Annotated in this window: 44 protein-coding genes and 1 tRNA gene; 25 read left to right on the top strand and 20 right to left on the bottom strand. The window is 62.0% G+C overall.

Annotation, left to right across the window (positions count from 1 at the left end; all coding sequences use genetic code 11):
- Positions 1-549 (top strand): ABC transporter substrate-binding protein (locus VJR29_09335; GenBank protein HKY63609.1); only part of this gene is annotated, 549 nt, incomplete at its 5' end.
- Here VJR29_09335 and VJR29_09330 read toward each other — a convergent pair.
- The 4 genes from VJR29_09330 to VJR29_09315 form a co-directional block, all read right to left on the bottom strand.
- Positions 515-587: transfer RNA gene (locus tag VJR29_09330), tRNA-Ala, on the bottom strand. The two genes, VJR29_09335 and VJR29_09330, sit on opposite strands and share 35 nt — an antisense overlap.
- A 237-nt stretch (positions 588-824) precedes the next feature.
- Positions 825-1652 carry a bifunctional DNA-formamidopyrimidine glycosylase/DNA-(apurinic or apyrimidinic site) lyase gene (gene mutM, locus VJR29_09325; protein HKY63608.1) on the bottom strand — a complete coding sequence of 276 codons (828 nt, stop codon included), beginning with the start codon at positions 1650-1652 and terminating at the stop codon, positions 825-827.
- 38 nt (positions 1653-1690) lie between these two features.
- Positions 1691-2131: a hypothetical protein gene (locus tag VJR29_09320; protein HKY63607.1), complete on the bottom strand. Its 441-nt coding sequence runs from the start codon at positions 2129-2131 to the stop codon at positions 1691-1693.
- Positions 2132-2301: 170 nt separating this feature from the next.
- Positions 2302-2568, bottom strand: a complete 267-nt coding sequence (locus tag VJR29_09315; GenBank protein HKY63606.1) for a hypothetical protein — start codon at positions 2566-2568, stop codon at positions 2302-2304.
- A gap of 58 nt (positions 2569-2626) precedes the next feature.
- On the opposite strand from VJR29_09315, the gene VJR29_09310 reads away from it, so the two are divergent.
- From VJR29_09310 to VJR29_09295, 4 genes are all read left to right on the top strand, one after another.
- Positions 2627-4012 carry a M20/M25/M40 family metallo-hydrolase gene (locus tag VJR29_09310; protein ID HKY63605.1) on the top strand — a complete coding sequence of 462 codons (1386 nt, stop codon included), beginning with the start codon at positions 2627-2629 and terminating at the stop codon, positions 4010-4012.
- A 116-nt stretch (positions 4013-4128) separates the two neighbouring features.
- Positions 4129-5925, top strand: coding sequence for a hypothetical protein (locus VJR29_09305; GenBank protein HKY63604.1), 1797 nt, complete (start codon positions 4129-4131; stop codon positions 5923-5925).
- Between the two features lie 60 nt (positions 5926-5985).
- Positions 5986-6756, top strand: a complete 771-nt coding sequence (locus VJR29_09300; protein ID HKY63603.1) for an SDR family oxidoreductase — start codon at positions 5986-5988, stop codon at positions 6754-6756.
- A gap of 12 nt (positions 6757-6768) precedes the next feature.
- Complete coding sequence (locus VJR29_09295) at positions 6769-7290, top strand: YetF domain-containing protein (GenBank protein ID HKY63602.1); 522 nt, start codon at positions 6769-6771, stop codon at positions 7288-7290.
- Here VJR29_09295 and VJR29_09290 read toward each other — a convergent pair.
- From VJR29_09290 to leuC, 3 genes are read right to left on the bottom strand one after another with little or no spacing between them, the layout of a single operon-like run.
- Positions 7287-8237 (bottom strand): alpha/beta fold hydrolase, encoded by a 951-nt coding sequence (locus VJR29_09290; GenBank protein HKY63601.1) that lies wholly within the window; start codon positions 8235-8237, stop codon positions 7287-7289. The genes VJR29_09295 and VJR29_09290 overlap by 4 nt on opposite strands.
- A gap of 15 nt (positions 8238-8252) precedes the next feature.
- Positions 8253-8879 carry a 3-isopropylmalate dehydratase small subunit gene (gene leuD / locus VJR29_09285; GenBank protein HKY63600.1) on the bottom strand — a complete coding sequence of 209 codons (627 nt, stop codon included), beginning with the start codon at positions 8877-8879 and terminating at the stop codon, positions 8253-8255.
- Positions 8879-10285, bottom strand: coding sequence for a 3-isopropylmalate dehydratase large subunit (leuC, locus tag VJR29_09280; protein HKY63599.1), 1407 nt, complete (start codon positions 10283-10285; stop codon positions 8879-8881). Before leuC ends, leuD begins: the two co-directional genes overlap by 1 nt.
- A 95-nt stretch (positions 10286-10380) precedes the next feature.
- Between leuC and VJR29_09275 the strand changes: the two genes are divergently transcribed.
- From VJR29_09275 to VJR29_09265, 3 genes are all read left to right on the top strand, one after another.
- Positions 10381-10671 carry a hypothetical protein gene (locus VJR29_09275; protein ID HKY63598.1) on the top strand — a complete coding sequence of 97 codons (291 nt, stop codon included), beginning with the start codon at positions 10381-10383 and terminating at the stop codon, positions 10669-10671.
- 134 nt (positions 10672-10805) lie between these two features.
- Entirely contained in the window at positions 10806-11888 is a 1083-nt protein-coding gene (leuB, locus tag VJR29_09270) for a 3-isopropylmalate dehydrogenase (GenBank protein ID HKY63597.1), read from the top strand.
- 38 nt (positions 11889-11926) lie between these two features.
- Positions 11927-12949: an aspartate-semialdehyde dehydrogenase gene (locus VJR29_09265; GenBank protein ID HKY63596.1), complete on the top strand. Its 1023-nt coding sequence runs from the start codon at positions 11927-11929 to the stop codon at positions 12947-12949.
- 125 nt (positions 12950-13074) lie between these two features.
- Here VJR29_09265 and VJR29_09260 read toward each other — a convergent pair whose 3' ends face one another.
- Positions 13075-13830 (bottom strand): carotenoid biosynthesis protein, encoded by a 756-nt coding sequence (locus VJR29_09260; GenBank protein HKY63595.1) that lies wholly within the window; start codon positions 13828-13830, stop codon positions 13075-13077.
- Between the two features lie 193 nt (positions 13831-14023).
- On the opposite strand from VJR29_09260, the gene VJR29_09255 reads away from it, so the two are divergent.
- Positions 14024-16141 (top strand): hypothetical protein, encoded by a 2118-nt coding sequence (locus tag VJR29_09255; protein ID HKY63594.1) that lies wholly within the window; start codon positions 14024-14026, stop codon positions 16139-16141.
- A 63-nt stretch (positions 16142-16204) separates the two neighbouring features.
- Here VJR29_09255 and VJR29_09250 read toward each other — a convergent pair whose 3' ends face one another.
- A complete protein-coding gene (locus VJR29_09250; protein ID HKY63593.1) occupies positions 16205-17197 on the bottom strand; it encodes an NAD-dependent epimerase/dehydratase family protein in 993 nt (330 codons plus the stop codon).
- Positions 17198-17203: 6 nt separating this feature from the next.
- On the bottom strand, positions 17204-18196 hold the full coding sequence (locus VJR29_09245; GenBank protein HKY63592.1) for an HD domain-containing phosphohydrolase: 993 nt from the start codon (positions 18194-18196) through the stop codon (positions 17204-17206).
- Positions 18197-18303: 107 nt separating this feature from the next.
- On the opposite strand from VJR29_09245, the gene VJR29_09240 reads away from it, so the two are divergent.
- The 6 genes from VJR29_09240 to VJR29_09215 are packed head-to-tail and all read left to right on the top strand — an operon-like array spanning position 18304 to position 21209.
- Positions 18304-18663: a hypothetical protein gene (locus VJR29_09240; GenBank protein ID HKY63591.1), complete on the top strand. Its 360-nt coding sequence runs from the start codon at positions 18304-18306 to the stop codon at positions 18661-18663.
- 19 nt (positions 18664-18682) lie between these two features.
- A complete protein-coding gene (locus VJR29_09235) occupies positions 18683-19048 on the top strand; it encodes a hypothetical protein (protein ID HKY63590.1) in 366 nt (121 codons plus the stop codon).
- Positions 19049-19058: 10 nt separating this feature from the next.
- On the top strand, positions 19059-19301 hold the full coding sequence (locus VJR29_09230) for a hypothetical protein (GenBank protein ID HKY63589.1): 243 nt from the start codon (positions 19059-19061) through the stop codon (positions 19299-19301).
- Positions 19302-19324: 23 nt separating this feature from the next.
- A complete protein-coding gene (locus VJR29_09225; protein ID HKY63588.1) occupies positions 19325-19936 on the top strand; it encodes a hypothetical protein in 612 nt (203 codons plus the stop codon).
- Between the two features lie 31 nt (positions 19937-19967).
- Positions 19968-20306, top strand: a complete 339-nt coding sequence (locus VJR29_09220) for a putative Ig domain-containing protein (GenBank protein ID HKY63587.1) — start codon at positions 19968-19970, stop codon at positions 20304-20306.
- Positions 20307-20324: 18 nt separating this feature from the next.
- Complete coding sequence (locus tag VJR29_09215) at positions 20325-21209, top strand: SDR family NAD(P)-dependent oxidoreductase (protein ID HKY63586.1); 885 nt, start codon at positions 20325-20327, stop codon at positions 21207-21209.
- A gap of 50 nt (positions 21210-21259) precedes the next feature.
- Here VJR29_09215 and VJR29_09210 read toward each other — a convergent pair whose 3' ends face one another.
- The 3 genes from VJR29_09210 to VJR29_09200 all read right to left on the bottom strand — a co-directional run bounded on the left by VJR29_09210 (position 21260) and on the right by VJR29_09200 (position 27078).
- Complete coding sequence (locus VJR29_09210; protein ID HKY63585.1) at positions 21260-23434, bottom strand: hypothetical protein; 2175 nt, start codon at positions 23432-23434, stop codon at positions 21260-21262.
- Positions 23435-23617: 183 nt separating this feature from the next.
- A complete protein-coding gene (locus VJR29_09205) occupies positions 23618-25915 on the bottom strand; it encodes a mechanosensitive ion channel domain-containing protein (GenBank protein ID HKY63584.1) in 2298 nt (765 codons plus the stop codon).
- Complete coding sequence (locus VJR29_09200; protein ID HKY63583.1) at positions 25912-27078, bottom strand: aminotransferase class V-fold PLP-dependent enzyme; 1167 nt, start codon at positions 27076-27078, stop codon at positions 25912-25914. Before VJR29_09200 ends, VJR29_09205 begins: the two co-directional genes overlap by 4 nt.
- 20 nt (positions 27079-27098) lie before the next feature.
- Between VJR29_09200 and VJR29_09195 the strand changes: the two genes are divergently transcribed.
- Positions 27099-27605, top strand: a complete 507-nt coding sequence (locus VJR29_09195; GenBank protein HKY63582.1) for a hypothetical protein — start codon at positions 27099-27101, stop codon at positions 27603-27605.
- On the opposite strand, the gene VJR29_09190 is transcribed toward VJR29_09195, so the two are convergent.
- From VJR29_09190 to VJR29_09165, 6 genes are all read right to left on the bottom strand, one after another.
- Complete coding sequence (locus VJR29_09190; protein HKY63581.1) at positions 27585-29801, bottom strand: bifunctional alpha,alpha-trehalose-phosphate synthase (UDP-forming)/trehalose-phosphatase; 2217 nt, start codon at positions 29799-29801, stop codon at positions 27585-27587. The two genes, VJR29_09195 and VJR29_09190, sit on opposite strands and share 21 nt — an antisense overlap.
- A 13-nt stretch (positions 29802-29814) precedes the next feature.
- The gene (locus VJR29_09185; protein HKY63580.1) at positions 29815-31554 is read right to left on the bottom strand and encodes a glycoside hydrolase family 15 protein; all 1740 of its coding nucleotides are present in this window, start codon (positions 31552-31554) and stop codon (positions 29815-29817) included.
- Positions 31555-31569: 15 nt separating this feature from the next.
- Positions 31570-32169: a NifU family protein gene (locus VJR29_09180; protein ID HKY63579.1), complete on the bottom strand. Its 600-nt coding sequence runs from the start codon at positions 32167-32169 to the stop codon at positions 31570-31572.
- Between the two features lie 125 nt (positions 32170-32294).
- Positions 32295-32879: a TIGR00730 family Rossman fold protein gene (locus VJR29_09175; GenBank protein ID HKY63578.1), complete on the bottom strand. Its 585-nt coding sequence runs from the start codon at positions 32877-32879 to the stop codon at positions 32295-32297.
- 137 nt (positions 32880-33016) lie between these two features.
- Complete coding sequence (locus VJR29_09170) at positions 33017-33514, bottom strand: hypothetical protein (GenBank protein ID HKY63577.1); 498 nt, start codon at positions 33512-33514, stop codon at positions 33017-33019.
- Positions 33515-33535: 21 nt separating this feature from the next.
- Positions 33536-36085, bottom strand: coding sequence for a pitrilysin family protein (locus VJR29_09165; protein ID HKY63576.1), 2550 nt, complete (start codon positions 36083-36085; stop codon positions 33536-33538).
- Between the two features lie 181 nt (positions 36086-36266).
- Between VJR29_09165 and VJR29_09160 the strand changes: the two genes are divergently transcribed.
- Positions 36267-36893 carry a histidine phosphatase family protein gene (locus VJR29_09160; protein ID HKY63575.1) on the top strand — a complete coding sequence of 209 codons (627 nt, stop codon included), beginning with the start codon at positions 36267-36269 and terminating at the stop codon, positions 36891-36893.
- Complete coding sequence (gene ligA / locus VJR29_09155; GenBank protein HKY63574.1) at positions 36890-38824, top strand: NAD-dependent DNA ligase LigA; 1935 nt, start codon at positions 36890-36892, stop codon at positions 38822-38824. The genes VJR29_09160 and ligA overlap by 4 nt, the downstream gene beginning before the upstream one ends.
- Positions 38825-38897: 73 nt before the next feature.
- Here the strand turns inward: ligA and nadA are convergent, their stop codons facing one another.
- On the bottom strand, positions 38898-39821 hold the full coding sequence (nadA, locus tag VJR29_09150; GenBank protein ID HKY63573.1) for a quinolinate synthase NadA: 924 nt from the start codon (positions 39819-39821) through the stop codon (positions 38898-38900).
- Between nadA and VJR29_09145 the strand changes: the two genes are divergently transcribed.
- From VJR29_09145 to VJR29_09115, 7 genes are all read left to right on the top strand, one after another.
- Positions 39804-40415 carry a DUF488 domain-containing protein gene (locus VJR29_09145; protein ID HKY63572.1) on the top strand — a complete coding sequence of 204 codons (612 nt, stop codon included), beginning with the start codon at positions 39804-39806 and terminating at the stop codon, positions 40413-40415. The genes nadA and VJR29_09145 overlap by 18 nt on opposite strands.
- A 9-nt stretch (positions 40416-40424) precedes the next feature.
- A complete protein-coding gene (locus tag VJR29_09140; GenBank protein HKY63571.1) occupies positions 40425-41342 on the top strand; it encodes an NAD-dependent epimerase/dehydratase family protein in 918 nt (305 codons plus the stop codon).
- 137 nt (positions 41343-41479) lie between these two features.
- Positions 41480-41956: a hypothetical protein gene (locus tag VJR29_09135; protein HKY63570.1), complete on the top strand. Its 477-nt coding sequence runs from the start codon at positions 41480-41482 to the stop codon at positions 41954-41956.
- Positions 41957-42109: 153 nt separating this feature from the next.
- Positions 42110-43858 carry a hypothetical protein gene (locus tag VJR29_09130; protein ID HKY63569.1) on the top strand — a complete coding sequence of 583 codons (1749 nt, stop codon included), beginning with the start codon at positions 42110-42112 and terminating at the stop codon, positions 43856-43858.
- A 216-nt stretch (positions 43859-44074) separates the two neighbouring features.
- On the top strand, positions 44075-45793 hold the full coding sequence (locus tag VJR29_09125) for a hypothetical protein (protein ID HKY63568.1): 1719 nt from the start codon (positions 44075-44077) through the stop codon (positions 45791-45793).
- A 10-nt stretch (positions 45794-45803) separates the two neighbouring features.
- Entirely contained in the window at positions 45804-47510 is a 1707-nt protein-coding gene (locus VJR29_09120; protein ID HKY63567.1) for a hypothetical protein, read from the top strand.
- 195 nt (positions 47511-47705) lie between these two features.
- The coding region (locus VJR29_09115; protein HKY63566.1) for a hypothetical protein at positions 47706-48905 on the top strand (1200 nt) is incomplete at its 3' end.

Below are 48905 nucleotides of genomic sequence, written 5' to 3'. Positions count from 1 at the left end.
TTTCTTCTCTTCCTGGGGCGAGCCGCCCTGGCGGCTCCGGGGCCGGTCGACTTCGCCCGCGGGGCCTTGCGCGACATGAGCTTGGCGCCGAAGGAGGCGATCCAGCTGCGGGTGGAGCGATATTATGACTTCTCGGCTCTCTTCGACCGGGCGACCCAAGATTTCCAAGCCAAGCTCAGTCCCGAAGAGTCGGCGCGATTGCGCCGGCTCTTCGTCGAAGCCGTCACCCGCGGACTGGCGCACCAGGCCGACCGTTGGAACGGAAAAAGGCTGAGCCGAGCCGAGCTCTCACTCGAGCGACAAGAGGGCCGCGAATCGGTTGTCGCGATACGAGGCCTGGTCGATCGGCGGCCGGTTCGGATCGAATGGACCTTGGCGCCGAGCGGCGATTCTTTCAAGATCGTGGATTTGGCGGTGCAGGGGGCTTTGCTGAGCCGCAACTACCGCGGACCCTTCAATCGGATTTTTCGGGTCGAAGGTTTCTCCGGTCTGGAGCGGAGAATGAGGAAGAATGTGGAGACGAGCGGGATCGAACCGCCGACCTCCTGAATGCCATTCAGGCGCTCTCCCAGCTGAGCTACGTCCCCATTGTCGGTCAACCGATTTTGGTGGCGACCTGTCTATAAGTCACCATCTTTTTAGTCAATCATTATCGGTGTTTTCAGGCCTTTTTGAAAATAAGAAAAAATATCTTTACGATTAGCATAGTTTGGCCTAACTTTTACATTATCAAATAGCATACCATCTAGGGGTTTCTCATCATGAGTGAGGAGCGTGTCGAGTAGGGTGGAGGGCAATCCCTTCCGGGGGATTGCCCTTCTTATTTAGCGCTGCACTTCGGGGCTATACCAAGTCGAACGACCCTGCTGCACCATCCGCCGCACCGTCCCCTTTCCATCGAGAGTTCTCATTCCTTCCCGATCGTAAACCTGGAGATACTCCTTCATCACGCCTCGATTGCCCAAGCCGTCGAAGTAATCGCGGAGGCTGCTGCCGCCCATTTCGATTCCCAATCGAAGGGTGGCTCGGGCCGCCTCCCAGAGCCGGGCTAGCTCGGCGTCCTTGGTGCGGCGAACCCGGCGGCGGGGGCTCAGTCTCGCCCGGTAAAGGGCTTCACAGGCGTAGATGTTCCCCAAGCCGGCGGCGATTCCTTGATGAAGGGTCAAGGCCTTCAGGTCGATTCCCGGGTGGCGCCGGCAGCGGGCGACGAAATCGGCCGCGCTCCAATCCTCGGCGAGGAAATCGGGGCCCAGTCTTCGGAGAAAGGCATTGTCATCGCGCTCGCGGCGCAGGCTGAGCGAAAGAGTGCCGAAGCGGCGAGGATCCTGGTAGATCAGCTGCGAGCCGTCCTTGAATTCGAAAACCATGTGGGCATGCTTGTCGGCCCGAACCGGAGCGGCGGCGAAAAACTGCAGTCGGCCGCTCATGCCGAGATGGAGCACCAGGGCCGCGTCTTCTTCATTGCCGATCAGGAGATATTTGCCGCGCCTTTCCAGCCTGCCAAGCTTGCGGCCCTGGAAGTTTTTCACCAAAGCCTCGGGCCGAGTGGTTTCGATGGGAGCGAGGCGCGAGAAGGAGAGAGAGGCGATGCTCCGCCCTTCGAGGAAGAGCAGGCTGCGTCGAATGGTTTCAACTTCGGGAAGCTCCGGCATAGCATCCTAATATATCCCACCTAGCCGAGCTTCAACGCCTATCCTCTTTTTTGCAAGAGCGGCTTCCCGTCCCGGTCTTGCAGCAGCTCGAGAGCCGGGTAGAGGGTGGCCAGACGGCGGTTCAGCTCCTCGAGATAACCTCGCATCTCCTCCCGGCTTTGCAGCAGCTCCGGGTGGATGCTGTGGATCTCATAGACTCCGCCGTCGAGCCGGCATCCGAACTGGAGCAGGAACTCGCCATTGCCGCCGTAGACCGACCACTCGATCTCGCGAGCCCGGGAGTCGAAGCGTTGGTAGACTTCCAGGACCGGATTGAGCTCTTCGAAGGTGAGGGAGAGCTGTTTCGAAGGCCGGACTTCCTCGACATCGAAATCGCGAAAGATCGGCTCGTAATGCGGCATAGGACGCCGCTCCCGCAGGTTTTTTTCACGTCGCTGGCCCAATCGATCGGCCAGTGCTTGGAACTTACCCTGATTCATATGGCCTCCTTTCTTGGCATTGCCATACGTTACAAGCGATATAAGTTACAAACAGCGTGCCAATAACTCTGTGGATAATAATTTTGAAAGTGAAGAATATCCCCAGCTTAGCGCCTGTGGATAAGCTGTGAATTTTTCAAAATGAAAAGCGCTTTTGAGAAATCCTCATTTTAAGGGGCGGAATTGCCGATTTTCGGGGCCACGTCGCCGTTCTCCCGGATTTTCGAATCTTCGTAGGGAATGGCCCAACGGCGGTAGAATTCCTGCGCCGCGCAGCTGAACACTCCCATGATTTCATTCAAGGTTGAATAGCGCAGGCCCTTCGCTTCGAGATAGCGGTGGACGAGCCGCGTCATGGCGTAGTTCAGCTCGCCGGCGTCCTGCGGCATGGCTCCATCGTCGAGTTTTTGACGCTGTTCCATCTTGATGTAGGGCATCTTGGCTCCTCCTGGGAATGATTTGCCGTCCGGTTTGGCTTTATCGTAACGTGCCTCCATGTCTTCCATTGATCAAGCCATTGCTTACATCGAGTCGAATTTCGAACGTTTCGTGCAGGAGCTTTCGGATTATGCACGGATCCCTTCGGTCAGCTTCCCGGGCTATCCCCCCGAGACCTTGGTCGCCTCGGCGAAGTGGACCGCCCGACGAATGCAAGACGCCGGCCTGGAAAACGTCGCGCTCCTCGAAGTTCCGGGAGCTCCGCCCTACGTCTACGGCGATTGGCTCCATGCTCCCGGCGCTCCGACCATCTTGCTTTACGCCCATCACGACGTTCAACCGCCGGGCCGGCCCGAGAAATGGCTCTCGCCGGCCTTCGAGCCGCAGCGCCGCGGCGACCGACTCTATGGCCGGGGCGTCGTCGACGACAAGGCCGGCGGCCTCATGCACCTCGCCGCGTTGGAAGCCTATCTCAAGACCGGCGGGAAGCTGCCGGTCAACGTCCGCTTCTTTATTGAAGGCGAAGAGGAAACCGGAAGCGAATATTTGGAGCGGTTTCTCGAGCAATACCGCGAAAAGCTGGCCTGCGACCTGATGGTCTTGACCGACACCGCCAACCTCGACCTCGGCCTGCCTTCGCTCACCTATCGTCTGCGCGGATTGGTCGATGCCGTGATCGAGGTCCGCACCCTTGATCATCCGGTGCACAGCGGGATGTGGGGCGGTCCGGCGCTGGATGCGCTCAGCGCCTTGAATCAAATCTTGGCCCGGCTGCGGACACCCGAAGGCAAAATCGCGATTCCCGATTTTTACGAAGGCGTCCGGCCGGTCACCGGCGTCGAGAAGGAAAGGCTGCAATCGCTGCCCTTCGATGAGAGGCAGTTCCTGGAGCAGGTCGGCGCGGTGCCTTCGCTGCGCCTCGCCGGCGAGAAGGAGTTCAGCGTCTACGAAAGAATTTGGTGCCGGCCGGCCGCCGCCATTCTCGGCATCGACGCGCCGCAAGTCGAGAAGACCAGCAATCAGATCGTCGAGTGGGCCCGGGCCAAGGTTTCGATCCGCATCGTCAGCGACATGGATCCGGGAAAGAGTCGCGACCGCTTGGTGAGCTTTCTGCAGCAAGACCCGCCGGCCGGCGCCGAAGTCAAAGTCACGCCGGGGACGGCCGGAAGGCCCTGGCACGTGAATCCGGTGGGGCCGGCTTACGAGGCCGCCGCCCGGGCTCTGGAGAAAGGCTATGGCCGGCCGGCCGCCTTCATCGGCTGCGGCGGGACCATTCCTTTCGTCGAGCCGCTGACTCAAGCTTTCGGCGGCATTCCGGCCCTCTTGGTCGGCTTGGAAGACCCCTATTGCAATGCCCATGGCGAGAACGAGAGCCTCTACCTGCCGGATTGGAAAAAGGGGATGAAGTCGGCGGTCTACCTTTACGCCGAAAAATTACGCTAAAGGCAGCATTCCTTTAACATTTCTAGGGGCTTCCCCCGTCCTAAGTTTTGGCTCAAGATATTAGTATGGCGGACGTATGGAGGGATTGGGGGGTCCGCGGTTAAGGGAATAATGCCATGAAACGATTAACTTTTTTGCTTTTTCTCGCTTGGGTGGTTGTTCCGACGGGGACGGCCGAAGCGGCCAAGTCCCTCTCCCGGCTGGACAAAGCCATCCAAAATAACAGCGAGGCCGCCGATACCCTAGCCGGGTATCCGGAAAATGTCCGCCAAGCGGCCATGGAGGCGGCCCAGTATCCCGCGACCTTTTCGGAGCTGGAGCGGCGTCAAACCGAAAGCCAACAAAACTTCCAAAAGCTGATCTCCTCCTACCCGCGCGAGACCCAAGAGCAAGTTTACGAGCTGGTGCGCTATCCGAACTTGGTCTCCGACTTGGTTGATGGCGGGCAGAAGTCCAAAGGTCAGATCAAGGATCTGACCAAGAACTATTCCAAAAAAGTCCAAGAGGCGGCTCAGAGCTTGGGACGAAAGGACTATGTCCTGCTTCGGGGCGTGCGCGATCTCTACGGCAGCACCGATCAAGATTTCTCCAACTCGCTGCGCAGCTTGCCGGCCTCAGGCGCTTCGTCTTTCCGCACTCTGATCCAAGAGCCCGAGCTGCTCAAGTCCTTGACCGAAAATCGCGACTTCACCACCGCCTTGGGCGAGGCTTATCGCAGCGACCCGAACGGGACCAAGGTAAGGATCGACGAGCTCAGCCGGACCGTGGCCCAGCAAAAGGAAGAGGCCATCGAAGACTACCGGCAAACCCTGGAGAACGATCCCGAAGCCCGTGAAGAGCTCCAGGAGTCGGCCCGGGCCTTCGCCGGCGAGTACGGCTACGATGCTGACGACGATTATTACTATCCGCCGTCCGACACCCGCACCGCGGTCAGCATCAACATCAATCCCTATCCCTACTGGTTCGGCTATCCCTATTGGTATTCCTGGCCCTTTTGGCGACCTTATCCGCTTTGGTGGTACACCGGCTTCTATGGCTATGGGTCGAGCTTCTACGTCTGGGGCTTCCCGTCCTTCTATTACACGAGCTGGTTCTTCGGCTATCCGGGAAACTTCTATTACTATCCCAACCTCGCCGGTTGCTATTACGGCTACTACAATCGCTGGCGCGGCAACCCCTATTACTACCGCGGCAATCCTTATTACTATCGCAGCGGATTCCATAACGCGGTCGGCAATTGGCAGAACCGCCACGGCAACCAAATCACCGATGCGATGGTGCGCAGCGGTGGCCGCAGTCGGGCCGATAGTTGGCGGCAATTCGGCCAAAGTGAAGTGACGAGGCAGCGGCAAAGCGGCGCTTCTTCCATCACCGGTTCGAGAGCGAACGACACCCAGCAAGTTCGCTCGCGGAGCCGCAATGGCAACCCATCGGCGGTCGGAGCCCGCCCGACAGGAGCCTCCGACGGAAGGTCGGCGGTTCGGAGCCACGATCAGGGCAAGATCTTTTCGACAAGTCGGCAAAGACCCGCCTCGACCGGCAGCGTGAACAGCCAAAGCCGAGTCCGTGACGCGAACCCCAATCGGGGCGGGAGCGATTCGCGCAGCCGTCCAGTCTATCAGCCGCGCAATAGCGCGGTTGCGCCTTCAGCCAGCAGCGGCGCTCCTTCGCCTTCCTATGGTGGCGGCCATAGCCGAGGCCGAGTCATGGATTCGGGTGGCTATTCGGGCGGATCGGGTGGCCGCAACCCGGGAGGCTCTTCCGGCGGCTATTCTCGGTCCTCCGGTGGTTTCGGCGGTGGTGGCGGTGGTTTCAGCAGCGGCGGTGGGTTCCGGGGCGGCGGAGGTGGTGGCGGCTTTGGCGGCGGCGGTGGCGGTGGCTTTGGTGGTGGCGGCGGCCGCGGTCGACGTTAAGCTTAATCCGTTTGCCAAGCTCGACGAAGGTCGTTAGGGTCCTTCCGAAAGGGAAGGACCATGACCGATCTGAAAGGCAAAAAAGCCCTCATCACCGGTGCCTCGCGCGGCATCGGCCGCTCGGTGGCTCTGAAGCTGGCTTCGCAGGGCGCCAACATTCTCATTCATTACCGCAAGAATCTCGAAGAGGCCGCGGCCCTGGAGGCCGAGCTGCAAAAGATCGGCGTCCAGACCTGGAAGTATGCCGCCGACCTCTCGGACTTGGAGCAGGTCCATCGATTCTTGGACCAGGTCCAGGCCGAGCATCGCCGGATCGACATCTTCGTCGCCAACGCCGCGGCCACCGCTTTCAAGCCCTTGGCCGACATCCGGGAGCATCACGTCGCCAAGACGATGAACATCACGGTGACGGCCTTCATTCTGACCATGAACGCCTTGAAGCCGCTGATGCCGGCAGGAAGCAAGGTGGTGACCGTCTCGGGGATCGACACCAAGAAGTACTGCGCCAATCACGGCCTCTTGGCCGCGGCCAAGTCGGCGCTCGAGACCTTGACCCGCTACTACGCCATCGAGAACGCCTCCGAGAAAATCTTCGTCCATGGCGTCAATCCCGGCCTGGTCGACACCGACTCGCTCAAGATTTACTTCGGCGCGGCCTATGAGGAAAACAAGGCCGCGCTCGCCAAGCTCAACCCGATGGGCCGGCTCATGCCCACCGGCGACGTCGCCGAGATCATCGCCTTTCTCTGCTCGCCGGCCGCCAACTGGCTCAACGGCGAGACGCTATACGCCGATGGAGGCACCGGCTTCCTGATGCCGGTGTATTCTTAAGCGGAGGTCGCTTTGCAAGGCTTTTGGGAAGTTTCGATCCCGTATTGGCATTTCCTCTTTCGAGGCGCCTTCGTCTACATGGCGATCCTGATCCTGCTGCGAATCGGCGGCAAACGCCAAATCGGCCAGATGGGCGCCGGTGAGTTCGTGGCGATCCTGCTCATCAGCAACGCGGTCCAAAACTCGATGAACGGCGGCGACAACTCGATCACCGGCGGTTTGATCCTGGCCGCGGTCATCGTGGGCCTGAGCTGGCTGGTGGAGTATCTCAGCTACAAGTCCAAGCGCTTCGAAGGCTTGTTCGAAGGCCATCCCACGATGCTGATCCACAAGGGTAAGATCCTCCGCAAGAATCTGGAGAAGGAGCTGATCAACGTCCATGAGCTCAAGACTCTGCTGCGCAAGCAGGGGATCCACGATTTTTCGGAAATCTACGAAGCGATCTTGGAGAGCGACGGCTCGATCAGCGTGACCAAGTGCTCCGAGTTGAAGGAAGACCGGTTCTCCGAGGATGTCGAAACCACCCAACCCTAGTCATTGCGGCCGCGAACGGGATTAGCCGCCAAAAATTCCAAAATTGCGCTTTTCAGCTTGGCCGGCTGATCCCAGACCGGAGCGTGGCCGCTTTCCTCCAGGACCACCATCTGGGATTGGGGGATGAGCCGGTGGAGCCGCTCGGCCACCGCCAAGGGGATCACCCGGTCCTGACGGCCGTGGATGATCAGGGTCGGTTTTTGAATTTCCGCGACCCGGTCGTCGAGCAGCCGCAGCTTGCTGTTTTCGATCAGGCCCATGAAGACCGCTTCGTACTGGGTCTTGATTCGGGTCGAGGAGCGGATCATCTGGTCGAGGACGAAGCCGGGCAGGGGCGGGGGGCTGTAGAAGAGCAGCTCGAAGAAGCGCCGGGCTTTCTCGCGGTCGGTCAGGGTCAGCCGGGCCAATTCGGGGATTTCGGTGGTGAGGCCGGCGCTTTCGACCAGGACCAAGCGGTCGACTTTTTCGGGATGCTCCAACGCCAGGATCAGGCTGACCCAACCGCCGACCGAAAGCCCCACGAAGTCGGCCCGGCCGACGCCGATGCCGTCCATCAAGCGTAGGACCTGATCGACCTCGGAGTCGACCGAATAAGTCGCCGGGTTGAGCCGCAGAAAATTGCTCGCCAACATGTCGGGCGCGATGACGTGGTAGCGCTCGGCCAGAGCCGGCATCAGCCGCATCCAGGTGAATTGGGCATTGCCGCCGAAGCCGTGGAGCAGGATCACGGCCTTTGCGTCGCGCGGCCCCCCTTCGTAGTAGATGATCGCGCGGCGGCCCTGGCCCAAGACCTTTCGCTCGATGCCTTGGAGGCTGAGCAGCCGATCGACGCTGCGTCGAAAGCGGGGGATCGGGTCCAGCGCCAAGTAGACGAGGAAAGCCAGGACCGGCAAGAGGAGCAGGAAGGGAACCCAGAAGCGTTTACGCTGGTAGAATCTCCGCGCCATCTTCTCTTGGCTCTTTTACCAGTGGGTTTGGGCGTCGTGGGTCTTCTCGAAGGTCCCGATCTCGGCCGCGCGTTGCAGGCTCAGGCCGATCTCGTCGAGGCCCCGGATCAGGTGGTTCTTGATCGCGGCGTCGATGTCGAAGTGGAAGGAGATTTCCTCCGGCAAGTGGAGAGTGATCCGCTGCTCCTCGAGGTTGACCGTCGCTTCCAGTCCCTCGTAGCGCTCGACCATTTGGAAGATCTCCTCGACCTCCGATTCCTTCAATTCCACGTTGAGCAGGCCGTTCTTCACGCTGTTGTTGTGGAAGATGTCGGCGAAGGCCGGGATGTCGCCCCGGCGCGGCGCGATCACCGCCTTGATGCCGTATTGGGTGAGGGCCCAGACCGCGTGCTCGCGGGAGGAGCCGCAACCGAAGTTGTTGCGGGCCACCAGGATCGAAGCCCCCTTGAATTTGGGCTGGTTCAGCTCGAAATCGGGGTTGGGCTTGCCGTCCGGCAGGTAGCGCCAATCGAAGAAGAGGCTTTCGCCGTAGCCGGTCCTCTTGATCGACTTGAGGAACTGCTTGGCGATGATCTGATCGGTGTCGACGTTGGCCCGGTCGAGGGTGGCGATTTTGCCGCGATGGCTTTTGAAAGGTTCCATTATTTCCAACTCCGGATGTCCACAAAATGCCCAGCGATGGCCGCGGCGGCGGCCATCTCGGGACTGACCAAGTGAGTGCGGCCGCCCTTGCCCTGGCGGCCTTCAAAGTTGCGGTTGCTGGTCGAAGCGCAGCGTTCTTGGGGCTTGAGCTGATCGGGGTTCATCGCCAGGCACATGCTGCAGCCCGATTCGCGCCATTCGGCGCCGGCGGCGGTGAAGACCTTGTCCAAGCCCTCGGCCTCGGCTTGCTTCTTCACCTGCTGGGAGCCGGGGACGACCATGGCCTTGACCCGGCCCGAGACCCGGCGGCCGTCGAAGACCTTGGCCGCGGCCCGCAGGTCCTCGATCCGCGAGTTGGTGCAGGAGCCGATGAAAACCACGTCGACATCGACGTCGCTGATCTTCTGGCCGGCCTTGAGTCCCATATAGGCGAGAGCGTGCTCGGCGTCCTTGCGCGAGAGGCCCGGCACCTTGTCGGGATCGGGCACCGCGCCGTCGGCGTCGATCACCATGCCGGGGCTGGTTCCCCAGGTCACTTGAGGAGCGATCTTGGCGGCGTCGATGCTCAGAGTCCGGTCGTATTTGGCGCCGGGGTCGCTGGCCAGGCTCTTCCAGTAGGCGATGGCCTTGTCCAAATCCCGGCCCTGGGGCGCGAAGGGGCGCTGAACCTTGCGGAAATACTCGAAGGTCGTCTCGTCGGGCGCGATCAACCCGGCCTTGGCTCCGGCTTCGATCGACATGTTGCAGACCGTCATCCGGCCTTCCATCGAGAGGCTGCGAATCGCCTCGCCGGTGTACTCGAGGACGTGGCCGGTGCCGCCGGCGGTGCCGATCAAGCCGATGAGCTTCAGGACCATGTCCTTGGCGGTGACGCCACGGCCGAGCTTGCCTTGAAAGTCCACTTGATAGGTTTTGGCCCGCTTTTGCCGGAGGGTTTGGGTCGCCAGGACGTGCTCGACCTCGGAGGTGCCGATGCCGAAGGCCAAGGCTCCGAAGGCGCCGTGGGTCGAGGTGTGGCTGTCGCCGCAGACGATGGTGGTGCCGGGCAGGGTGATGCCGAGCTCGGGTCCGATCACGTGGACGATGCCCTGCTGCTCGCTGTTCAAGTCGTAGAGCCGGACGCCGAAATCCTTGCAGTTCTGGGTGAGGGCTTCGATCTGGGCTCGGGCGATCTCGTCCTTGATGTTGTAGCGGTCGATTGTCGGGACATTGTGGTCCATGGTCGCGAAGGTCAGGTCGGGCCGGCGGACCTGGCGGCCGGTGAGGCGGAGCCCTTCGAAAGCCTGGGGGCTGGTCACTTCGTGGACCAGGTGGCGGTCGATGTAGAGCAGGGCGGTGCCGTCCTCCAGGGTGCTAACTAGATGTTTTTCCCAGATTTTGTCGAAGAGCGTCTGTGCGGTGGACATGGCTTGGAACTACGATAGCCGGCCCGGAGGCGTCAAGGTCTTCCCATTTTCCGCCTTGAGCCCGGCGGCGGCCTTTGCTAGGAGCGGTTCTCCCTATGGTTCTCTGCCATCATTGCGGAAAGTCTAGCGAATCCGGCGATCGTATCGGGCGGGAAGAGACCTGTCCGCATTGCGGCTGGGACCTCCACGTCTGCTTTAACTGCCAGCACTACGATCGGTCGGCTTATAACGAATGCCGGGAGAGTCAGGCCGAGCGGGTTTTGGAAAAGGATAAGGGAAATTTTTGCGACTTTTTCATCCCCAGCGACCACGCGATGCGGGCGGCGGGGAACGCCAAGGCCGATGACGCCAAGGCGAAGTTGGATGCGCTGTTTAAGAAGAAATAGTTTACCCCCCTCCTTTGTAGGGAGGGGGTAGGGGGAGGTAGAGCGTTTGCAAAAACGCCAACGATGGCGGTGGATGCCAACGTTCTACCCCTCCCTGGCCCTCCCCTTACAAAGGGGAGGGTAAGAAAGAAAAGATGACAAAGATCTTAGTTCTCGCCGGCGACGGCATCGGGCCCGAGGTGATGGCCGAAACGGTCAAGATCCTGGACTTCGTCAACCAGCAGGAAAAGTTGGGCCTCGAGTTCGAAAACGACTTGGTCGGCGGCTGCGCCTACGACGCCCACGGCAAGCCGCTCAGCGAGGCGACCTTGAATTTGGCCAAGGCTGCCGACGCCGTCCTCTTGGGCGCGGTCGGCGGGCCCAAGTGGGAGGAGCTCGACTACTCGGTGCGGCCGGAGCGGGCGCTTTTGGCCCTGCGCAGCGAGCTCGGTCTTTTCGCCAACCTCCGCCCGGCCAAGGTTTACCCGGCATTGGTCGACGCTTCTTCACTGAAGCGCGAGGTGATCGAAGGCATCGACATCATGGTGCTGCGCGAGCTGACCGGCGACATTTATTTCGGCAAGCCCAAGGGGGTGGAGAAGCTGGCCGACGGCCAGGAGCGCGGCGTCAACACGATGGTTTACACCACCCACGAGATCGAGCGCATCGCCAAGCTGGCCTTCGAGGTCGCCCGCGGCCGCCGCAAGCAAGTGACCAGCATCGACAAGGCCAACGTCCTCGAGACGACCGAGCTCTGGCGCAAGGTCGTCACCCAGCTCGGCAAGTCCTATCCCGACGTCGAGCTCAAGCACATGTACGTCGACAACTGCGCGATGCAGCTGGTGCGCTACCCCAAGCAGTTCGACGTGATCGTCACCGGCAATCTTTTCGGCGACATCCTGAGCGACGAGGCCGCAATGCTGACCGGCTCGATCGGGATGCTGCCCTCGGCCAGCCTGGCCTCCTCGAAGAAGGGCATGTACGAGCCGATCCACGGCAGCGCTCCCGACATCGCCGGCAAGGGCGTGGCCAACCCCATCGCCACCATCCTCTCGGCGGCGATGATGCTCGACTTGACCTTCGGCAAGAAGGAAAGCGCGCAAAAGATTGAAAAATCGGTCGAGAAAGTACTAGAGGCCGGTCTCCGCACCGCCGACATCGCCAAGCCCGGCGAGGCCAAGGCCTCGACCCAAGCCGCCGGCCAGGCTATTTTGGCCGAGCTGAAAAACAGTTATTAGTTGTAGGGGCGGCCCTTGCGGCCGCCCGGAGAAGGACCATGAAAAAGGAAAAATACAACGTCGCCGTCGTCGGCGCCACCGGAGCGGTGGGCAACGCCATGCTCGAAGTCCTCGAGGAGAGGAATTTCCCGATCGATCAGCTGCGCCTCCTGGCCAGCGAGCGGAGCCTCGGCACCAAGCTCGAGTTCAAGGGCAAGGAAGTCCCGGTCGAGGTCCTCGACGCCAACTCCTTCAAGGATGTCGACATCGCGCTCTTTTCGGCCGGTGGCACGATCAGCGAACGCTTCGCTCCGATCGCGGCCCAAGCCGGCGCGGTGGTGGTCGACAACACTTCGGCCTTCCGGATGCATCCCGAAGTGCCGCTGGTGGTCCCCGAGGTCAACCCCGAGGCCATCGCTCAGCACAAGAAGCTCGGTATCATCGCCAACCCCAATTGCTCGACCATCCAGATGGTGGTGGCCTTGAAGCCGATCCACGACCAAGCCAAAATCCGGCGGATCGTCGTCTCGACCTACCAGGCCACCAGCGGAGCCGGAAAGCGGGCGATGGACGAGCTGGCCGAGCAGACCAAGGCCCTGTTCACCGGTCAGGAGATGCAGGTAAAGAAGTTTCCCCACCGGATCGCCTTCAACTGCCTGCCCCACATCGACGTCTTCCTCGACAACGGCTACACCAAGGAAGAGATGAAGATGGTCAACGAGACCAAGAAGATCATGAACGACGACTCGATCCAGGTCACCGCGACCTGCGTCCGGGTCCCGGTCTTCGCCGGCCACAGCGAGAGCGTCAACGTCGAGACCGAGAAGAAGCTCAGCGCCCGCGAGGCCCGAGCCTTGCTCGAGAAGTCGCCGGGCATCGTGGTCAAGGACGACGTCGCCCACAATCAGTATCCGCTGGCCATCGACTGCGTCGACCGCAACGAGGTCTTCGTCGGCCGAATCCGCGACGACGAGTCGGTTTCCAACGGCCTCAACATGTGGATCGTCGCCGACAACATCCGCAAGGGCGCCGCGACCAACGCGGTGCAGATCGCGGAGATCCTGATCAAGGACTATCTGTAAAAGCTCTTAACCCCCCTTTGAAAAAGGGGGGTAGGGGGGATTTAGAAGGGGCTGCATTTGAATTGCGGCTCTTGTGGTTGCCGCGGCTTTAAATCCCCCCTGGCCCCCCTTTTTCAAAGGGGGGATTAGATTAAATCGCGCAAGTTTTTCCGGCTGCCTCGCTGGGCAGCGAGCACCAGGAGCAGGATGCCCCAGCCGGCCGAGGCCGCCGCCAACTTCCATTCTTTCAAGTAAACCGTGATCCCGAGGTTGAACAAGTAGACCCCGAGGAAGAGCCCCACGCCCAGCAGGACGCTGGCGGCCTTCTTGGGAACGCCTTCCAGGTCGTCGACCAGCAGGAAAGACCCCTGAATCGCGAGGCCCACCAAGAACCAGCCGGCGAAGTTCGTCCAGGGAACCCCGAAATACCAGCCGCCGTGCGGGTAGTAGTAGATATCGCCTAAAAACCAGCGTTCGCCCATGTTGGCGACCGGATCGATCACGATGTCGAGGAGCATGGTGAGGAAGGCGCCGAGCAGGACCGTTTTCCACGAGCGATGGAGGTCGGGTAGGGGCGTGTAGCGGTTCCAGCGGCTGCGCAGGGCCAAAGCCGTCATCCAGCCGGCGAAATTCAGGAAAACGTAGGAGACCGAGTCCCAGACCGGGACGCCGTAGAGGAAAATCTCTCCCTTCATGTTTTCATAACGGTAGGAATAGTCGCCGTAGGGAAATCCATTACGAATCGAGGAAGCCTCTGAGGCCCAGGCGATGAGATATCCCAAAACCAGGAACTTCAAAGTTCGCTTCCAACCCCAGTGATAGGAAGCCATGGCGAGGTAAGAGATCAGGAAGAGCGCAACGTACCAACGCTCGGTAATCGTGTGAAAAATCGAGGCGAACATCGCGTTCCCTTAATGCGTCAAATCTCACCGGTAAATAAAATTTACCGACAAAACTCTGTACATAACTATTGACTTATCGAATGGGCGGCATAACATCGCGGCCATAGACTAAGTATGGGTTAAGGGGAATGGTCCTGGGGGGCACGGCCTTCCTCACATCTTCAATTCCGACTCTTCCTTTGAAGGAGGCTGTATGCGCTTTCCTCGATGGGGCCGTGTTGCCTTTGCCCTCACTCTGTTCAGTTTCATTTCGCTGGGCGCTTCGCCGGCCGAGGCCGGAGGAACCAAGCTTCCCTCCGCTTGGACCGCCAATTGCCACTCCGTCACCTTGGTCGATGAAACCGTCGGTTCCAACGGAATCGTCACCTCGGCCCTCGATTCCAAGGTCGAATACAGTGCCGATGGCATCCGATGCAAGGATCTGAGTCACTGGATCGTCGAGCTCGATCCCGCCAGCCTTGACTTGGCGGCTACCCAGGCTCTCAATCCCAACTTGGCTTTGGAAAAGACCCGTACCGGGCTCAAGATCGACACCGAGCAGAGCGCCGGAAGCCTCAAGACGGTTTTTGTCGTCAGCTCGGAAATCATCGCCGAAGGCGCGATGTACTTTTCCAAGGCCGGTCCCTTCGCCACCGCCGGCCACCTAAGCCTCGGTGAATTCGGCTCCGATGTGACGGTTGACCTCAAGGTCGTGCCCAACGAGCCCAAGGTCGGGGAGTTGACGAGCTTCGAGCTTAGCCTGAGCAACTTGGGGCCCGAAGCCACGGTCGATACCAAGGTTCAATTGAGCTTGCCCGATCATTTCGTCCTCTTGAACGTCGTCCTGCCAAGCTCAGGAGTCACGGCCACAACTATCGACCAGGGAATCGAGTTCAAATATGGCAGCGTCGAAGCCGCCGCCGTGATCACGGTGAAGGTGGAGGGTTACCTCAGCTCCACCGGCGGCAACGACGTCGTCGCGGCCACCGCCATCGAGTTGAGCGATCGCCACGTCGTCAACAACGAAGCCGAGCTCACTTTCGTGACCCAGGTCGCCCAAGCCGCCAACGTCGATCTGTCGCAGCAGCCTCAGGAAGTTTACGTCGCCGACAAAGTCAAGGCCACCTACACCGTCAGCAACGAAAGTTATGTCGCCGTCACCAACGTCCAAATGGAGTTCAAGCTCTCCTCGTCCGACGGCGGCGCGGCTCAATACACCGCGGTGACGGTTTCCAAGGGAACCTATGAGATCCGCGACAACACCGTTTACGTCGCGGTCACCGAGCTGAAAGCCGGCGAGACCATGACCGTCGAAACCGAGACCGAGTACACCGCGGCCGGCACCATCCAAACCACCGCCACCGTGAGGTCGGACAACACGGTCGAGGCGGTGTCCACCGTCCACACGACGGCCACCGTTCGGCCCGAGGCTCCCAAGGTCACCGCGACTTACAGCAGCGCCGAGTTCCCGGCGGCCACCGTCCAGACCGTCTATTACACGGTCGACACCATCCAGTCGGCCACCGCCACCGTTCAAACCAAGGTCTACGCGACCGTTGGGCCCAACACCGTCGAAGTCGAAGCCGGCACCGTCAAGCAGGATGACCGGGACATCACCCGCGATTGCATTGTCACCAAGCGGGCCGACGGCGGCTTCGATCTCAAATGCGACAAGATCGTCTTTCAGGCCGGCACGAACCAAGTTTCCATCGAGCTCACGCCCCAGTTGAAAGGCGATCGCCTGCGGGAGGACCTCCAGATCGATTCCGACTTCATCGTCGACACCGGAACCGTCAGCGTGAAATCGACGATCGGCGTGATCGCCAAGCTGGTCCCCGGCGGTTTCGAGCTGGTGCCTTTCGAGGGCAATCCAACCCAGGTGGCCCAGGCCGAGCCGGCCGAAGCCGAATTCGAGGGAAACAATTACACCGCCGGGAATCAATCGGCGACCACCACCGTCTATGTGCCGAAGCAGGAAGTCGAGGTTTCGCTGGTCCAAGTTGCCTACGGTGAAACGGTGGTCCGATGCGGAAATCCGCCTTGCGATCGACTCGTGATTCCGGACGTCGAGTACACGGCGGCGGTCGCGACGCCGGTCAAGGTGATTTTCGAGGCCGGCCATCAATCGGCCACCGCCGAAGCCGCGGCCATTGAAGTCGAAGCCGTCGATTCCAGCGGGCGCGTCGTTGGAAGCAGCGTCTACACTTTCGAGGTGTTGCCCAAATTGGCCGAGCAATGTCCGGAGAAGGAGCCCGGAGTGCCGATCTGCGAAGCCGACCCCGGGCTATGCTGTCAGCTGAGGGAGTGCATCGACTCGCCGGCCTGCCGTTAAAAGAGGCGGGGCTGAAGCCCCTTGCTACGACTCTTGTAGCGAGGGGCTTCAGCCCCGTTCTCCTCAAATCCCGTATATCGTCTTTAAATCGATGAGGTGGCGGCGCAGAGCCTCCCAGACGTTGCTCTGGGGCATGCCCAGCTCCTCCCGGGCCAGGGTCGAGTCGAAGAAGAGCGGCTGGCGCAGCCGCTGGATCAAGGGCGTGGGCAAGCCTCCGCGCCGGCGAAGGATTCCCCGGACCAGGGCATTGCCGAGCTTGGCGAAGCCGAAGGGCAGGGCGGTGGTCGGAGCGGCCACCTCGCTGATCGCCTCGAGGTTGCGCAACAATTCCAGCATGTAGACGTTTTGGTTCCCCAAGATGTAGCGGCCGCCGACTTGGCCCCGCTTGGCGGCAAGGAGATGGCCCTTGGCGACGTCGACCACGTCGACCAAGTTGAGGCCGGTGTCGAGATAGAAATGAGTCCGGCCCTCGAGGTAGCGCCGCAGGTAGTTGCCGAAAAGAGTGGGTTCGCGGTCGCGGGTGCCGAGGCAGACCGTGGGATGGACGATGACCAGCGGCAGGCCTTGCTGCTTGAAGCGGATGGCCTCGCGTTCGGCTTGGTAGCGGCTGCGCTCGAAATCGGTTTTTAGCTCTTCCAAGGTGACGCCGTCGGTTTCGCGAATCGTGTCCTGTCCCGGCGCCGCCTTCAGGGTCTCCATGCCCGAGGTGTGGACGACCTTTTCCACTCCATGGTGCAGCGAAGCTTCCATGATGTTTTTGGTGCCCTCGACGTTGATCGCTTGGAGCAGGCCCTTGTCGCTCGAGTCGAAGGAGCAGAGGTATTCGGCGTGAAAGACCATCTGGCAATCTTTCACCGCCTGGAACACGGCGTTACGGTCGTTGAGGTTCAAGCCGATGGCCTCGGTTTCGAGGCCGTCGATCATGAATTCGCTGTCGGCTTGCTCCGGAACCTCACCGGGACGGTAGGCCGCGCGCAGCGGGATCCCCTGCTTGGCGAGCTCTTCGACGATGTGCGAGCCGATGAGTCCGCCGGCTCCGGTGACGAGGATTTTCATGGAGGATCAGGCGCTCGTTTCGGATTTGATCATTTGAATGAAGTGATCGACCAGCTCGGTGTCCCACTGGCCGCCGCCCTTTTCGCGCTCGAAGATCTTGAGGGCTTCGACCGGCGGGATGCCCTTGCGATAGGGCCGGTTGCTGGTCATGGCGTCGTAGGCATCGGCGATCGAGACGATGCGGGGGCCCAAGGTCAGGTCCTGGCCGCTCACGCCGTCGGGATAGCCCAAGCCGTCGACCCGCTCGTGGTGGTGACGGATGATCGGCAGCACCGGCGCCAAGCTCTTCAGGGTCTTGCAGATCTCGCAGCCCCGCGCCGGATGGGAGCGGATATGGGCCAGCTCCTCCTGGGAGAGCTTTTCCGGCTTGTTGAGAACCATCTCGCGAACTCCGATTTTGCCGACGTCGTGGAGCAGGGCGCCCCGCCGGATCAGCTCCTGGTCGATCTCGCTCAATCCGACCCGCCGGGCCAGCATCGTGGCGTAGCGGGCCACCCGCTCGGAATGTCCCCGAGTGTAGACGTCCTTGGCCTCGAGCATCTCGGCCAAGGTGAAAATGATGCTCTCGCTGCTGTCGACGTCGTCGTAGAGCTCCTTCAACTTGAGCAGCGATTTGACCCGGGTCACCAGCTCGACCTTGTTGAAAGGCTTCATCAGGAAGTCGTCGGCCCCCATCTCGATGGCCTTGAGCTTGTCTTCCAGCTCCTTGAGGGCGGTGATCACGATGACCGGGATGAGCTGGGTCTTCTTGTCGCTCTTGATCCGCTGGCAGACCTCATAGCCCGAGAGCTTGGGCATCATGAGGTCGAGCAGGATCAGGTCGGGCGGATCCTCCTCGACCTTGCGCAGGGCCGCCTCGCCGTCGGAGGCGGTGATCAATTGATAAGGATAGGCCCGAAGCTGGGCCAGCAGGAGCTCGACGTTGGTCGGGTTATCGTCGACGATCAGGACCTTGGGCTTTTTCGGCGGAGCGACGCGGAAAGGGCTGTCCAAAGACATGGTTCAAATCCTAACCAAGTCTTGAAAGCGGGTCTAGGGAAAGCTGGCCGAGCCCGCCCATATTGGTCTTGCGGCGCGTCAAACGACCGTCTATAAAGCCGGCTCGCATGGTCTCCTTGCTCAAGAAAGCCCTGTCCCTGGCCGGCGTCCTCGTGGTCATCGCCTTGGTGCTCAACCTCAACATCGGCGGCCGTCCCGCGCGGGAGCGAGCCTATGAGCTTTGGCAAAGCGAACCGGTACAAAAAGTGTACCGCGAGGTTTCAGCCCGAATCACGGCCGTGATCCGCAAGGACATTTCGGTCGAGGACGTTTTCAAGCCGGAGCTTCCCTCCAAGCAGGCCCCCCAAAAGGCCGAGGCCAGCCCCGGCGGAGCCAAGCCCGAAGACACCCGCACCATTCAGCTCGAAAAGTTGGACGAAGCCGACAAAAAGGCCCTCGAAAAGATATTGGAAAAGTCCTCTAATTAAAGTAGCTTAGGATGATTTCTTGAAGTCCGCGTTTCAATATCTGGGTGCCCTGATCGTCGTGGTGGTCGGCATTCTCTCGGTCAGTTACCTGCAGCATCGCTTCGATCAGAGCGACCTGCGCCACGCGGTGAACGCGGTCCGCTTGACCAAGCCCGATGGGTCTCAGGCCCTGACGCTGGAAGAAAAGGTAGCTCAGCATTTTCAGGTGGCTCCGGACCGGCTTTTTTGGGAGCCTCGGCTGGAATCCAAGATCCAGGGCACGGTCCTGGTGAAGGCGGTTCCGCCTCAGGGCGGAGGCAACTTCGTTTGGGAAGTCGACTTGGTCCGCATGAGCGTGGTCCCGGTCACTCCCGAGGCCAAGAGCTTGTTTCATTCTCAACCTTGAAAGGGAAATCATGAGCGAAGCGAAGAAGTGCAAAAGCAAGGATTGTCAACGGCCCTACCGCGCCAAGGGCTACTGCAATGTCCATTACAAGCAGTGGCGTCAGGGCGGGCTGGGCAAGCCGCGCTATAAGACCTGCAGCAACGAGAGCTGCAAGAAACCCATGGGCAAGCGCGGGCTCTGCGACGCTCATTATGAAGCTTGGCTGAAGTCACGGAAAGGCGCGGCGGCCGAAGCGGCGCCGGCGGCCGGCTAAATCATCGCGACAGGAGGGGTCCTATGTCGAGGGTGCTGATACTGTTCGTCTTGGGCGCGACGCTTGGCCCCTTGGGCGATTGGTTCCACGTCATTTCCGAAACCACCGCCTATCCGTCCGGAGTTTACGCCTTTTACTTCGGCAAGCAGCCGTACTGGGTGCCTTTGCTCTTCGGAGCGGCGGGGCTGGCGATCGGCTTGAGCCACCCCCAAATGGACCGGTGGCTCGGCGCTCCACTCGGCCGCCGCGGCTCGCGCGGGATCGCCGGCGTCATTTTCGGGATCGCCGCCTTCCTCGGCATCTACGCGATGTCGGCCTTCGCGCCGCTGGAAACCGGCTCCTCGCTCGACATCACGATTGCGGCCGCGGCCATGCTGCTCTGGTGGGCCGCCGATCGGACCTGGCAGGGCCTCCTGCTGGCCGCCCTGACCGCCGCCGTTGGCTGCGCCGTCGAGATCTACCTGGTGCAACAGCGAGCCTACGTCTATCTGAGCCCGAAAGACAATTTTTACGGCGTCGCCTCCTGGCTCCCTTGGCTTTATGTCGCGGCCTCGGTAGCTGTCGGAAATCTCGGCCGTTTTCTCCAAAACCCGGGCTCGGCGCCCGAACCTCTCCCTTCGACGGCGATCTCTTGAGCCCTCGGGCCCGCGGCTCTACAATAAAAGGGTGAAAGGCCCCCTGCGGTTTTTGCTTTGGGCGCTCCTCCTGCTGGCTCCGGCCTGCGGCTCCGACTTAGTGTGGTTTGTCTCATGGAATACCGGGGACATCGAGGAGGGCGGCCTCGTCGTCGTGATCGGAACTCCCCATAGCCAGCCTCTCAAAAGCGTCGAGTTGATCGAAGGCGAAATTCCCGCCGGGATGCACGTCGAATCCGACGGCACGGTCCAGGGAGTTCCCGAAGAAGCCGGACATTTCGATTTCACCCTGCGCCTCACCGAAACCAGCGGCCGGGTTTTGCAAAAATCCTATTCGGTCGAAGTGGACTCCGAATCCGTCCAGCGCTAAAAACCAGTCATGACCGACCTGCCTTTCCTCGATCAAGTGGTCCTCGTCACCGGCGCCGGCGGCGGCTTGGGCCGGTCTCACGCCTTGCTCCTGGCCTCGCTCGGGGCTCGAGTCTTGGTCAACGACCCGGGCTTGGCGGTCGACGGCAGCGGTGGGGCCGCCCGGCCGGCCGAAGAGACGGTGGAGTTGATCCGGGCCCAAGGCGGCGAAGCCCTTGCCGACTTTCATGGGGTCGAGACCGAGGCCGGTGCCGATGCCATGGTGGAGACCGCCCGGCGAGAGCTCGGCGGCCTCCACGCCGTGGTCAATAACGCCGGAATTCTTCGCGACGTGACCTTCCGCAAGCAAAGCGTCGCCGATTGGGCGCAGGTCTTGGCGGTTCATCTGGACGGCTCCCGCCACGTCACCAAGGCTGCTTGGGAGACTTTCTGTTCCCAGGGCTATGGCCGGGTGGTTTTCACCACCAGCGCCTCGGCGCTCTACGGCAATTTCGGTCAGAGCAATTACGCCGCGGCCAAGCTCGGCTTGGTCGGCCTGATGAACGCGCTGAAGGAGGAGGGCGCTAAGTTCGGGATCAAGCTCAATGCCATCGCGCCGATGGCCCGTAGCCGGATGACCGAGGGAATCCTGCCGCCTGAAATTCTGGAGCGACTCGATCCGCGGGAGGTGTCGCCGGTCGTCGCTTATTTTGCCAGCCGGGCCTGCGCGGTGAGCGGGCAATGCTGGGCAGTGGGCGCCGGCCGAGTGGCCCGGGCGGCCATCGTCGAGAGCCAGGGCTGGAAGGCGCCGGCGGGCGGCTGGAGCATCGACGAAATCGCCGCCAATTTGGAGCGGATCACCGACCTGGAGTCGGCCCTTCCCCTGGCCAATTTGATGGAAGCCTCGGCCAAGCTCTTTTCGTAAAAAAAAGCCCCGGCGATCTCTCGCCGGGGCTTTTGGTTTAGCGGAAGGAATCACCTTCGGAGACGGGCCCGGAGCGCCCATAGGGCCAAGCCGAGCCAGCCGAAGCCGGCCCCGGGCAGGGCCGCGCGCGTCGCGGTTAGGCCGCATCCCGAGCCGCTGAGCGCGAAGGGATTGGAGCCACCGCCGCCTTCGCCGCCGACTTGAGGGCCGTCGGGAGTGGTTTCGACGAAGCTGTCGTCCTCGCCGTCGCCGTTGGAGTCATAGGCGCAGACCAGCTCCTCGTCGCCGTCGCCGTCGATATCCAAGGGCCGCTCCGAGATCTCGTCAAGCACGCCGTCGCTCGGATTCCAGTAGAGCTCGGGGCAGCGGTCGGCGCAGCCGTCGCCGTTGGTGTCGATGAAGAAGTCGGCGCACTGGTCGTCGTTCCCGTCGATCCGGAGACAATCGTCGGAGGAGCCGTCGGGATCGAAGAAGAGGTCGCCGAAGCATTGGTCGCCGTTCTGGTCGTGAGCCTGCTCCTTGCCGCCGTCCTCGTCGATGTCCTGATCGATGACGCTGTCGCAGGCGTCGCCGATGCCGTCGCCGTCGCGGTCGGCTTGGTCGGGATTGGGCACCGTGACGCAGTTGTCCTCGCCGTTGGGCTCGCCGTCGCCGTCGTCGTCATCGTCGGGATCGGTGCAGGCCGGATTGGCGGCGCAGTCCGAATCCGCGCAATCCACCGGCCCGTCCCGATCATCGTCGATCTCATTGTTGCAGCTGGTCTCGGAGTCGGGACAGGCCGGCGTGTCCGCGCAATCGGTGTCGGCGCAGTCGGCCTGGCCATCGCCGTCGTCGTCCTGGCCGTTCACGCAGTTGGTTTCGATGCAAGCCGGGTTGGCGGCGCAGTCGGCGTCGTCGCAATCGACGTCGTCGTCGCCGTCATCGTCAAGGTCATTGGTGCAGTTGGTTTCGGGCAGGCAATTCGGGCTTCCGGTGCAATCGGTGTCGTCGCAGTCGATCTCGGTGTCTTCGTCATCGTCCAGGCCGTTGGTGCAGTTGGACTCGATGCAGGCCGGATTGGAGGCGCAATCGCTGTCCTGGCAATCCTGGTCGCCGTCATCGTCGTCGTCGATGTCGTTGGTGCAATTGGTTTCGGGCTGGCAGAAGGGACTGGCGGCGCAGTCGGCGTCGGCGCAGTCGGCTTGATCGTCGCCGTCGTCATCGACGTCGTTGTTGCAATCGGTTTCGACGAGAAGCTCGATGGTCGGTGAATCGGCGATTGCGGTCAAGGTTCCCGAGGAATCAACCTTCTGTTGGGTCGTGAAGGTGTAGGTGCCGGGAGCGGCCGGAGTGGTGACGTTGACGTAGTCGAAGGTCACGGTGCCGCCTTGATCCAGGAACAAGAGGTTCTGAGTGACGGTGTTGCCCGAGAAGATCGGGTCGGCCGGGCCGGCCATGACGTGGTCGAACTCGATGTCGCCGGTCACGTTGACCCCGATCAAGTCGTCGAAGACGAAGCCATAGCTGCGAACGGCGTTGCGAGTCGAGGCGGCCGCCGAGGTCAAATCGACCAAAACCTGGGTCCAATCGCCGTTTTGCAGCAGCGAGACGTTCAGGATGAAAGAGCTTAAGGGATAGGTGGCCGGGCTGCCGCCGAGATTCGTCGATTCCGAGATTTCAAGCGAACCTCCGCTGATCACGTTGGCGAGAGCCAACCCGTCGGCCCGGGTATAGAAGCTCAAGTGGGTGTAACCGGACCAGTCTTGGGCCGAGCCGAAGTTGAAGTAAATCCGGGCCGAGCCGAGGGCCGCGATGTTGGCCAAGCCGAAGTCGGCGTGGAGGTTGCCGCTGCCGGCATAGGGGTCGCTCGAGGCGGTCGAAAGATCCAGGTCGCAGACCACGCCCAAGAGCCCGCAAAGCGGGGCCAGGACGCCGACGAAATCGTCTTGCCATCCGGTCGGCGGATCCGCGTCCAAGGTATCTATGACTTCGCCGGTCATTCCGTCGACCACGGTGACGGTGGTGTTGCCGGGATTGGGGTCGGGCCAAGGATCGGGAGCGGTCCAAAGGACGGCCCCGTCGCCCATGTCTTCTTCGGCCGTATAGACGAAGGAGAAATCGTTGCCGGCCGTTCCGGCGGCCGCGGTGTCGGGGGTGACCACGGCGCTGCCGCTGCCGTCGGCCGAGAAGGCGGTGGGAGAGTATGAAAAGGCCGCAAAGCTGCAGCCCAGGGTCAAGAGGCACACGAAAGCACGACGTATGCGCGGACAAGCACGATACATGAAAGCGCTCCTTTCAGCTCTTACCCGGATGTATTTTCGGTGAATGAAGGAAAAGAATTTATTTCAGGTCAGATGTGCACGGGCGCCGGCCCTCCTCTCTCCTAAGGAGCCTGCTAACCCTGCGAGAACCATATTGGACTCAATGCCTCATTCTGGCAATTCCTTTTTCTCCGGCGGGCCGGAAATTTTGAACTCGAGCGGCGCCGAGGTGTGGAGATGGATGTCGCGCTGGGGATAGGCGATGGTGATGTCGGCTTCCCGGAAGAGGTTGTCGATCATGAAGCGGAGGTCGCTGTCGATCTCGCGCCGCTCGCTGAGCGAGCGCATCCTCACCCAATAAAGGAGGTCGAAAATCAGGGCGTCGGCGCCGAAGTCGCTGAAGTTGGCGACCGGAGCCGGCGATTTCAGCACCTTGCCGTGGCTGTCGGCGGCTTTCTTGAGGAGCTCGGCGACCTTGCGGGTCGAGGAGCCGTAGGCCACCCCCAGCCGGATCGCGTTGCGGACCAAGTCGTCGGAGAGGGTCCAATTCACCACCGGCTTCTCAAGAAAGGAGCTGTTGGGGATGATGAGCTGGGTGTTGTCGGGAGTGCGGATCTGAGTGCTGCGGCCGCCGATATGCTCGACCGTGCCGGTGGTCGATTCCATTTGGATGATGTCGCCGACCTTGATCGGCCGCTCGATCAAGAGGATGAGGCCGCTGATGAAGTTGTTCATCAGGTTTTGGCTGCCGAAGCCGATGCCGATGGCGACGGCGCCGCCGAGCACCGCGAAAATGGTCAGGGGCACCCGAACCACGTTCAGGGCCACGATAAAGAAGAAGAGGAAGAGCAGATAAAAGCAGAGAGTTCGGAGAGCCGCGGCCACGCCCGAGGCGATGCCGAAGCGAGGCAGCACCTTTTCAGCCAGCATCCGGCTGATTCGCCGGGCCAACAGGGTCCCGAAGAGAACCAAAATCAAGGCGACGATGATTTTCCCGACCGTGATCGGGGAGTCGTCGACCGAGCTGACCTCGAAATTCCAAAAGCGGAGAAAGTCGTCCCAAAGCCCGGCCAGGCGCTCGCCCCAGCTGACATGGGCGACTTTCTTCTCCTGCTCGTAGAGGAATTTTTCCTCGAAGCTTTTGGAGACGAACAGGGCGGCTTGATAAGTTTGGAGCTCTTCCAGGCTGCGGCCGAGAAAGTCCTGCTGCCGCTTCAGCCAATCCCGGGTGGCCGGGTCGGCGGAGGCATCGGAGGAGAGCTTGTCCTGAACCTCGACCAGCGAGTTCCTCGTCGAATTCAAGCGAAGGCTGAGGAGGTCCTCCTCGCGGCTGAGCTGTTCCAGCGATTGGCGGGTGAGCGTCTCCCAGGTTTCGATTTCGGAGCGGCTGGCCTTGTTCGAGAGAAGCTTGAAACGCAGCTTCCACATGTTTTCCCGCTCTTTGAGCTGCTTGATCCGGTTGGCGGCGAAATCGACCTGTTGCTCGAGCAGGTTTTGCTCGAGCCGGCGGGCTTCGACTTCCTCGGTCAAGGCCGGCGGCGGCTGAGGCGTGCCGTCCAGCCGCTTGCGGGCTTTGACGTACTCGCTGCCGGCTTCGACCAGGGCTTTCTGGTTTCGGGCGATGCCCTCCATCAGCTTGCCTTTTTCATCCCGAATCGCGTTCAGCTCGATGTCCAAGGCGCTTTGATCGAAGGCCACCCGCTTTTCGAGATAGGCGGTCTGAAGGGTGGTGAGCTCGCGCTGCTTGTCGCTCAATTCGCGGTAGCCCTTGGAGACCTGCAGCTCGAGCTCGCGGAGCTGGACCAGGGCGGCGGCGGCCCGACTGTTCAGCTGGGCCAAGCTCAGGAGATGGTCCTTGACCGTCTTGTCGTCGGGATCGCTGGCGACCTCGGCCTCCTCTTTGGCCTGCCGACGCTTGGCTTCGGCTTCTTCGTAGCCGGCCTTGGCCTCCTCCAAGGCCTCTTGCCGGGCCTTGTAAACTTGGTTTCGGGCTTTGAGGTTCTTCTCGTATTCAACGGCCTGACCTTGGAGCTTATCCAGGGTCGCGAAGTTGGCGACGAAGTCCTTGGGCGGAGTGCCGGCCCGCCAAGCCTCGAGCTGCGGCCCGAGGCCTTGGATCCGGCCCTGAACCTTCTTGAGGCTGCCGAAGGCATCGAGCAGCTCGCTGTAGACGACGCCGAGACGTTCCAGGTTTTGCAGCCGGGCCTGAAAGTATTGAGTGTCTATATCCGGCCGGCTGTCGGCCGGGCCGGCCAAAATCTGCTCGACCTGCTGCTGTTCGGCCAGGACCAGGTCCCGGGCCTTCACGACTTCGGCTTCTTCCGGCGGCTTTTTGGCTTCGCTGGGAGCGCTCTCCGCTGTCCCCCCGGTCCCCTTGGCGAGATCGAAGGGAAAAACGGCTTGGGCCGCAGCGGTCGGCACGGTCAGGGCGGCGAGGGTGAGAAGCTGGAGCCAGAGCCGCTTCATCGCTTCAAGCCCTCGCCAATCGTTTCGATCACACGGTCCATTTCTTCCTCGGTATTGTAGAAGTGGGGCGAAAGGCGCAGTCCGCCGGCGCGGATCGCGGCATAAATTCCGTTTTCGTAGAGGTGGCGCTCGAGCTGGATCAAGCGGCGGTTGCCGGCGTCGCCGGGAAGCCGAAAGCTGACGATGCCCGAGCGCAGCCTCGGCTCGAGCGGAGTCTGGAGAATGCAGTCCAATTTCTGGAGGCCGGCGATGAGGATTTCGGTGAGCCCCAGAATGCGGGCCGCGATCCTTTCGATGCCGATTTCGAGCAGGAGCTCGACCGATCCGCCGAGACCGTAGATCGAAAGGCCGTTGGGGCTGCCTTCCTCGAAGCGTTGGGCGTCGGCTTTGAGATGGAAATCGATCCGGTCGAAATCGAGGCAGCCGACGACGCTGTTCCAGCCCAGGAGGATCGGCTCGATCCGGTCGATCCAGGCTTTGCCGACGTAGACGATTCCAATCCCTTCGTGTCCGAGCAGCCATTTGTGGGCGTCGGAGGAAAGGAAGTCGACGTAGTCGCGCTCGACGTCGATGGGAAAAGCGCCGAGGCTTTGAATGGCGTCGACCGCGAAGAAAACGCCGAGGTCCCGGCAGAGCTTTCCGATATCGGCCAGCGGAAGCCGATAGCCGGTTCCGTAAGCCACCGTGCTCAATGACAGAACCCTGGTCCGCTCGGTCATCAAATCGGCCAGCCGGTCGAGATCGAGGGCTCCGTTCGAGGCCGGGATCTTCTTGAGGACGACGCCTTGCTTTTCGAGGGCCATCCAAGGGTAAACGTTGGCCGGGAACTCGAGCTGGCCGATGAGGACCTCGTCGCCTTCGCCGAGGTTCAGGCCCCGGGCCGCCAGCGAGAGGCCATGAGAGGTATTTTTGACGAAGGCCAGCTCCGAAGCCGAGGCGCCGATCAGCTTGGCGCAGGCGCTCCGAATTTCTTCGATCCGCTTGTGCCAAGCCGCGCCCCGGGTATATCCATGCTCCAGCGCCTCCCGGTTGTAGGCTTCGACGGCTTCGGCGACCCGCCGGCTGATCGGACCGACGCCGGCATGGTTGAGGTAGATCCAATGTCGAGTGACGGGGAAGAGCTCGCGGTAGCGCCGCACTTCGGTGGGGTCGAGGGCTGGCATCCCCCGGATGGGAGCATGTCTTGAGCCTGAAATCCACGCAAATTTTGGAGGAGATCCAAAGGCGCTTGACGGCGTGGTACGGGTCTCAGCGCGGTTTCGGCCGGAGCCTGGCCGAAGCCATGGCCCGGGCGATCCCGGCCAAGAAAACCGCCGAAGCGTTCCGGCGTTTTCTCCAGGAGAATTACGGCGGCGATCCGGCCCGGATGGCCGCCGAGCCCACCGCCAAGCTTCGGGCCGAGCTGCTCGGCCTGAAAGGCATCGGCGTCGAGACCGCTGACGCGATCTTGCTTCATGTTTTGGGTCACCCGGTTTTCGCCATCGACGTCCATTCTTACCGGGTTTTCACCCGCCATGCTCTGGCCGCCGAGGAGAGCGGCTATGAGGAGCTACAGGAGATCGCCGGCTTTTTGCCGGCTGACGCCGAGCGCTACCGCGAATTTCACGGGCTCTTGGACCGAGTGGGCCGAGAATTTTGCCGGGCCGAGCCGAAATGCGAAGGTTGTCCCTTAAACGGGGTCAATTGGTAAGGCTTTGGCCATGTCTTTTAGCAGGTCCAGCGCGTCCAAGTAGCTTCGCAGGTTAAAACGCGCCAGGGTCGGTGCCTCGCCAATACGCATGGAATAAGCATTTCCCGGGAGTCCCCGGAAAAGGTCCTCGTCGGTGCTGTCGTCGCCGATGGCCAGGATGAAATCGTAGGGATTCTTGGCGACGATGGACAAGGCGGCGTCGGCCTTGCTGAGCGAGGCGTTGCGCAGCTCGACGACCTTGTTTCCCTGCAGCACTTGAATTTCGGCCTTGGCGGTCCATTGGACCAAGTCGTCGAGCAGCTCCTTCATCCGAACCTGAGCCAGCTCGGGAGCCGCCGCCCGATAGTGCCATGCCAGTGAGAACTCCTTCTCCTCGACGAAGGAGCCGGGTAGCCGGTCGACGTGGACTTGGAGCAGCGGCTTGAGGGATTTCTTCCACTCGGCTTTGAGCGGCTTGAGCGGCCGCCACTCGTCGCCGACCCGCCGATGCCAGGCGCCGTGCTCGGCGACCAAGGCCAAGGGCAGACCGCCCAGCCACCGATCGAGGATCTCGCGAGGCCGCCCGCTGACCACCACCGTCTCGGTATTCGGCAAGCTGGCCAGCTTGCCGAGCAGCAGGACCAGCTCCGGGCGGGGCGAGGCCTCGCCGATACGCCGGACCAAGGGCACCAGGGTCCCATCGTAATCCAAGAGCAGGAGGCGGCGTCGGGCTTGCCGAAAATCCAGCAGCACCCGACCGCGGTCGGCGGCTGAAAGGAAAACGGCGTCCTGTTTCTGCTGCTCCAGCCCGGCCTCGGCCAGCTTGGTCAGGAAATCGTCGGCCCAGCGGAAAATGGTGAAGTCTTGCAAGCGGCGCCGCATCGGCCTATTCCGGGCGATTTGATCGGACTCCGACATCTCAAGGGCGCTGCGGATCGCTTCGGAGATTTCCTCCCGCGAATAAGGGTTCACCAGCAGGGCCTCGCCCAGCTCCTGGGAGGCGCCGGCCATCTCGCTCAAAATCAGCACTCCGGTTTCGTCTTCGCGACTGGCCAGATATTCCTTGGCGATCAGGTTCATGCCGTCGCGCAGCGGGGTAATGAGGGCGGCGTCGGCCGCCGAATAGAGGGCGGTCAGCTCGACCAGCGATTTGGCCCGGTACTCGTAGAGCACCGGCGTCCAATCGGGGCTGCCGAAGCGACCGTTGATCCGTCCGATGTTCTCGTCGATGCTGCGCTTCATCTCGTCGTATAGCTCAATGCCGATCCGCGAGGGCACCAAGACCAGGATCAGGTTGACCCGCTTGCGCCAGGACGGGTTTTTCTCCAGGAAGTCCTCGAAGCCTTGGAGCCTTTGCAGGATGCCCTTGGTGTAGTCGAGGCGGTCGACCGAGAGTAGGATCTTGCGCTTGCGGGCCGCGGCTAGGACCTTGCGCTTTTCTTCGCGGGCGGCCTCGCCCAAGGCGGTTTCTTGGAAGCGGTCGAAATCGATACCCATCGGGAAGGTATCGACCTTGATCAGCCGAGAGTCGGCGAGGATCCGGCCGAGGCGGTGCTCGTAGCCGAGTAGCCGCAGGACGCAGCGCAGGAAGGCCTGAGTGTAATCGTAAGTGTGGAAACCGATCAGATTGGCGCCGAGCATTCCCCGCAAAATCGCCTCCCGCCAGCGCCCGGGCAGCAGCCGGAATATCTCGAAGGAAGGAAAGGGGATGTGGAGGAAGAATCCGATCGAAAGGCCGGGCCGCTCCCGGCGGAGCAGCTCCGGCAAAAGCATCAAATGGTAGTCGTGGATCCAGACGGAGTCACCGGGCCGGGCTTTTTCGAGGACGGCTTGGGCGAATCGTTCGTTGATTCGAATGTAGTCGGGCCAATATGCGGATTCGAAGCGGGCGTAGCCCGGGAAGAAATGAAAGAGGGGCCAGATCGTCTTGTTGCAGAAGCCTTGATAGAAATTCTCGATCGACTCCTCGCTGAGAAAAACCGGATGGGCTTCGTGCTCGGCGAAACGGCGGAGAAGCTCGGGGTCGCCTTCGGCTAAGCCGGGTCCGGCCCAGCCGATCCAGAGCTTTTCCTCGAAGCGCTGGCTGGCCCGCTCGTAGGACTCCAGATAGGAGCTCAAGCCGGTCGAGAGGCCGCCGATGCTCCGTTTGAGCTCGACGCCCGAGCCTTGACGGGCCGCCGTGAGCGGCAGCCGGTTGGAGACGATGATCAGTCGCATTTCGTTTTTTTCTCTAGGCCTTGGCCAGTTCGTTCGCGGTGTTGATCAGGGCCATGTGGGAAAAGGCCTGGGGGAAATTGCCCAGCAGATTTCCGCTTTGGGGATCGATGTCTTCTGAAAGAAGACCTAAATGATTGGATCGTGCAAGGGTTTTCTCGAAAAGATCGCGGGCCCGCTTCCGCTCGCCGATCGATGACAAGGCCTTGGCGATCCAGAAGGTGGCCAAGATGAAGGAGCTTTTGGGCTTTCCGAAGTCGTCGGGCGCGGTATAGCGGAATCCGAAATCGCCCTGAAGCAGGCCTTCGGCGCAGCGCTGGACTGTCGAAATCCAGCGCGGATCCTTTTCGCCGACGAAGCCGAGGGTGTTCATCTTGAGGATGCTCACGTCCAAGTCGGAAGAGCCGTAGATTTGAGTGTAGGCCTGGACCCGCGGGTTCCAGCCTTCGGCTTCGATGTTTTTCCGCACCGCGGCGGCTTGCTCACCGTAGAGCGCGGCTTTGCCCTTCTTGCCGAGGGCCGCGGCGAATTGGGCCCCGCGGTCGAGGCCGGCCCAGGAGAGGAGCTTGGAGAAGGTGAAGTGGGCGGTGCGTTGGCGGTATTCCCAGATCCCGGCGTCCTCGCCGGCCCATTCCCGGGCGGTGGTGTCGGCGAGAAACTTCACCATGGCCCATTCCTCGTGGCCGATGTCCTCGAAGCGGTAGTGGAGGTAATAGAGGTAGAGGGCGTTGAGCACCTCGCCGAAGATGTCGTTCTGCTTTTGAATCGAGGCCAGGTTCCCGACCCGGACCGGTCCATTGCCCTGGTAGCCCTTGAGATGCGGCAGGATGAATTCATCGAGCCGGGTCCGGCCGTCGATTCCGTAGAGGATTTGAATCTTGCTCTGCTTGCTCTCGAGGATCCGGAAAAGGAAGCGAAGGAAAGCCCGGGCTTCCTCGAAATGGCCGATGCTCTTGAGCGCTTCCAGCATCAACGAGGAGTCGCGCAGCCAACAGTAGCGATAGTCCCAGTTCCGTCCGGCTCCCAGCTCCTCGGGCAGGGAGGTGGTCGGAGCGGCGATAATGGCCCCGCTCTCCTCGAAGGTCATCAGCTTGAGGGTCAGCGCCGAGCGAAGAACCGCTTCCGGCGCCACCGAGGGAAGGCGGCAACGATTGGACCAGTTCTGCCAATAGGCCTGGGTGGCCTCGCACTCGCGGCGGATTTCCTCGACCGTCGGCGGCTTGAGCCGCTCGTGATAGCCGAGCGATAGAAACTCTTCTTTTTCGAGGGTGAAGGTTTCGCCGCCCAAGATCCCCTCGGCCGACAGGCTCGAATCGAGGAAAACGTCCTCGGGACCCTGATGGGCCCGCAGCCCGTGCTCGCCCTTTTCGACGATCGTCTCGCCTTGGGCGTAATTGAGGCGCGGGAAGAATTCGACTTTGAAGCTGGGCCGCCCGTCCAAGGGAATGAGCCGGCGGTGGATCTCCGGCGGGTGGTGGTAGCGATGGCCGACTTGGTAGCGCGGCATGTAATCCCAGACGGCGAAGCCACCCTCCGAGGTCTCGAAGCGGGTTTCCAGGATGTTGGAGTTGGAAACGTAGCTCTGGCGGGCCGACTTCAGGCCCCGGGGCCGGATGGCGAAGTGGCCGCCGGCATCATCCAAGATTCGGGCGAAGACCGAGGGGTGATCGAAGTTCGGCAGGCAGCACCAGTCGACGCTTCCTGACTCATGAACGAGAGCGGCGCTCTTGCAATTGCCGATGATGCCGTAACGCATGCTGCGATACCGAGCTTAGTGACCGTGACCCGCCGCGGTGAAATAAGGATTGGTTCCGGCCGCATGGTCGGTTTGGTCGATGATGCCGCTGATTTCGGGGACGACCTCCCGCAGCCGAGTTTCAATGCCCATCTTGAGCGTGGCGTCGACACCATGACAACCTTGGCAGCCGCCGCCCATGAAGAGATAAACCTTGCCGTCCTTGTAATCGAGGAGCTTGGCGTAGCCGCCGTGGCTGGCGATGGCCGGATTGATCTCTTTTTCCAAAACTTCGAGGATCTTGGCCACCGCCGGATCGGCCGAGTTGAGCTTGCCGGCCGCCGGCCCTTGGGGCTTGATCGCTTTGACCTCGAAAACGCTGGAGAGGACCCCGCCGTCGACGAAATCGACCGCGACCTCCTCGACCTCTTCGCCGCTGCGGTCGAGGACGACCTTGAGGTCTTCGATGAACTGGACCTCTTCGATCGAAGGGAGGGTCGAAAGATCGATCAGCGGCAGGTGAATGTAGGTGCCGGCCTGATCCGGGATCATCACGCCCCAGGTGCGGGGATCCTTGTCCTTGAGCAGGGAACGGATCTTGGTCTTGGCATTGTCGCTGAGCTTAATTTTAGTCATGTTTTTTTCTCGCAAAGGCGAGGAGCTTTGTCAACGTGTCATCCTGAGCGCCAGCGAAGGAGCTGCGACTGCCTTGGTGGGTATGAGATTCTTCGGCCCCTTCGGGCCTCAGAATGACCTTTTCGTCACGTTTCCCCTTTCTCTATCCACTTTGTCCCCGCAGGTGGCCGATATTCCTGCAGCTTTTTCAGAAGCCGGGCCGGCTCGGGGTCCGACAGCAAAAGCGCCCGGTGCTTGGCCTTGAGAAAGCCGTGGCCGACGGCGCCGTCGAGGAATTCGAGCATCTTGTCGTAATAGCCTTGGACGTTGAGCAGGCCGCAGGGCTTGGCGTGGAGGCCGAGCTGCCCCCAGGTGAGGATTTCGAAGAGCTCTTCCAAGGTTCCGATTCCGCCGGGCAGGGCGACAAAAGCGTCGGAGAGCTCATACATCTTTTGCTTCCGCTCGTGCATTGAATCGACGACGTGGAGCTGGGTCAAGCCCTGGTGAGGAATTTCCCGGGGAAAGAGCGCTCCGGGAATGATGCCGACGACCTCGACGCCGCGCTTCAGGCAGGCGTCGGCGATCGAGCCCATCAGGCCGACTTGGGCGCCGCCGTACACCAGGCCGATGCCGGACTGGGCCATGGTTTCGGCCAAGTTCTCCGCCGCTTGTTGGAAAGCCGGAGAATTGCCGGGGCTGGAGCCGCAGAAGATACAGAGCCGTTGAAGCATCAGGACTCTCTTTCCCTCCCCTTTGTAAGGGGAGGGTTAGGGAGGGGTAGAGCGGCGACGGCGATATGTAAAAAAATTTGCAGATAGACCAAGTCTCTACCTCCCCCTGACCCCCTCCTTACAAAGGAGGGGGGAATTTACTGCAACTTAAACGAGTTGACGAAGCGGTCGATGGCCGGGCCGGCGGCCTTAGGGCCGGCGCCGACGATGACATAGAGGCGCTTCTCGACCAAGTAGAGCCGGGCTTTGCCGAGGCCGCCCGAAGGCAGGCTGTAGGTCAGCTCCCGGCCTTCGTTGCCGCCCAGGCTGGTTTTTTGGAAAGAGGTTTCGCTGCCGCCGGATTCCTTCAGGAGCCCGTCCTTGGCCTTGCCCAAGATGGTGCCGGCTCCGCCCAGGGCCACCGCCGCTCCCGGGAGGTCGGAAACCGAGGCGGTGTAAGTCGCCCCGCCGCTATTGACGGTGTAGGAATTTTCCTGGACCGCACCGACGAAGCTCCGATGGGTGGTTTCGCTGTGAGTCGGCTTGCCCGGCATGTTGACGCTGAAGCCGGCGCCGGCGGGGGCGAAGGTCTTGGCTTGCAAGGAGAAGGGCAGGAGGAGGGCGGCGAGAACGAGAATGAAGCGACCTTGGTTCATAGATGCTCCTCGAAATGATAGCTAGGGCCTGACGATGGATAGAACGTAGCGATCCAATTTCAAAATCTTGCGGGCAACCTTGAGGACCGCCTCCGGCGTGACCTTGAGGACCTTCTCGGGAAGGCGGATCCACTCCCGGCGGTCGATGCCGTAGATCTCGTTGAAGGCCAGTTGGGTGGCGACGGTGCTGTTGCGCTGGAGGTCGATCTCATAGGCGCCGACCATGTATTGCTTGGCCCGATCCATCTCCTCCCGGCCCACCGGCTCCCGGATGACTTTCTCCAGTTCCTTGAGGATGCCCTCGACCGCGGTCGGAACCTTGCGCGGCTCGGTGGCGATGTAAACGCCGAAGTATCCGGGCTCGATGCCTTCCTGGCTCAGCGAGGTGACCGAATAAGCCAGCGAGAGCTTGTCGCGCAGCTCGATGAAGAGGCGGCCGCCTTGGCCGGCGAGGATGTTGTTGAGGACGTCGAGGGCGTAACGATCCTTATCGGCATAACTGACGCCGCGGAAGCCCAGGACGATGTGGGCTTGGAGCTTGTCCTTGACCGTCTCGACCTTGAGGCTTTCCCGCGGCGGCGGGTCCATCCGCGGCGGCTTCCAGCCGGCCTTGCGCGGCTTGATCGATTCCAGCGCCGGCTTGAGGCATTCGGCCATCTTTCGCCAGTCGAAGTCGCCGACCACGCTGATCACGCTGCTCTTCGGATTGAGGCTGGCGTCGAAGGCCTTGTTCAAATCGCCGCGGCCGAAGCGGCGGACGTTGGCCGCGGTTCCAAGCAAAGAAAGCCCATAGGGATGGCTCGGAAAGAGCTTTTGCTGGAAATGCTTGAAAGCCAGGCCGGCCAGCTGGTCGCCCTCGCGCCGGATGGCCTCGAGGATGTTGGCCCTTTCGCGCTCCATCTCGTCCTTGTCGAAGCGGGGGTGGAGCAGGGCGTCGAGGAAGAGATCGACTCCATCGCGGCTCTTCTCGCTCAGGAAGTCGGCCTTCATCCCGACGACGTTTCGGCCGCTGTAGGCTTGGATGGTGCCGGCGATGCTTTCGACCTCCCGGGCCATGGCCTCGGCGTTCAGGCTCTCGGTCGACTTGCCCCAGAGCTGGGCCAGAAAGCTGTGGATGCCGTTGCTTCGAGGATTCTCGGCCCGCAGGCCGCCTAGGTGGGCGCTGCGGATGACGACGGTCGGGACGTTGTGATTTTCCTTGAGGATGAGCCGCAAGCCGTTTTTCAAGCGCAGGAATTGGGGCTCGGTGTCGACCGCCGCCCGTTTCTTGGACGCCGGCTTGGCCTTGAGCTTGGACCAGGCGAGCAGGTCCTTGGGCTCGACCTTTTTCTTCGAATCCTGGGGATGGATCAGTCCGATGCTGAGCTTCTCGGGCCGAAGATAGCGGGCGGCGACCTCGCGAACGTCGTCGGCGGTGACCGCGTCGATCTCTTGATAATAATGGTCGTCGAAATCGTGGCGGCCGAGGATGGTCTCGAAATAGCCGTACTTCCGGCCCAGGCCCTCAACGGTTTCCTTTTCGTAGACGGCGTCGCTCTTGATGTTGAGCTTGGCCATGTTCAGCTCTTCCTGATCGATCTTCTGGTCATGGAAGCGATAGATCTCCTCGAGGACGGCCTCGGTGGCCTTGGCGAAATTCTTCTCCGGCAAGGTGAAGCCGACGGTGAAGAGGCCCGGATCGTGGGGCGCATAGACGTAGGAGTAGATCGAATTGACCAAGCCCCGCCGCTCCTTGACGTTCAGGTCGAGCCGCGAGCTTTCGCCTTCGCCCAGGATGTGGCTCAAGACGTCGAGGGCCGGGATGTCGGCGTGCTCCAAGCCGGGGACATGAAAGCCGAGCATCATCGTGCTGCCTTGGATTGGATTGGTCAGCGCCACCGCCCGGGGATCGCTTTGCTCCGGCTCGTCGTGGACGTGAACCTTGGGCGAGGGCCGCGAGGGCAGGGCGCCGAAGGTGCGGCGGAGCAGCTCCAAGGTCCTTTCGCTCCCGAAGTCGCCGGCGACGACCACGACCATGTTCTCGGGCACGTACCAGGAGCGGTAGAAATCGAGGATCTTCTCCCGGCTGAAGCCCTGGACCGTCTCCTTGAAGCCGATGATGGGCCGGCCATAGGTGTGCTTGCTGAAAGCCTTTTGAAAGAGCGCCTCCGAGAGGACCTTGCCGGGGCTGTCCTTGCTGCGGAGGATCTCCTCGATGACCACTTCCTTCTCCCGGGCCAGCTCCTCGGGATCGAAGACCGAGTGGAGGACGGCGTCGGAAAGCACTTCGAGGCCGGTCTCGAAATGGCGGCTGGCCATCGTGCAGTAGTAAACGGTCTCGTCGAAGGAGGTGTAGGCGTTGACCTCGCCGCCGCTGGCCTCGATGCGCTTGGCGACCTCGCCGGCCCCCATCTTGTCGGTGCCCTTGAAGAGCATGTGCTCGATGAGGTGGCAGATACCGGCCTCCTCATCGGTTTCGTAGCGCGAGCCGACCCTGACGCAAATGTTGAGCGAAACGACCGGGGCTTGGTGGGTCTCGACGAGCAGCAGGGTGGCGCCGTTGGGCAAAAGCTCGCGATGCGGTTGCAGCATGGACACTCCTTCTTAAGTCCTCTGATTCAATCATGTTTTTTTCGGCCGCCCTAGCAAATTTTTCTTCCCCCCCTTTGTGAAAGGGGGGTAGGGGGGATTTGACGGACATGGCGTGCGATCGCTTTAAATCCCCCCTAGCCCCCCTTTTTCAAAGGGGGGAATTTTATGCGAAAGTGAGATTATGCTGCGTTTACTGTTAGTTCGGCATGGGGAAACCGAGTGGAACCTCATCCGTCGGATCATGGGCCGTCAGGAAATCAGCTTGAACGACACCGGCCGGGCCCAAAGCCTGAGCTTGAGGGAATCGCTGGCCAGCTTCGCGGTCGACGCGATCTACAGCTCGCCGGTCTGCCGGGCCCGCGAGACCGCCGCCATCCTCTGCGAGGGGCGGGGGCTCGAGCCGGTCTTCGACGAGCGCTTGGTCGAGATCAATTACGGCGATTGGGTCGGGATGACCTTCGAGGAAGTCCGAAACCTGCCCGACTACACTCCCTACTTCGAAAGGTTGGAGACTCCGGTCGCGCCCAATGGCGAGACGCTTTACCAGGTGCGGGACCGGGCGATGGGCTGGGTCGAGGACCTCCGGCGGCGCCATCCCGACGCCACGGTGGTCGCGGTGAGCCACGCCGATTGGATCAAGTGCCTGCTGATGGAATTCCTCGGCATTCCCTACGACCGGATTTGGAAGTTCCGGATCGACAATGTCTCGGTCTCGCTGATCGAATGCGACCCGAGCTGGGACCGGGTGGTCTGCATCAACCAGCGCGGCGATTTCGAGCGATTGTTCCAGACGAGGTTCGCGTTTTGAAGAAAAAGGCCCAAGCACCCAAGCCGATCCAGGAGATGAGCGTCGCCGAGCTCGAGAAGGCGGTTCGCTACCACAACGACCTCTATTTCAAAAAAGCCAAGCCCGAGATCAGCGACGACGAGTTCGATCGGATGGTCGAGCGTTTGAAAGAGATCAAGCCGACTGCCAAGGTCTTGGAGGAAATCGGCTCCGATTTGAGCGAGGGCGGCAAGAAGATCGAGCATTCCTCGCCGATGCTCAGCCTCGATAAGTGCTATAGCCTCGAGGATCTCGCCGAATGGGCTTCCAAGCTGAGCGGCGACGTGGTCGCGACGCCCAAGATCGACGGCCTGGCCATCGCCATCCGCTACGATGCCGCCGGCGCCCTTATCCAAGCCGAGACCCGGGGCGATGGCTTCAAGGGCGATGACATCACCCGCAATGTCTTGGAGATCGCCGACATCCCGAAAAAGATTTCCGAGGGCTACGTCGAGATTCGCGGCGAGGTCTACATGCGCCGCTCGGTCTTCAAGGGCTACGAGAGCGACTTCGCCAACCCTCGCAACCTCGCGGCCGGCGCGGTCAAGCAAAAGGATCCCAAGAAGACCGGCGAATACCGGCTTAATTTCTTCGCTTATGAAGTCCTGGGCCGGCCGATCGAGGAAGAGATCGACAATGTCCGCTGGCTGAAAAAGCTCGGCTTTTCGCCGATCGACGCCGAGCTGCTTTCCCGGGAGCCGGCCGAGCTGGAAAAAACCTATCAGCGCCTGTTCCAGGCCCGCGACAAGCTCGACTACGAGCTCGACGGCGTCGTCTACAAGGCCAACCTCATCGCCGATCAAATCCGGCTCGGCGCCAGTGCCCACCATCCGCGCTGGGCCATCGCTTACAAGTTCCAGGGCGACGCCGGCACCAGCGTGCTCCGCGAGGTCGAATGGAGCGTCTCCCGGACCCGGGCCATCACGCCGATCGGCATCATCGATCCGGTCCGTCTGAGCGGCGCCACCGTCACCCGGGTCTCGCTCCACAACTACGGCCTGATGAAGAAGATGGGGGTCTCGATCGGGGCCGAGGTCCTGGTGATGCGAAGGGGCGGCGTCATCCCCAACCTCGAGCAGGTGATCAAGCCGACCAAGAAACTGGTCGAGGCCCCGAAGAAATGCCCTTCCTGCGGCTTTCCGACCGAGGTCGTCGACGATTTCCTCTACTGCACCAATGCCAAGGGCTGCCGCAGCACCAAGATCGGCGAGTTGCGCCACTTCGTCGCGGTCCTCGAGATCGAGGGCTTCGGCGAGAAGATGCTGGAGCAGCTTTACGACAACGGCTTCGTCGAGGACCTGCCGGATTTTTTCCGCCTGACCAAGGACGACATCCTCACCTTGGAGCGGACCGGCGACATCCTGGCCACCAAGCTCATCGACCATATCCAGTCGCGGCGGAAGATCCCGCTGGCGCTCTTCCTGCGCGGCCTCGGCATCCCCGAGCTGGCCAAGAGCTCCAGCCAGCTCCTGGTGAAAAACTTTCGCACCTTGGAAAGGATTCGTTCGGTGGGCGAAGAGGACTTGGCTCAGATCCACGGCGTCGGCCCGGTCATCGCCCGCGAGGTGGTCAAGGGATTGAAGGAGAAGGCCAAGACGATCGACAAGCTCCTCAAGTACGTGACGATCGACGAGAAGGGCGCGGCCAAAGAGGGCAAGCTCTCGGGCAAGAGCTTCCTTTTCACCGGTAAGATGGCCACGATGGAGCGGGGCTCGGCCGAAAAGGCGGTCGAGGCGCTGGGCGGCGAGATCGCCGCCGGCGTCAGCAAGGACCTCGATTTCCTGGTGATCGGCAGCGAGGGCTACCAGAACCGGGAGAAGGGCAACAAGTGGCTCAAGGCCGAGGCCTTGGTCCAGAAGGGGGCCGAGCTCAAGATCATCTCGGAGGAAGATTTTTTGGCAATGATCGGGTAGGGGCGACCCTCGCGGTCGCCCGGTCTGCGGCGGTTGCGATCATCGTCATCGCGGGCACCCGCAAGGGGTGCCCCTACGCCGCGCTCAGCTCCAGCATCCGCTTCAGCGGCAGGTAGGCTTTCTGCCGCAGCTTCTCGTCCATCACGATCTCCGGCGCCTCGTTCTTCATGCAGAGGTAGAGCTTCTCCAGCGTGTTGAGCCGCATGTAAGGACATTCGTTGCAGGCGCAGCCGCTGTCGTTGGGGCCCTCGATGAAGGTCTTTTCGGGCGAAGCCTTGCGCATCTGATGGAGGATGCCCGACTCGGTCAGGACGATGAATTTCTTCTTCGGCGAGGTCTGGCTGTGCTTGAGCAGGGCCGAGGTCGAGCCGACGAAATCGGCATGGCGCAAGACCGCCTCCTCGCATTCGGGATGGGCGATGATTTCGGCGTCGGGGTGCTCCAACTTCAGGGCGACGATCTTCTTCTCGTTGAAAGTCTCATGGACGATGCAGACGCCCTGCCAAAGCGTCATCGGCCGGCCGGTCTTCTCCATCAAATAGCGGCCCAAGTGACGGTCGGGCCCGAAGAGGATCTCGCGGTCCTTGGGCACCGAAGCGATGATCTTCTCGGCATTGCTCGAGGTGCAGATCACGTCGGAGAGCGCTTTGATCTCGGGATTGGAGTTGATGTACATCACGACGTAGGGGTCCCTGAGCTTGGACTTGAACTGCTGGAAGGGCGCCGGCGGGCAGGAGTCGGCCAGCGAGCAGCCGGCCTGGAGGTCGGGCAGCAGCACCCGCTTGCTCGGGTTCACGATCTTGGCGGTTTCGGCCATGAAGCGGACGCCGCAGACCACCAGGGTGTCGGCCGGCGATTTTTCGCAGTACTGGGCCATGGCCAGGGAGTCCCCGACGAAATCCGCCAGATCCTGAATCTCGTCTTCCTGGTAATAATGAGAGACGATAACCGCATTGAGGCGTTTTTTCTCGGAGGCGATTTGAGCGAGCAAGTCCATACACCATACCTAGGCCCAAACCACCGGGCTGTAAAGGGCCGGCTGTGGACGATCGGCCACTCTACTCGAAGCATTGAGGAATTCGTCGGCTTGCTGAAGTCCCACGGGGTTAGTCGAATCCTCGACGTCCGGCTCTTGCCGGGCTCCCGGCGCCATCCTCATTTCAACGCCGAAACCTTGGCCGCGTCCTTGGAGCAAGCCGGAATCGATTACCGCCACCTTCGGGATTTGGGTGGCCGGCGCAAGGCCGGTGTCGATTCCGAAAACCTTGGCTGGAAGAACGCCTCCTTTCGCGGCTACGCCGATTACATGGCGACCGAGGGCTTTCGGCGAGCCTTGGATCAGGCGATGGCGCTGGCCGCCGAACGGCCCTCGGCCTTGCTTTGCGCGGAGGCGGTGCCCTGGCGCTGTCATCGCTCCCTGATCGGCGACGCCCTGCTGGCCCGAGCTTGGGAAGTCCTCGACATCCTCGGCCCCGGCGCCGCCAAACCCCACCGCCTGACGGCCTTCGCCAAAGTCGAAGGCGAGAAGGTGTCCTATCCGGCGGAAGAACCGGTCCAAAAAAGTCTTTCCTTTGAAAAGCTCCCTGACTAAGGAAATCCCATGCGCATACTCATCACCGGAGGCGCCGGTTTCATCGCCTCCCACGTTCAAGACGCCTATCTCGCCGCCGGCCACGAGGTCGCGGTTCTCGACAACTTGGCCACCGGCCAAAAGGCCAACCTCTCGCCGAAGAGCCGTTTCTTCGAATTGGACATTCGCGATTCCGCCATCGACCGGGCTTTTTCCGAATTCCAGCCCGAGGCGATCTCGCTGCACGCCGCCCAAATGGACGTGCGCCGCTCGGTCGAGGACCCGGTCTACGATTGCCAAGTCAACGGCTTGGGCATGCTGAATTTGCTGGAGGCCTCCCGCCGCCACGGCGTGAAGAAGGCGATCTTCGCCTCCACCGGCGGCGCCATCTACGGCGAGCAGGAGTATTTCCCGGCCGACGAGAGGCATCCGACTCAGCCGGCCAGCCCCTATGGCATCACCAAGCTGCTCGGTGAGAAGTATCTGAGTTTCTATCAAGAGACCTACGGGCTCGAAACCGTCGCCCTGCGCTACGCCAACGTCTACGGGCCGCGGCAAAATCCCCACGGCGAGGCCGGCGTGGTCGCGATCTTTGCCACCAAGCTTTTGAAGGGCGAGGTTCCGACGATCAACGGCGATGGCCTCCAAACCCGGGACTATGTCTTCGTCGAGGACGTGGTCCGGGCCAACCTGCTGGCCCTGAAGCCCGGCGTGAAGGGGATCTACAACATCGGCACCGGCCGCGAGACCGACGTGGTCCAGATCTTCCAGGGCTTGGCCAAGGAAGCCGGGTTCGATGCCGCGCCCAAGCACGGTCCGGCCAAGGCCGGCGAACAAAAGCGCAGCGTCATCAGCGCCGCCAAGATCGGCCAAGAGCTGGGCTGGAAGCCGCAAATTCCGCTGGCTGAGGGCTTGAAGCGCACCGTAGAATATTTCCGGTCTTTATAACCCCCCCTTTGAAAAAGGGGGGCAGGGGGGATTTAAGGCGGCGGCTGGTACTCATACGGAGTTCATGGGCAAGCCGGCGCTTTAAATCCCCCCTTGATCCCCCCTTTTTCAAAGGGGGGAGATTAGGAGCGTCTCGGATGCCGAAGATTCTTAAAATTCTTTTCTTGGTTTGCATGGCTTTTCTTGCCTCGGAAGGCTTGGCGAAAGAAAAAAACAAGGCCCCCTCCGATTTCAAACTCACCTATCGCTCCAGCGCCGGCCAGCTCGAGCAGGCCACCAAGGAGCAGGTCGAGGTGGTGGCTGGCAAGGTCACGGTCACCCGCCGGGCCAAGCCGATCGGCAGCGCCGCGATGGCCGACGAAAGCCGCAACTACAACATCGACTCGGCCCAGCTGGACGCGCTTTGGGCCGTCGTTCAGGAAAGCGGCTTTCTCAAGTGGCCGAAAAATCCCGAGGGGCCTCATGCCAGCCAAGTCGAGGAGAGCTTCGAGATCACGGCCGACGGCAAGACGGTCCAGCATGGCCGCTGGGAAGATGGCAACCAAGAGGCCTTCCGGGTTTTATTCGAGCGGTACAATTCCTGGTTCAACGGGATCCGAACGGTGAGGTTTTAAGGCAAGCAACCAACCGAAATCCTTGCCGATATTTTTAGCGACCTTCCTCCAGGGCGAAATCATAGGACGAGGTCAGGGTCTTCTCAATCATGAGAAAAATCAACTGCTTAGGGGCTATACCTTAAGTAAGTTCGATTTTTTTGGGAGCACCTGATGTCCGACCTACTCGTCACTTACGAGGGCTTGGCCCTTCCGCCCAAGGCTTGTTCCGAAGAGCCTCCGCCCGAAGCTCAAGCCATTCCCGACAAGAAATCCGCCAAGAAAGATCCGGTCCCGGCGCCCGACGGCTGCTCGATCCAGCTGCCCTTGGTGGCGGCCGACGACAGCGGCGGCCAAGCCCGCTACCTTCGCTTCGATCGAAAGAAGGACCATTTTGTCCTTTCGACCAATAACACCGCCGACAATCTGACCTGGGTGGGCAAGCAGAGCAACCTCGCCGAGCTTCTCGACATCCTCCGAGTCCTGGAGGCGACCTTGCGCAAGGCCGAGGTCGAGTCGGTCGATGTCTACGCGATGAAGCTGTCCATCATCCAGCATTTGGTCACCGGGCGGGTGGTGCTTCACGGCTCCGAGGCCAAGAACCTCAAGCGCAGCCCCACCGAAGTCGATCTGGCCGAAAGGACGCTGGAGATCGTCTCGATCTCTTCGGATCAAGCCATCGCCAACTTCATCGGGCCGATCAACGTCTTCCGCGCTGACGCGAGCTTGAGCGAGAAGGTCAAGGATCGGATCCGTTTTCTCAACCAAATCCTCGATTTGAAGCCGAAGTACCGGAGCCTGCGCGCCCATTTCGCCGACCCGGTGACGCTGGACAAATGGTTGGAGCTGAAAGGGGAGGAACGGAAGAAGTATCAGGACCTCTTGGCTTTCCTCCGCCAGACCGTGATCCACGAAGCCTTGGGCAAGCCGCTGCGCTACGACCTGGCCTTCGATGCTTCCTACCGTGCCTACCTGGCCATCCATTTCGATCTCGACGAGAAGACGGGGAAAGACGCTTACTGCAAGGCGATGGAAAAGGGCTTGGCCGAGCTGCGCGGCAAGCGCGGTGTGCCCAAGGAATGGATCCAAGAATGCCGGGCCGCGATCGATTGGTCGGGCTTGTCCGAGACCGAAGCCCTGACCAAAAGCCTGCGCTTCTCCTTTCTCTCCGACGCCGCTCGGCCCCTGCTTGAGCAAGCGATCGAGGCGGAAAGCAACAAGGCCAACATGAAGGTCGATTGGTTGGCCGACCGGGGCCGCTTCGCCGCCGCCTACCGGCTGCTCGAGGAGCAGATCAAGGTTCAAGCCGAGGGCGAGAAGCCGGGCTTCAGCCTCGACCCCGACGCTTTGCGGGTTCAGCTCAATATTTGGGTCGGGGCCAATTTGATCAAGCGCCGGGAATACATCTTGGCGGCGCTGGCCCTGTTGCGCCGGACTTTCGGCGAGTCGGGCTCGCCGGCGCCGGTGCGGGTTTTCCATCGCGGCCAATTCGTCCAGGCCGAGTGGAGGCTCGACGCCAAGGCCCTGGCCAAGATCCGCGATTACCAGGCCGAGCTCGAAAGGGACCTCAAGGTCAGCCAGACCCGAAGCGACGTTTGGCTGCCGGCCGCCGAGGGCGCGACCTGCGCGGCCGGGGTGGTCGGCTTGGGCTTTTCCGAGGGCTTCGGCGGCCTCGATTCCCGCCCCGATTTGAAGCTGGGCTTGGGCGCGACCTCGGCCGGCTTGGCCGGCGCCGGCTGCAGCTCCTTGCTCGGGCACTACGTCTTCCCCAAATTCGGCAAGGTCCGGAACCGCTATCTCTGGGAGGGCTTGACCGGCGCGGCCGGCGCGGCCCTGGGCGTCGGGTTTTATTTCCTGGCCCGCTCGCTGCGCGGGGATCGGGGCGATCCCACCAAGTTCCCGGTCGACGAGTACGGTCCGTAGCAAGGGGCTTTAGCCCCGCCAACGGCGCGAAGCGCCGTCATGATTGCAAGATGGCGCCTTCGGCGCCAGGACGGGGCTAAAGCCCCTGGCTACGCCCGCCCCGATTGAGCAACCAAATTGACAATCGGCCGATATAGGCCTAGATCCAGCCGGATTTCCTATTGCAATGGGGGCACCTTTGAAGCGCGGCGGCGAGCCGCGCGTAAGGCTGCCTCCATGAGCGATTTACGCATTTACGTCAGCGCCGCCGCCGACGCTCCCAACCTCCATACCGCGACTGCGGCCTGCTCCGAGGCTCCGCCCGAAAACGGCCGCTCCGATTCCTGCCGCGTCTCGGCGGCCCTGACCTTGGCCGGCTCGCGCCCGCCGGCGCCCCGGACGATCCATTTCGACCGCCGTGGCGACCGCTTCGTCCTTTCGCCCCAGAACAACGCCGAAAACCTGACTTGGGTCAGCTCCAACCAAAACCTTTCCGGAGTCCTCGCCGCCATTCGAGTGACCGGGGCCCTGGCCCGCGGTTTCGGCAGGAGCTTGAATCCCGACACCGCGACCTATTTCCTTTGGCTTTCGCGCTATATCGTCAGCGGCGAATACCGGCATGACGGCCTGACCGGTCCGGTGGCCGACATCGAGATGAACGAGATGTTGATCGACCTCTTCAGCGGCTCCTCGGGCCGCGGGATGGTCAACCTGATCGGCAGCCTCAACTTGCTGCGCCGCGAGGATTGGCTTTCGGAAGAAGCCAGGAATCGGATCCGTTCGATCACCGCGATTCTCGACTTGGTGCCCACTTACGATGCGGTGGTCCGGCAATTTTTCAGCCGGGAGTTTATCGAAAGCTCCCATATCGACGAGGCCCAATTCGCCAACGTCGCCCGGATCTATCAATTCATCCGCCGTTTGGCGGTCAACCTCCGTGAAGGCCGGCCGCCGCGCTTCGATTCGATTGCGCTGGCTGCGGCCCGCGCTTACGCCGAGTTCTATCGCCGGGAGATCGCTTCGGGCGCCCGGCCCGAATTCTGCGGCGCCCTCGAGGCGGCCCTGCGCCAAGTCGGCGGAGCCACCGCTCCCGGCAGCGCCTTCCTCGGCGAATGTCGCCGCGCCCTGGCCTGGGCCGAGGTCCCGGCCGAGCAGGCGCTGCGCGAGTCGGCCCGGCTGACCCTGACCGATGAGGCCGGGATGCAGCAGCTGCAGCAAGCGATCGCCGAGGAAAGCCGGCGGGCCAATATGCGCCTCGATTGGCTGAGCCGCCGCGGCGCCTACGGCCAAGTGCTCGAGGCCTTGCTTCGCCGAATTTCATTGGTGCCGGCCGCGGACGGCGCGCCGGCACGGCTGCGCTTCGACATCGCCAATTTCAGCGCCGACCTGCGACGGCTGACCATCCTGACCGACCGTGGCGAATACGACCTCTCGGCGCTGGCTTTTCTCCGCCGGATTTTTGGCCGCGAGGGCAACCCCTCGGGCCTCCGAGTTTTCTCCGAGGGAGTGCTCGGCGAGCTGGCTTGGGATTTGAGCGCCCAAGACTTGAGCCGGATCCGGGCCTTACAGGCCGGCCTCCAAGGAAGACGGCGGAGCAACGCCGATTTTTCCCGCTACGGCATGCCGGCGATCCTCGGCACGAGCTGCGCGGTCGGCGTCGGCGGCCTCATCCTGAGCCAGACCCTGCCGGCGCTGCGCTCCAATGCCGGCGCCCAGCTGGCCGTGGGCCTGCCTTCGGCCGGCTTGGCCGGCGGCGGCTGTCTCGGCCTGGCCGGCCACTACTTCTGGCCGGCAGTGGCGCCGCGGGCGGTTCACAACCGGAACGCTTGGGACCTCGGCACCTCGGGGGTCGGCAGCGCCCTGGGCATCGGGACTTATTTGCTGATTCACGCCATCAACGGGGGAAGGCCCCTCGAGCCGGGACAAAGAAACCCGGTCGACCCCTTCGGGCCTTGAGGAGAATGATATGTCGGACTTGATCATCGAATTCAGGAATATCGCGCCATCACCCGAAGCCTGTCTGTCGGCGGCGCCGGTTTCGGGAACCGACGGTTGCAGCTACACCATTCCCTTGCACGACGAAGGCAGCGATTTGGTGCGCCCGGTGCGCTTCGACCGGCGGGGCGACCAGTTCGTCCTTTCGCCGGCCAACGGCGGCGACCTCCTGACTTGGGTCGGTTCGCACGACAACCTTCCGAACATCCTAACGACGGTCCGGGTCCTCCATGGCCTGACCCAGGGCACCACCCTCGGCCGGACCGCCGGCGGCGCCATGACCTTGAGCGTTCTCGCTCACTACATCACTACCGGAGTTGTGATCGACCCCGACATGCTACCCGAGGAGAGCCGGATGTTCATCGCCTCGGCGATGCTCGACGTCTTGACCGATTCGACCGAGGCTGGGATCAGCGCCTTGCTCGGCCGGCTCACCATCCTGCGGGGCCAGGATTGGCTCGGAGCCGAAGCGCGGGAGCGGGTGCGCGTGATCACCGGGATGACCGATTTGATCCCGCAGTACCGGGCCTTCCGCCAGCATTTCCTCAGCGAGGAGGAGTTCGCCGGCTGGGAGACGGCCAGCGTCGAACAGCGACGGCAGATCGAGGCCATCGCCAGCTTCGCCCGCAGCGTGATACTGGCCAACGCCTTCGACCGGCCCCTGCGGTATTCGGCCGGCTTTCGCGCCGCCGAATCGACTTATCAGGCCATGCATCAGGCGGACATCGAGGCCGGACGCTTGCCCGATTTTTGCGCGACCCTCGAGACGGCCCTCCGCCAGCTTCGCGGCGACCGTGGCCTGCCTCCGAACTACCTGGACGATTGCCGGCTAGCCTCGAGCTTGGTCGACCGTCCCGCCGACGAGGCGGTCCGCGAGACCCTGCACCGGGACCTTCTTTCGGCGGCCGGGCAGCGCGAGCTTCAAGAGGCAATCGATGATGAAAGCGCCGACGCCAACATGCGGGTGGAATGGCTGATCCAGCAGGGCGACGACTCCAACGGCGGACGGATCGGGGAAGTGCTGGCCGTGATGCTTCCGCAGGTTCATCATGGGGCGTCGGGCTCCGTGACCATGGACGCGGCTCCGTTCATCGTCGGCCTCAACACCCTGATCGACTCCCAGAGCGGCCGCCGCCGCGAGTATTTGCTGGCCGCCCTGGCGGTGGTGCGCCGGTTCTTCCCGGAGTCCGGCGCGTATCCGGCGGTGCGCGGCTTCGTCGACGGCGAATTCCAGGAGCTGAACTGGACGCTCGGCGACGAGGACCGGCAATTGCTTCGCCAGTTTCTCCGCTCCTTGGAAAGTCGTCTCGGATCCAGCCAGGAGCGCAGCGATATCCTGCTGCCGGTCCTTGAAGGCGCGGTCTGCGCCGTCGGGGCCGCCGGCCTGCTCAGCAGCCATTTGATCCCGGAAGTCGGCGAGTCGCCCGACCTGCAATTGGGCTTGGGCACCGCCTCGGCGACCCTGGCCGGGGCGGGTTGCACCGCCTTGATCGGCCATTACCTCTGGCCGGCGATCACCAACGACGTCCACAACCGCTATGCCTGGGATGGCTTCACCGCCCTGGGCGGTGGCTTGGTGGCCGGAGGGCTCTACTTCCTGCTCAGCTTCCTCCTGCGGGGAGAGGGGAGCGGCCCCGGCATCGAGATCCGCTTCCCGGTGGACCCCTATGGGCCTTAAATAAATTCCGCAACTTGCGCCCCCTCTCGGCGAAATTAGGGCAAATCATCCAAGGGGCTCGGGTCTCTTCGTCCTCCGTGCAGGTGTGGCACGGTGCCGCGGCGGGACTTTCTTTACATGCAGGCGGCACGTCTTTCTCACTCGTCTTCGGAAAACCTCGATCTTTCTCCGACGCAAAGGCGCGAGTACCTTTCCTTGCAAAAGGAAAAGGACCCCGAGCTGCGCGATCAGGCTTTGCTCGCCTTGGCCGGCCGGCTGGAGCGGTCGGAGCGGTTCAGCGCCGCGACCCAAATCTATTCGGTGCTGCAGCAAGGCTCGTCGGGGGTTTCGGATCGGGCCCGCGGCCGGCTTCAAGCCTTGCTTGGCTCGGGAACTTTCGGAGCTCAGGCCGAAGCGGCCCTGGGTCAGCTATTCAGTGGGATCGCAGACCCGGCGGCCTTGGCCGCGATGGGTGCGGCCGGAGCCACTTACCGGCTGGTCCGCTTGGCCACCCTGAGCCGGCTGGCCGCCGTCCCCCATGCCGGGCTGCTCACTCGCGGCTGGGGCGCCCGGAGCTTGGCCTCCAGCTTGGCCTTCGCCGCCGAGGGCGGGGTCTTCCCGGCGGCTCATCGCTGGGCGGCCCGGGCTTCAGGTTCGAAGCCAGCGGCGGCCGGCTTCGGCGAGGAAATTCTTTCCAGCTATTGCTTCCTGGGGGGATTGCGCTTGGCGGCCTTCGCCAGTGGCGGCTTGACTCGGGGACGGTCCTTGGGATGGGGGACCGGCTTGTTACGGCAGGGCTCGATGCTAGGCGGGATTCTGCTCGGATCGGGCCTGGAAAAATCCCTCGGCCTGAGAGCCGAAGCGGCTTGGGCCTCGACCTTGGCCCAGTCCTTGGCGACCTTGCTCCATTTCAACGCCGCCGGCGCGCTGTTCCGCAGCTTGAGCGGCGCGCGCTTTCAAAGCTGGGAGAAGGGGATCGATCTTCAAATCCGAAAGCTGGAGACCGGCTTGCCGTTTGCCCGGAGCTTGGACCCCAGCTTCGCCGGCTCGCGCTTGGCCCCGGCTCCAGCCGGAGAACTGGTTTGGAGGATGGCCGATGGAGGGAATGACGGCAAGCCCTTGCTCCGAGGGCAGAAGGTTCCGCCGCTGACGCTGACATTCGATGAAACTCTGGCTCCAAGAGCACGCGGAGTAACGACTCCCAAGGCAGAGGCAAAAACCCAAGCCCCATCGTCTCCTATTGCAAATCCGGAGCTGGAAGTGATTTTCACGCTGGCCATGGCGGGTTCCTCTCGGAACAAGCCGCGCTTCGACGCGGAGATGAGCTCCTTGCCCAAAAAATTGGAGAAAATGAACGAAGCGCAGCTCCAAACGGTCGTCAAGCAGATCGTGACCCAGATCATAGAAAATCCGCTT

This window comes from bacterium (assembly GCA_035281585.1).
Classification (GTDB): Bacteria; UBA10199; UBA10199; order DSSB01; family DSSB01; genus DATEDP01.
The sequence above is the reverse complement of the archived record's forward strand: the minus strand, read 5'-3'. Positions and strand labels throughout refer to the sequence as shown.

Excerpts from the sequence above, each read along its gene's own strand:
- mutM (HKY63608.1), bottom strand. The coding sequence starts at position 1,652 with ATGCCGGAGCTTCCCGAAGTTGAAACCATTCGACGCAGCCTGCTCTTC.
- VJR29_09320 (HKY63607.1), bottom strand. The coding sequence starts at position 2,131 with ATGAATCAGGGTAAGTTCCAAGCACTGGCCGATCGATTGGGCCAGCGA.
- VJR29_09315 (HKY63606.1), bottom strand. The coding sequence starts at position 2,568 with ATGCCCTACATCAAGATGGAACAGCGTCAAAAACTCGACGATGGAGCC.
- VJR29_09310 (HKY63605.1), top strand. The coding sequence starts at position 2,627 with ATGTCTTCCATTGATCAAGCCATTGCTTACATCGAGTCGAATTTCGAA.
- VJR29_09305 (HKY63604.1), top strand. The coding sequence starts at position 4,129 with ATGAAACGATTAACTTTTTTGCTTTTTCTCGCTTGGGTGGTTGTTCCG.
- VJR29_09300 (HKY63603.1), top strand. The coding sequence starts at position 5,986 with ATGACCGATCTGAAAGGCAAAAAAGCCCTCATCACCGGTGCCTCGCGC.
- VJR29_09290 (HKY63601.1), bottom strand. The coding sequence starts at position 8,237 with ATGGCGCGGAGATTCTACCAGCGTAAACGCTTCTGGGTTCCCTTCCTG.
- leuD (HKY63600.1), bottom strand. The coding sequence starts at position 8,879 with ATGGAACCTTTCAAAAGCCATCGCGGCAAAATCGCCACCCTCGACCGG.
- leuC (HKY63599.1), bottom strand. The coding sequence starts at position 10,285 with ATGTCCACCGCACAGACGCTCTTCGACAAAATCTGGGAAAAACATCTA.
- VJR29_09275 (HKY63598.1), top strand. The coding sequence starts at position 10,381 with ATGGTTCTCTGCCATCATTGCGGAAAGTCTAGCGAATCCGGCGATCGT.
- leuB (HKY63597.1), top strand. The coding sequence starts at position 10,806 with ATGACAAAGATCTTAGTTCTCGCCGGCGACGGCATCGGGCCCGAGGTG.
- VJR29_09265 (HKY63596.1), top strand. The coding sequence starts at position 11,927 with ATGAAAAAGGAAAAATACAACGTCGCCGTCGTCGGCGCCACCGGAGCG.
- VJR29_09260 (HKY63595.1), bottom strand. The coding sequence starts at position 13,830 with ATGTTCGCCTCGATTTTTCACACGATTACCGAGCGTTGGTACGTTGCG.
- VJR29_09255 (HKY63594.1), top strand. The coding sequence starts at position 14,024 with ATGCGCTTTCCTCGATGGGGCCGTGTTGCCTTTGCCCTCACTCTGTTC.
- VJR29_09250 (HKY63593.1), bottom strand. The coding sequence starts at position 17,197 with ATGAAAATCCTCGTCACCGGAGCCGGCGGACTCATCGGCTCGCACATC.
- VJR29_09245 (HKY63592.1), bottom strand. The coding sequence starts at position 18,196 with ATGTCTTTGGACAGCCCTTTCCGCGTCGCTCCGCCGAAAAAGCCCAAG.
- VJR29_09240 (HKY63591.1), top strand. The coding sequence starts at position 18,304 with ATGGTCTCCTTGCTCAAGAAAGCCCTGTCCCTGGCCGGCGTCCTCGTG.
- VJR29_09230 (HKY63589.1), top strand. The coding sequence starts at position 19,059 with ATGAGCGAAGCGAAGAAGTGCAAAAGCAAGGATTGTCAACGGCCCTAC.
- VJR29_09225 (HKY63588.1), top strand. The coding sequence starts at position 19,325 with ATGTCGAGGGTGCTGATACTGTTCGTCTTGGGCGCGACGCTTGGCCCC.
- VJR29_09205 (HKY63584.1), bottom strand. The coding sequence starts at position 25,915 with ATGAAGCGGCTCTGGCTCCAGCTTCTCACCCTCGCCGCCCTGACCGTG.
- VJR29_09200 (HKY63583.1), bottom strand. The coding sequence starts at position 27,078 with ATGCCAGCCCTCGACCCCACCGAAGTGCGGCGCTACCGCGAGCTCTTC.
- VJR29_09190 (HKY63581.1), bottom strand. The coding sequence starts at position 29,801 with ATGCGACTGATCATCGTCTCCAACCGGCTGCCGCTCACGGCGGCCCGT.
- VJR29_09185 (HKY63580.1), bottom strand. The coding sequence starts at position 31,554 with ATGCGTTACGGCATCATCGGCAATTGCAAGAGCGCCGCTCTCGTTCAT.
- VJR29_09180 (HKY63579.1), bottom strand. The coding sequence starts at position 32,169 with ATGACTAAAATTAAGCTCAGCGACAATGCCAAGACCAAGATCCGTTCC.
- VJR29_09175 (HKY63578.1), bottom strand. The coding sequence starts at position 32,879 with ATGCTTCAACGGCTCTGTATCTTCTGCGGCTCCAGCCCCGGCAATTCT.
- VJR29_09170 (HKY63577.1), bottom strand. The coding sequence starts at position 33,514 with ATGAACCAAGGTCGCTTCATTCTCGTTCTCGCCGCCCTCCTCCTGCCC.
- VJR29_09165 (HKY63576.1), bottom strand. The coding sequence starts at position 36,085 with ATGCTGCAACCGCATCGCGAGCTTTTGCCCAACGGCGCCACCCTGCTG.
- VJR29_09160 (HKY63575.1), top strand. The coding sequence starts at position 36,267 with ATGCTGCGTTTACTGTTAGTTCGGCATGGGGAAACCGAGTGGAACCTC.
- nadA (HKY63573.1), bottom strand. The coding sequence starts at position 39,821 with ATGGACTTGCTCGCTCAAATCGCCTCCGAGAAAAAACGCCTCAATGCG.
- VJR29_09140 (HKY63571.1), top strand. The coding sequence starts at position 40,425 with ATGCGCATACTCATCACCGGAGGCGCCGGTTTCATCGCCTCCCACGTT.
- VJR29_09135 (HKY63570.1), top strand. The coding sequence starts at position 41,480 with ATGCCGAAGATTCTTAAAATTCTTTTCTTGGTTTGCATGGCTTTTCTT.
- VJR29_09130 (HKY63569.1), top strand. The coding sequence starts at position 42,110 with ATGTCCGACCTACTCGTCACTTACGAGGGCTTGGCCCTTCCGCCCAAG.
- VJR29_09125 (HKY63568.1), top strand. The coding sequence starts at position 44,075 with ATGAGCGATTTACGCATTTACGTCAGCGCCGCCGCCGACGCTCCCAAC.
- VJR29_09120 (HKY63567.1), top strand. The coding sequence starts at position 45,804 with ATGTCGGACTTGATCATCGAATTCAGGAATATCGCGCCATCACCCGAA.